The following is a 55146-nucleotide window of genomic DNA, read 5'->3' as shown; positions in this document are numbered from 1 at the left end:
GGTTAAAAGCCTTACTACCGCCAGAACTGCAAAGCTGGGTCACGGTTGAAGGCACAACTGAGGTCAATCCACCCCTGGTTCGCTGCGAAGAAATTGGGAAAGACCAGGTAGAAATTCAAATTGATTTGGTGAAATGGGATGCCCTCGCAATGGATCAGCGTAATCTGCTGTTCTGGCATGAGGTTGCTCGCGTTCAAAATGACACAATTCCTAAAGATGGTTGGGAAATGGCAGCACTAGCCATTGGTTTAGGTGGTGCTGTAGGGGAATTGTGGGTACAAGATGGATTGCTGCTGGTGTTAGCTTTGTCGCTTTGTGGCGTGTCAGGCTGGCGACTGTACCAAAAGAATAATGGGGAAAAGCAACTAAGAGAATTGCTCAATGCTGATGAGAAAGCGATCGCTTTAGCAACTCGTTTTGGTTATAGCCTTCCCAATGCCTACAAGAGTCTTGGTAGCGCCTTGAAAACCCTGATTGATAATACTCCTAGTAAGCGCCAACGAGCGAGATACGAAGCAAGACTCTCTGCCCTCAAACGCAGTGCCAATAAGGCAAAAGCTAAATCCAAAGCTCCAGATGAGGGCGCACTATAGCAACCAGAAATTAGGTTGGGTGGGTATTGCCTACCCCCGAAATACCTAAATCAATTTGAGTTTGACGAACCTCTCCCTGCCTTGAACTTTAGTTCAAGTTTCTCTCCGAGTCAGGGAGGCAAGATTTTACGTAATAAAACCTCTTAGGGTCTCAATACTTCTCGGGTTTTGGGGAAAAGGGGAAAGGGAAAAGGGAAAGAAAAACCTTTAACCCTTACCCTTTACCCTTTACCCCAAACCCGATTCCGAGTTAAAAATGCACAAAGCGAGAAGTATTGCTTAGGGTCTTTTGATTCGGCTCATGAGACTGCCTACTAAGGGGGCCGCTGCCTGCCTAATTAGCGGCAACAGCCCAATTACCATTTCATAAAATCTTACTTTTTTCTTGACTACATCTTTATCAAACTAAAATTTTACAACTGGTTCAGCATTTTATGCGTTTGGGGGATCACGCGCACGTGCCTGACAAACCCCTTCATCAAAGCTTGCCACGTCAAAACTTGATCGCTGGAAGGCGCAAGTACAGGTACTGGAGAAAATTGTTCTGATACTGCCAAAGGCGTAACAGGTTGTAAAAATACTGGGATATCTGGACTAACCTTTGCCACCAACGAAGCTGAACGTTCCAACTCGGCGGGATCTGTGTTTTGAGACACAATTATCTTGACAAAAACATTTAAATATGAGTCATGACATAACTGGAGAAATTTACTATGTTCTTGCCAATGACTTTCGCCGCTAACACTGGGCAATTTGAAATCCATACCTACAGAGTCTAAGTATGGGATAATCATTGCTAGTTGTTCTGGGCGATGTCCGCCAGTTTCTAAGTATATAGGTAGACCAGTTATGGCTCGCACTTGTGGTAGAAACTGCGTTAGAAATGAGGCATGAAGAAGTGGTTCGCCGCCAGTTAAGCTAATGCTATCGTGTAGAGAAGGCAGATTTTGCTGTTCCACCCATTCGATTAATGTGGGTAATGGAACGGGGTTAGAGTAGATTTTAAAGTCGCGCAATCCAGGCGATCGCTCTATCCGACAAGTAGTAGGTGCACTCCAAGTGTGGGCACTATCACAAAAGTGACAGCGCAAATCACACAAAGCAAAACGAATAAATATCTGACGTGTCCCTACATTCAGTCCTTCCCCTTGAATGGCAGAAAAGACCTCAATCAGGCGTGCGGTAGGTGTAACCGTATTTTTAGCAATCATTTGATGAGAGCAACGCGATCGCGCTGCGTCGGCACAACAGCAAGGATGTTTTTTGGCTTCTTGTTCTATTGTGAATCGTCGCTAGCGATCTCCAATCTCAGCCCCGGTAAATAGCAGTTAGTCCTGATTACTACTAATTCCGATATTAGGTTCAGTAATTTTGTAGGACAAAGTAATGTTTGGCAGATTACATTATACATGGCAACGAAAGTGCAGAGCTTCATGACTAGCCAACCGACAGAGGTCGATTTTCCCATTAATTCCCTAAACGACATGGCTATAGTGCAGGTGCCGACGCGGTTGAGCGTGCTAGAGGCTTTAGGCTTTAAGCAAACCTGCCAAGGCTTAATTGGGCCCAATTCACATCCCAAGCAAATTATCATTGACTTTCATCAAACTACTTTTATCGATAGTAGTGGTTTAGGTGCCCTAGTCAGTAATTTTAAATACGCTCAGACCAAAGGTATTACATTAACACTGCGGAATGTAACACCTCAAGTCATGGCAGTCCTAAAACTCACAGGGTTGGATCAAGTTTTTCCTCTGGAGCTTGTGGGGGATGGGTCGTTAATAGAACAAGATGACGTAGTAGATAATCGGAAGACAACTTCCCGTAAAGTAGAGCAGTTACCCACTACTCACCCTTCTATGGCGTCTTGGATGAAACGGTTCTTAGATATTATCGGGTCAGTGATTGGTTTATTAATTACAGGAATTTTGTTTATTCCAATTGCGATCGCTATTCAAATTAATGATCCCGGGCCCATTTTCTTTAGCCAAATTCGTTGTGGTTGGATGGGGAAACGGTTTAAGATTTGGAAATTCCGCTCTATGTGTGTGGATGCGGAAGCGAAGAAATCCGAAGTCAAGAACCAAGTGCAAGGTGCTTTTTTCAAGAATGAAAATGACCCTAGAATTACTAAGGTAGGGCGCTTTTTACGGCGAACTAGTCTTGATGAATTACCCCAATTTTGGAACGTCCTCAAAGGAGAAATGAGTTTAGTAGGCACTCGACCACCTACACCCGATGAAGTTGAACGCTATGAAGTACCGGAGTGGCAACGTTTAGATGTAAAACCCGGCATGACTGGCGAATGGCAAGTAAATGGACGTTCTACAGTCCGTAGTTTTGAAGATGTAATTCGTCTGGATTTGCAGTATCAAAAAAATTGGAGTTTAGTGTACGATTTAAAGCTAATTTTCAAAACTATAGCTATTCTGTTTAATAGAAACAGTGGTGCTGTTTAGCTAATTATCCTTATTCACAATTTTTTGAGAACTAGCAATCACGATATTCTTAAATACACCCAAGCCTATTTTAGGCTTGGGTAAATTTTAGGTTTATTTACTACACTACGTAGTTTCGTTTACACAAATAATCTTAAAACCTAAATTTAGAAGACCTGAGGTAGCAAAAAAGGAGAAGATAGAGAGGGGTTTTGTATTTATTTATCTACAACGAGCATCTTTAATGTTTAAGAAAAAAGTCTCATCATTTAAATTATTTTTAATAATTTGACATGAACTATCAAACTCTATTTTACTAAAAGCTTTAAAATAAGCATCTTGAAATACAATATAGAAAAGTTTGTTAATACACATAGTAGATTGAGAAAAATGAGATATCCATTGCCCTAATTTATCTTTTTGATAAACAGGTATAAAAGGAAGATTATCAGAAGATTGCATATAGCTTTTAACTTCAGCGTGTACATATTTAGATACTTTTTTCCATTCTGAATAAATATTCGTATTAATATTATTAGTAGCTAATTGCTTGTAATATGGGAAATAATTTTGATTTAATTCAGAAAATTTAATTATATGGTTGTCATTTAACCACCAGCCATATTCTACTGGATGATCATAATAGTAGGCTAGTAGAGAGGATAATTCTATAAAACTTCTCATAGACATAAATGCTAACCTGTAATTACCAGTTATAGCTGATGAAATTGATGCAGCTAAATCAGATTGCAATTCATTGTATATCTCTTTACAAAAATTTCTAGTATCAATCAAAAGTATTTCACGCCAAGATGAGAATGATATAGCTTTTAAATAGCATTCCTCTATCAAATTTGCTCTTGAGTCATTTAAAGTAGCATTCAATGCTTTGTCAACAGCAGGTAAAATTTGTTGCAAAAACTGATTGTAATATTTTTGAGATTCTAAATTTAATTCTTGTGATATTCCCATAAATAATTTACATCTTCTCTATTGCTTCATACCAGCTTTTAAGAAAGCTAGTTTCTTTTTCTTTTAGTAAAGAGCCATGTTTAGAATTAGTTTTTTTTAATAAAGCATCTCCTATAGCATCTCTTGTTATATTTCTTTCCAAAACTAATTTACATAGTCTATTAACTAGCTCTTTTCTAGATTCTTTCTTCAGAATATAATCAATATCAAAATATTCTTTGAAAAAATCAGAAATACTCTTACGATCAGGAAATGATTCCGTATCAGTAGAAACAACGCTTGTAATGTAATCTACTATAATTTTTTTAGTATTTTCATTTTTGTTGTTTTTCTCATTAGATGGTTGTGTAGATATTTCTGAATCAGGTAATTCGTTGCTTATTGTATCCTCTTGTTTCTCTAATTCATTTATAGCTAAATTTAAATTATTTTTTAAATTTTTTATGAGTTTTACCGCTTCCCCTAAGTGACTACCAGTTGTAATAGCTTCAAGTTCATCTATATTCAAAATCTGTATAAGGCTAAGAATTTGCCCTAGAGTTTGCAATTGCTCAAAATTCTTTTTTGTCTTTTTTTGATCATTCTCATTCATATAAATAAATCACTCGCTTTTGAATCATTCATTTTATCTATTCTCTCCAAAAATTCTTTAGCTAGTTCTTTATAAGCTTGTGAGCCACTACTTTTAGGATTAGTAATAATAATGGGTTGTGAGCTTCTCACAGCACTTTTGATCTTCGTATTTTCTGGTATTCGTGTATTGAAAATATATTCTTGTGGATTAGCATCAATAATTTCTAATGATGTTATTTCAGTTTCTTTGATTCTTTTATCATATTTAGTATAAATAATTCCAAGAGATAATAATTCTTTTTCTAATGACTCATTTAATTGCTTGATTCTATTGCTAATAAGTCCTAATCCTAAAGCCGCAAGTGGTTCCGGGAAAACTGGTATAATATAGTAATCACTAGCTGCTAAACCATTTTGAGTAGATAATGAAAGATTGGGAGGACAATCACAAAATATAAAATCATATTCGCTTAACACTTTAGACAATTTTCTTTTCAGAATTGTTTCTCTAGATATGGCTGTAGATAAACTAATATCAATAAAAGTTAGTTTTAAATGAGACGGTATAAGGTCTAATTTATTGATTCCTCCTACATTTTTGATAATTGCATCTTGAACTTTTGGTTCTACTCTAGAAAGATTAGAATGATCGGTTTGATTCATTAAATCAGCTAATGTAAGTTTCGAGGCTATCCATTTATCCCAAGTCTCACGGCTAATTAAACAAAATGTAGCGTTAGTTTGGGGGTCTAGGTCAACTACAAGAACACGCTTGCCATGAAATCGAGCTAGGGAAGCTGCAAGATTAACGGTTAATGTAGTTTTACCTATACCGCCCTTCATGTTTATAGATGATATTACTTGGGCTGTCATATTTAAATTGTTAATGACCAGTACAATATTTATTGTCTTCGGTCAATTCTAGCGCAGTAATTGAGTATACTAAGGTATATTACCTATAATTTTCAAAACACAGTAATTGTTTTGTTATAAAATTTACTAATAAGTTTGCGTAATTAATAAATGTTTAGCGCTTGTATTTTTTAAATTTTCAATAATCAGGTCTGTATATTACTTTGCCTCTTAGCTTCGTATATTTCTTGCCAGGGAATAAATTTCCTGCTTTATATCTAAATTCCACTCAAGTGGACTAAATATTGCTTTTCAGTCCACTTTAGCGAAATTAGGCTATTAACCTACTATTGAAATTACAGGTATGTGAGGTGTGCAGTGCAAAATTTGTGCCTTTGCACCTCTACATCAGATTATCCTACAGCTTTCTGAACACTAGCACTAGCTACTTCAACCGGCTGCACTTCTGGCAACAAACGCTTCATGCCTTGCTTAACAAACCCCTGCAAAAAACCAATCTGCTGATTTTGCTGAAATACCTTTTGCAATGTTTGCCGCAAATTCTCCAAATTCAAACCAGTTCCAGAATCTATGGCTATTTCCTGCTGTTGGAAATACTCAACTAGACTTAACCCTGCGACTCTAGTCAGATAAGCTGCACTTACTCCTTGCACTACGCCACCAGCAACAAAGGTAACGGCATTACTTTTCAGAACAGTACTAATAGCCTTTGTAGAAAGTTCAACTAAACCCAATTTCAGCATCAAACTTCCCATTGTTCCAGCTACGGTTTGTGCCTGTTCTAGGGAAAATTTTTGCTGATAGATATTACCCAAATCCATTACCATTTGAGCATTAATCGCCGCAGTTGCCAGAATATCAAAGGCTGGTACTGGGTTAGCAAAGGCAGCAGCAGCAGCTATCCACTGATATTGTTCAATAATTGGGGTGGCGCGATCGCGTCTGGTTCCATTTAGCCAATTTTTCGCCTCGGCTTTCAACAACCCGGCTTTCCTCATGGTAGTTACCCAAACTAGCCGTTGTCCTTGCTGTGCTAAAACTTCAGCCAACTGTTGAGTTAACTGCTGGATATCTGCTGCTGGTTGCTCCATCCACTCTTGCACAGAACCATCAGCCTCATGCTTTCGGACTTTGATGGCAATGGGAGAGGCCGCAGTTGCAACTACATTTCCCTGCATCCGCTGTTTCAAAGACAGCAAGATGTTGGCACTTTCATCGGTTAAATACTGGTCTTGTTTGTTGAAAACCAGCATATTAGGCTGATTTGCTGCCTTTAGCTGCTGTAAGGTTTGAAATTCTGAGTCTGTCAAATCACCGTTTGTCAGAAATAGAACGAAATCAGATTTTGCTACTTCTGCCAAAATAGCCGCATCTGAGTTTTCACCGACTTCTCTAAATAAAGGTGGTGTCTCTTGTAGAGATACGAAATTTTGTGTCTCTAGATTTTGCTCTAGCACTTGAATTAAAGTGCTTTTACCCACGGATTTCCCGCCAGTCACAGCTACTTTAATTTTTTGCCTGTCTAATTCCAGCAACAATTGGGCAACTTGTTCTCTGAGTGTCTCTAAGGCTGGATGGTTTTCTGTTTCTTGTGCTAGTTGGTTAATTACAGTTTCAGTTTTAGCGATCGCACTTTCCACAGTCGCTCGGTCAACCACCATACCATCTAGCTGCTTTAAACTGTCTTTGGGGCGCTTTTGCTGGAATAACCACAAACCACCACCTACAGTTAAGGCACTCAACAAACCGAACTCACCCACCTGCAATATAGAATCGTGCCAACTGTCCAACATCCACAGGGAAAAGGAAAGTCCCAATCCTCCCACTAAAATTGGTCGCTGCAACTTCACAACCATGATTCTCCGCGCTTTTTGGATGGCTATTTCTTCCAGAATAGATCAAAATAAAACAAAACCCTGCAATCTTTACTGATTGTAGGGTTTTGTTTTATTTTTTATTTGGTGGCGGGAAGTGGATTTGAACCACTGACCTTCGGGTTATGAGCCCGACGAGCTACCAGGCTGCTCTATCCCGCGTCGCTCTTAACTTTTATAGCATAACCTATAGTCAAGAGTTTGGCAACTACAAAAATGATAATTCTCCAATTACTTCTAAACGCTTGTATTTTCCCAAGGTGACAAACTTTTCTGAGAGGCTTTCGGCGGCGCTGGGACTAATCCACCCCATTTGCTGAAGTAAATGAATGGCAACGGCATATTTTGCTCGTTTTGCCCCATCCATGACTTTGATTGCCAATCCCAAGCCTTCACCGAGTCTACCAATGCACTGCACTCCTTCGGCACCAGTTTTACTGACTAGTTCTCCTGGAGTTAAGCGCATCAGTTCTGTATCAAATTCTCCATCTCCTGCGACCATCGCGGGGTGATGAGTCATAGCACGGACAATCCGCTCCATATCCAAGTTGGTACTAGAGGCTAGCAGTGCATATAAAGATGCCATGTGACCGAGTTGCATTAGATAAGTTGGTGCGCCACAGTCATCATGAGCGCTGATAAATTCTGCGGCTGGCATTCGCAGCAACTCTGCTACTTTGCCCAAAATCAACTGCTGTATTGGGTGCTTGCGATCCAAGTAGTTATTCAAGGGCCAATGGCGTTGCTGACAAACGGCTAACATTCCGGCATGTTTTCCAGAGCAATTGTATTCCAGAGGACTCCGTTTGCCTTCAGGAATTGGACACTGGAGTGTAGTCGGGTCGAGATCGGCTCGCCAAAGGATGTTAAATACCTGTCGGACTTGATCTACTTTTCCTTTATGAGAACTTGTGATAATTGCTAAGTCGCGATCGCTGAGTTGATAGCGTTCCAGTGTACCTGTGGTGGTGACAGCAAGTGCCTGAAACGGTTTGAGGGCTGAACGGATAAATGCAGCAGTTTCAGAATTTCCGGCAACGGTTAAAACCCGTCCTCGTTCGTCGCAGACAACAGCTTGGACTATATGCCTGGATTCAATAATACCTTCCCGCAGCAACCGGACTTCCAGTGCTGTGGCTTGAGTTCGTTTTCCCATTGTCATGGGTTTATATTTATCACCTTTTTTAATTAAATTAGTCATTGGTTATTAGTCCTTTGTCCTTTGTCCTACCCTGCGGGAAGCCGCTGGCGCGTCTATGTCCTTTGTTTATTTACTAATGACCAATGACTAATGACTAATGACTAATGACTCTTTAAAACAAATGCCAACCTATAGTACCAATAACGTACATTCCCGCCAACCCAGCGAAGGTAAATTGTAACCGTCGCAGAATGGGTTTGATCTCGTATGCAACAATTAAGCGATCGCGGTTAAGGACTTCCTGTGGTTTAGTCCAAGTTTGACCGTCGTACCAGCCGGACTCTTCATAAAATACTGTGGGACTACAAAGGCGATCGCACACGTAGTACCAGCCTAAGTATAACCTTACCAGTATCAGCACTAACCCGACACTGGCTCCTGCTGCACCACAGAGAATAAAATGTGCAATATACTTGTGAGGAGGAAAACTTGCCGCAGCTATAGGCCCTGCAAAGAGCCAAGATAAACCCCAAATCCAAACAAGTTTCGTGATATACTCGCGCCAATGTAAAGTGGTATCACGAAACAGCCAGGAAGTTTTTAACTCTTCGTATTCATTGAGTGGTTGTTGGTCTGTAGGAACTGGGCAATTAGAAACCGAAGACCTAATCATGTTGGCTTACCCTCACCTTCATCAGATTCTGGAAGGGAAATACGTTCTGCATGAATCCAGAACGCTTCTAAATTATAAAACTCCCGTTCCTTGGGCATCATGATATGAACGATCACATCACCGTAATCTTGTAGTACCCAACTGCCCTCGACTTTTCCTTCTGTCCTTAAAGGACGGCGTTGCAACTCAGTTTCGACTTTTCCTTCAATTGCTTGAGCGATCGCCCTTACCTGTACCTTAGAATAGCCAGTCATCATCACAAAGTAATCCGCCAAGTAAGATACCTCTGCTACTTTGAGCAATAGAATCTCACCTGCTTTGCGATCTGATGCCGCAACAGCGATCGTTGCAGCTAATTTTTCGCTCGCCTCTTCGGTTTGGCCGTGGCTTATTACCGCACTCTTCGTCAGTGGGACAGATTGCAATGGGAAATTTCCTTGGAAATAATCAGTCATTAAACCTCAGGTGCTTTCTTCCTTTTGAAACAATTGTTGACATTTACTTACAAACAACGAACAATTGATCTGACAAATATGCCAATAGGTTTTTTTGAATACTAACAAAAAAACAGGTGTCTATGGGATTAGTTTGATAATTGGCTGTTTAGATTTCGATATCCGCAACAGCTGAAAAGCTGATGGTTATTGTGCAGCGATAAATCAACCAATAGCTTTGCAGCAGGAATTGACAGCGAAAATAATTGCAGATTAATCAAACAGCATAATATGTAATCTAAAGCTAGTAATTTGCAAGTAACTACACATCTACGCTTTATACTGTCTGCTAAAAATTACGATACAACACAGCATACTAATTACTGGTCTAGCAAAAGTCTGATTTATTATACACATATAAATTTAAGTATTTATATATACTTTGTACTCGGGTAATCACGGGTTAAACTTCTTGCATAAATCAAAAATAAAGAACCCCACCCCGCATTTTAGTAAAGCAAATGCTCCTCTTTCCGATGCTTTGGGGAGGGGTTGGGGGTGGGGTGTTAGGGACTTTTGCAAGAGGTCTATTGAATGAAGTGAGCCACGAGATTTTTAGTTCAACAATCCACCTGACAACCTGCTTGTCTATTGTTATATTTTTATTAGTAAAATTCGCTACCTTAAAAATTCCTAATATTTAGGCATGAGGGTATAATCGTAATTTCTACAGATGTAACATAACTTTGCAGCAAAGATTAAACTTCTTGTTTCGTAACTATGCCTGTAGATTGAATTGCTCTGCGTTCTGCTGTCAATGAGTAACACAAGGACTCATACTGATTTAAAGCTTGCTCAAAAGCATATTGCTCAACGGCATATTGGCGACTTTTATAACCCAGAGTTTTGACTTTTTCGGGGTTTTGGTACAAATTTAAAATTGCCATCGCTAAAGCTTGGGGATCTTCTGGAGGAACGATAACTCCGCCGCCACTTTGCCTAATGGCTCTTGCTGCCGTACCATTGTCGGGTACAGAAGCAACTAAGGCCCCTCCACTAGCAAGTAACACTTGAATTTTTGACGGCATATTGAAGGATACAACATTTTTCTTTTGTACCACTAAACCAACATCCGCAGCTGCTAACATCTGTGGTAAATCTTTGCGGGGTTGAAATGGCAGTAACATCACATTATCTGCGCCGCAGTCTAGACATTCCTGTTGCAATCGCTGTAGACCTTTTGCCTCTCCAACAATGACAAAGACAATATCTGGGATATGGCGCAAGGCAGAAGCAGCTTTGACGACGCTTTCTAAGCCTTGGGTTAGGGCAATGTTACCAGAATACAGTACTACAAATTTGCCGTTTAGACTATGTGCTGTACGGAAAGGGTTATCCTCTTTAGGTAAAGGGCGGATAAAATTTACATCAACCCAGTTGGGAATTTGCACAATTTTGTCAGCTTCTACGCCTTTAGATCGCAAATTTTCCACAAACCCATCGGCAATGACGCTAATTTTAGTGGCAGTGCGGTAAGCAAATTTTTCCAATAATGTAAACAACCGGATAAGTAATTTATTTTTCAATAGACCGACATGGACGGCTGCTTCTGGTAAGATATCTTGTAGATTTAAAATTACAGGACAAGCACGTAACCATCCTAAAAGAGCAACTGGTACACAGCTTGGCAAGGATGGCGATGTTGAGAGAATCACATCTGGGCGCCAACCGATAAGGGCGGGTACAAAGCTAGTGACGACGAAACTAGCATCTAATAACACCCTATCTAATAGGTTGGGTTGTGGACGAATCCAAACGTAACTGCGTTGAATTTGAACGCCATTTTTTTCTTCGTTGACATACCATTTACCCCGATATTCCTGGTAAATTTGCCGCTCAGGGTAATTGGGCATAGCGGTGACTACACGCACTTCATGCCCGCGTTTTACTAGTCCCTCTGCTAATTCAGTCATTAGTGGGGCAATACCAATCGGTTCTGGATAGTAGTTGTAGGAGTAAATTAAAATCCGCATAAAAATTTAGTCCGAAGTACCCCGGTTTTTTATTTAATGACAAATATTTGTCTGAAATATGATTTGGGCTTGGAAACCCCTATATTTAATTGTGACTCCAGACTCTTTTTCTGTCAGGTATTTTCCTTAAAGATTGAGTAAACTTTAAGATGTAATACTTAGGGAAAGTGTAAATTTTTTTGACTATTTAAGCAGTTTTTCAATTGTTATTTTTTGATTGGTACTTACGTAGAAACCCTAAGTATATTAGTTTTTACCAATCCTTAAATCAAATTTGGGATAGTTAGTATAAGTTACGTACATAAACCATTTTCCGAGAATCTGAATATTAATAATACTTTTTGATCGTACTAGTAATTCAATGAGCGATCGCCCCTGTATTTTCTCTTTTTTTGCTGGCTCAGGTTTCCTCGATTTAGGTTTTGAAACCAGCGGTTTTAATATTGTTTATGTCAATGAAATCTTCGCCCCATTTATCGCCGCCTATCGCCATTCACGGGAAGTTCTAAAAATGCGATCGCCTGAATATGGATATCATCACGGTGAAGCAGCAGATGTAACAAAATTTATTATCGAAAAAGAAGCACAACACCTTCAAGAATTAGTCAAGGACTGCCGCAAATCTCATAATATAATTGGTTTCATCGGTGGGCCTCCCTGCCCTGATTTTTCTATAGGTGGAAAAAATAGAGGAAGTTTAGGAGATAATGGCAAGCTTTCTGCTTCATATATTGAATTAATTTGCCGAAATATTCCCGACTTCTTTTTATTTGAAAATGTTAAAGGTTTGTGGAAAACGACAAAACACCGTTTATTTTTTGAATCCCTCAAGCAAAAATTGCAGGAATCAGGATATATATTAACAGAGCGGTTAATTAATGCTATCGAATATGGCGTACCCCAGGATAGAGAAAGAATTATTCTAATTGGTTTCAAAAATAATTTTCTTCAAGATATAGGAATCAAAATCGGTAGTGAAAAGCTACTAAATGAGACATATTTTCCTTGGAATAATTATATTTTATATCCTCAAGAAAAAGTTTTTGCTTACCACTGGTGTAAGAGTGAACCATTCCAAGAAAATTCTCTAATACCTTGTCCTGATGGCATACCTGAAGAATTAACAGTTGAATACTGGTTTAGAAAAAATAATGTTCTGAAACATCCCAATACTAAAAACTGTTTTCAACCAAGGGCAGGCATCACAAAATTTGCTGCTATTAATGAAGGAGATGATTCTAAAAAGTCTTTCAAACGTCTGCATAGATGGCGTTACTCTCCGACAGCTTGCTATGGAAATAATGAAGTACATTTACATCCTTACAAAGTCCGGCGGATTTCTGTAGCAGAAGCTTTAGCTATCCAATCTTTGCCTGTAAATTTTGTACTTCCAGAAAATATGTCACTCACTAATATGTTTAAAACTATTGGTAATGGTGTCCCATATTTGGCATCGCAGGCATTGGCTCAAAGTATTATTAACTTCTTAGGAAATAGTACAAAAAAACCTCTTGATATTCCTAGTATTACTACTACTTAGCGTTAACTTAAACACTTGTAGTAATCCTGGGATATCTGTAAAGCCAATATTAAAGATAATTCAGCAACTTGTTTTCAGGATAAACTCGTAATAAATGTGGTTTAATATATATATAAGAAATGTTTTAATTTTTTATAAAGTTTAATAATCAATCACTGGCAGAAGACACGATGGCAGCAGACTATCCAGACATTGATATTGCGCCATTTATCGATCACTCCCTGTTAATGCCAACGGCTACTCCAGAGCAGGTTGAGCAATGGTGTGAAGAAGCATATAGATTCAACTTTGCGGCGGTTTGTCTGTTCCCCGCTAATGTCAAGCAAGCAGTCGAACTCCTCCACGGTAAAAACCCGAAAGTTTGTACAGTGATAGGCTTTCCTTCTGGTGCAACGACTTCAGCAGTGAAACTGTATGAAGCTCAAGAAGCAGTGGATAGTGGGGCCACTGAGTTGGATATGGTGATGAACTTGGGCTGGTTAAAAGCTGGCAAAACTGAAAAAGTCCACCGAGAGATTGCCGAAATTTGTGAAGAGACTGGGCAAACGGTCAAGGTAATTTTGGAAACTAACCTGTTGACAGATGCGGAGAAAAAAATAGCTGCTGAAATAGCTATGGAGGCAGGAGCAGCATTCTTAAAAACTAGTACAGGTTGGAATGGTGGTGCAACTGTGGCAGATGTGCGACTTTTGCAAGAATTGGCAAAAGAAAGGGTAGGAATTAAAGCTTCAGGTGGTATTCACACTATCAATCAAGCCCTAGACTTAATCGTAGCGGGTGCTACTAGATTAGGCACATCTCGCGGTATGGATTTGATCCGCCAGCGCGATAACTTGGGAAAGGGTGAATAGTCATTTGTCCTTTGTCATTTGTCATTTGTCCTAAGCTAATGACCCTTGAGCAATGATTAATAACTACTAATGACTAGTGACTAATGACTAATGAGTAGAACCTACAAAACAACTGGTATTAATCTTAAAACCCAGGCGCTAGGAGAATCGGATAAAATAGTGACGATTTTGACACGAGAATTCGGTCTAATTCGAGCCGTGGCTCCAGGGTCGCGTAAGCACAACTCCAGCCTGGGTGGTAGGAGTGGAATGTTTGTTGTGAATGAACTATTGATTGCTAAAGGGCGATCGCTTGATAAAATTACTCAAGCACAGACGTTAAAAACTTATCCTGGTTTAGCTAAAGATTTAGGAAAACTGGCTGCCAGTCAATATTTAGCAGAAATAGTTCTGTGTGAAGCTTTGAGCGAACAACCCCAAGAAGAACTTTATGATTTGTTCAATGAACATCTCCATCGCTTAGAGGCGGTGTCTAGTACAAATTCATTTGGTGTTTTAGCTCATCTGGCTCATGCTGTATTTCACCTTTTAGCCTTAGCAGGACTGACGCCACAAGTGCAAATCTGCTGCCTATCTCAACGTTCCCTTAAGCCAGACTTCACAGACCCCAACTGGCAGGTAGGATTTAGCATCCCTGCGGGTGGAACGGTTTCCTTAGAAGCTAGGGAACGTTTACGAAAAGAAGGGGAAAAGGAGATAAGGGCGCAACAAAGGAGCAGGGGAGCAGGGGAGGAGGGAATTAATAACCAATACCCAATGCCCAATGCTCCATCCGCAATGCTCAATGCCCAAACAGTTGTTGTGCATCGGCAAGAAATACCTGTGATTTCTAGTCGTTTGGGTGCTATGGAACTAGCTTTGCTTCAACAGCTGTCACAACCAGAGATAATGCAAATTGATAGTGCTAGAGATTATGACTGGTTATCTGTTGAGCAGATTTTGCGCCAGTATGCTCAGTATCAATTAGGTCGTCCTATTCGCTCTGCTACCTTGATCGACTCTTATTTTGCTGCCAACCATGATGCAACCTTCTGATTTGGATAAAAAAATCCTACCTTTGTCACCAAGCCTCGCCAAAAAACAGAATAGGGTATCAGATTCTACACTCAGGAATCACTTGAGTGCTGTTCCCAAGTGTACACCTAGTCAAATAAATGGCCAAGAAATGTCCCCAAAAGATATTTCTAAAAACGATCAAAATTGTCCAAAAACCGATCTTTCAAGCCAATCAGAAACACAATCTGAGGACAAATTAACCACTGCTGAGGTAGATAGCAATGGCGTTCGTAATGGGCAAAATTTGCCAATAGCCACTATTCCAGAAAAAGAATTACCGACATTAGATGCCTCTAGTTCAGATGGAGAAGCTATTGCAGGGAATGTAAAACAGCTAGGATTTTTACCTGTATTAAAAAATCCTAATTTCTTGGCTCTTTGGGGCGGTCAAGTTTTTTCCCAACTAGCAGATAAAGTTTATTTGGTGTTGATGATTGCTTTGATTAATACTCAGTTTCAAGGAAGCAATCAGAGTATTAGTGGTTGGGTATCAGTCTTGATGATGGCTTTTACTATTCCAGCCGTATTGTTTGGTTCTGTTGCTGGTGTGTTTGTCGATCGCTGGTCGAAAAAGGCTGTGCTGGTGGCAACAAATATTTGGCGTGGCATCCTGGTTTTGTCAATTCCCTTGCTGTTGTGGTTGACTCATGATTGGAAACCCATAGGAGTGCTGCCAGTGGGTTTTTTGATCATTCTGGGTGTGACTTTTTTAGTTTCGACTTTGACGCAGTTTTTTGCACCGGCGGAACAGGCGGCAATTCCTTTAATCGTAGAAGAACAGGATTTACTCTCAGCAAATTCGCTTTATACGACAACGATGATGGCATCGGTGATTGTTGGGTTTGCTGTTGGAGAACCATTGTTAGCGATCGCCGATGAACTTTGGCTGCAAATTGGTGGTAGTGGTAATTTGGGTAAGGAACTTTTAGTTGGTGGCAGTTATGCGATCGCTGGACTAATTTTGTTCCTCCTGGCAACTAAGGAAAAACACCACCACCCCGATACAGAATTCCCTCACGTATTCTCTGACTTGCGAGACGGTTTTGCCTATCTCAAAGCAAATCATCGCATCCGCAATGCTTTGCTGCAACTGATTATCTTGTTTTCTGTTTTTGCAGCATTAACTGTTCTAGCCGTTCGGATGGCGGAAATAATTCCCAACATGAAAGCTTCCCAGTTCGGCTTTTTACTAGCAGCTGGCGGTGTTGGTATCGCTGGTGGAGCAACAATTCTCGGTCAATTTGGTCAACGCTTCTCCTATACTCAGCTAAGTCTGTGTGGTTGTATAGGTATGGCAGCATCCCTGATTGGTCTGTCAGTATTTACAACTCAACTGTGGCTTGTCTTGTTACTGGTGATGCTCGTGGGTATTTTTGGGGCACTAGTAGGAATTCCCATGCAAACTGCAATCCAAACAGAAACACCTCCAGAAATGCGTGGTAAAGTTTTTGGCTTGCAGAACAATGTCATTAATATTGCCCTCTCCTTACCTTTAGCATTAGCTGGTGTCGCAGAAACCTTTCTGGGATTACAGATAGTTTTTTTGGGATTAGCTGCGATCGTCTTTTCAGGAGGTATATTAACCTGGTATAACTCGCACAAGTAGTTATCAGCTAACAGTAGTTATTATTCATTACCTTGACGTAATTAATAATTTACTTAAAGCTTTTGTGTTCGTGGTAAACTGTTGCCAGTGAAAATTTATCACATACTTGCCGGATATGAATCTGACATTAGTCAGAATAAGTTGTTTAAATATCAGAAATTAACAACTTATAACTAAAATAAATAAAGCCATCAATCAACTGGTTTAATTAGCTGACAATAAGCTTTTAAACTAGTAGAAAGTTGTGGAAATTTTTAATAAATAAAAAAACCAGCAAGTATAGCTAGATAAAATAAAAATCACAAAGGACACATAATTAATAGATTAAACCCGCTTTTCTTACAGCTAAATAAAGAATGCGTATAGCCTGGATTGGAAAAAAATCACCCTTTTGCGGCAATGTCACCTACAGTCGAGAAATTACAAATGCCTTGCTAGATAGGGGACATCAAGTTAGCTTTCTTCACTTCGCCCAGGAAGAGTCTGAACCTGATAATTGGCCAAATCTTCGAGAGGTCTCTTTACCTTTCATTTACAAGTCCCAGGTTTACACAATTCCTACTTTTAAAGCCACCAAAGTTTTAACCGATTCACTGCGGGAAATCAAACCAGATGTAGTCCATGCTTCCTTGACCTTATCTCCTCTAGACTTTTTTCTACCGGAAATCTGTGAGGAACTGAGGTTGCCCCTAGTTGCCACTTTTCACACGCCATTTGCTGGCAAGGGTGCAAAACTGGTATCAGGAACACAACTTTTGGCTTATCAGCTCTACGCGCCTTTTTTAGTTAACTACGATCGCGTGATTGTATTTTCCCAAATTCAGCGAGAATTATTGGCAGGGATGGGTGTAAGAGAAGAAAATATTGCCGTAATTCCCAATGGTGTTGATACTGCCAAGTATTCTCCAGGATTTTCTCAAATCAAAGCAGAATTTAAAGCCGAACGTTTATTTGTCTATCAGGGTCGCATAGCACCAGAGAAAAATGTCGAGGCTCTCCTCCGCGCTTGGAAGCAGTCGGCAATGAGTCCTGGTACGAAGTTGCTAATTGTTGGCGACGGCCCTTTAAAGTCTTCCTTAGAGCCTTTTTATGGTTCAGAATACGGCATTATCTGGTTGGGATTTGTCGCTGATGAAGACCGACGCATTGAAATTTTGCGGGGCGCAGATGTATTTGTTTTGCCTTCATTGGTAGAGGGTTTGTCCTTATCTCTGTTAGAAGGAATGTCATGTGGGTTGGCTTGTTTAGCAACAGATGTGGGTGCAGATGGAGAAGTATTAGAAAAGGGTGCAGGTGTAGTTATTAGTACCAAAACAGCGCGATCGCAATTGAGAACCCTCTTGCCAGTGCTGCAAGACCATCCAGAGTTAACAACCCTACTGGGGCAAAAAGCTAGAGTGCGTGTATTAGACCGCTATACCCTTAGTAAAAATATTAGTCTGCTGGAAGAACTATATAAAGGAGTTTTAGCACAGCGACCTCTACCACTAAGTCGTAGAGCGTAAGAAAAAGGAAAAAGTGCGATCGCACTGGAAATTCTAAGATGCTAATGAGTGCGATCGAGCAACAATGTTAGCCAGCATTGGCTAGTATTCTAATCATACAATTATTTGTGATTTATGAATACAGATACCTGACTAAAGAAAGTTAACGAAATGAAGTATCATGCAAGTCAGATAAAGTTGATAAATATCCCTGACTTAGAGCAGCTAGAAGATGGAAAGTGCTGCCTAACATACGTCTATATCCTTCACAACTCCGTTGCCGGAGCAAAACGTTATCGATCAAATTGCAAATAGTTTGGAGAAGAGATTCACCTTTTCAAAAGAAGTATATGAGATTCCTGAAGATGTTGAAATTTGTGCATCTATTTTCATGGATCGTTTACAAAATAACGAAGCCAGAGTTCGTGTTTTGACACATCAACCAGAAGAAGTTTGCGTTTACATCTTTGGGATATACACTCTGCCACGCAAAATTGAGGAAAGGTTTGGAATGGTACAGTCGATTCAGGGACAACAGCGAGAGGCTTGGATTCCTGACAGACGTTAGGGTATTACTTATCAATCAATTAATCTTTGAATTATCCACTAAAGACCATCCTAAACTGGTTGGCTGTTCATAAACCCGCTTTAGAGTATTTACATCTCTGGCAGAAATAGGTGACGGGTTACGAACTTGAGAAAAGTATAAAGCATCAGTTTGTAGCGGACTATGACCCCAAATTCCCAATGCATGACCGAATTCGTGGCGGGTAGCTGCAATGAGATACTCACCTGTTTGACTAGGGCTTAACAAGATGGTGAAGCGGTGGGATAAAATTTTGTTGCTGGTGTATAACTCGTAAGTCGTTTGTGCCGATCGCGCACGGGGTATATTACTACCAGGCGAAGTTTGTAGAGGTGGCGCTTTTCGGACAATCGTAATATCAGCAACTTCTGGCTGTTCGACTACTGTTAAAGGTAAATAAGTACTCCACTCCTGTACACCCTGCAAGACACCATTAACCCATGCTTGAGCTTGTTTTTCGCTGACAGATTTTGGTGGTTCTACGTAAACTCGAATAGGAAATTGTGACCAGACTAAATAACCAACTTGGGTTGTTGTGATTTGGGAAAAGTAGTCACCACTGTTAGTGTTATCTTGCCACTGCGCCAGTGTGGGCGGTAAGGGATGGGGTTTTGAGGAAGTGGGGAGAGAAATTATTAAATCTGAATGTATATATTCTGGTACTATTGCAAACCCATTACTCAACTGGATATTAGTAAAAATGACTAACAGCCCTGTGCCAATCAACAAGGCAAGAGCTGTAATTAACCGTCGTGAAATTAAATTTATTAGGGTGTTAAGTATCGGGTGTTGGGTTCTTTTCCCCATTTACCTATCCTTATTTAGGCAGCCAACCAGCACTTAAAACTACTGTTAAACCGAGAAAAATTACTGTCAATGCCCAAGTAATTCGGTTTAAGGTGTTTTCTGCACTTTTGGTGCTGCTAAATAATTGGGCTTGTCCACCAATGGCGCCAATGCCATCACCTTTGGGACTATGCAGTAAAACCAAGATAATCAAACCAGTGGCGGAAAATGCCCAAATGCCTTGCACGATATTACTAACTGTCATGGTAGGAATCTCATTTATAACAAGTTTTAAAAAACAGAATTCAGAAGTTAGGAGTTTTTAGTAAACTCCTAACTCTTGTACAGACGCGATTAATCGCATCTCTACTCAGTAATCTTTTACAGCCCTACTTGCACGGGAGTGCGAGTACGTTGCAGCTCGTATTCTGCTGTTTTCAGCAGCGATCGCCCGGTCATTTCTGGTGGCTGAGGCAGCTGTAAAATCTCTAGAATCGTGGGAGCGATGTCGGATAGCTTGCCATCGCTTCGCAATTCGACATTTGTACCATATCCAGGGATTTTGACTTTCTCTCCTTCCACCAAGATCAAGGGGACTGGGTTAGTGGTATGAGCTGTCCAGGGATTACCCCCTTCATCTAGCATATACTCAGCGTTGCCGTGATCGGCAGTAATAATTGTTGTACCACCAGCTTTGATAACGCTCTCTAACAACCGTCCCAAACAGCGATCGACTGTTTCAATTGCTGTAATGGTAGCGTCTATTTGACCAGTATGCCCTACCATGTCTGGGTTGGCATAGTTAATCACAACTAGAGAATACGTACCCTTTTTAATCGCAGCGATCGCAACATCTGTAACTGCTGCTGCTGACATTGCTGGGGCGTGGTCGTAAGTTGCTACCATCGGGCTACTTACTAGTTCCCGATCTTCTCCGGGAAAAGGTTCCTCCAGACCCCCATTAAAGAAATAGGTGACGTGGGCGTATTTCTCTGTTTCGGAGGTGCGGAACTGATTCAAACTATGATTGGCTATAACTTCTCCCAGAATGTTACTGAGATTCTGAGGCTCAAAGGCTACAGCCACGGGTAAGTCTGGATCGTACTGCGTAAAAGTGACAAAAGACAGTGGTGTGATTTGCTGCCTTTCAAAACCATTAAACGTGGGACTGACCAAAGCTTGAGTCAGTTGTCTGGAGCGATCGGGGCGGAAGTTGAAAAATATCACCCCATCCCCTGGTTCTATTGCGCCTGGTGCAATTCGGATTGGGTTGATAAATTCATCTTTTACCCCTTCGGCATAAGATGCTTGCAAGATTTCTACAGCCGTGCGATTATCACCTGCACCATCTTGGGTCATCACGTCGTAGGCGCGTTTGACTCGATCCCAGCGGCGATCGCGATCCATCGCGTAGTAGCGACCGCTGAGGGTGACTATGCGCCCAATTCCTGTGCGGTCTATATAATTTTGCAGTAGCGCGATCGCTCTTACACCGTCAGTTGGGGCGGTGTCACGACCATCGGTGATAGCGTGAATACAAATTTCTGGAATTTGCTGATCTTTGGCTAGGTCAAGTAGTCCGAATAGATGGGTGATATGCGAATGTACCCCTCCTTCAGAACAAAGCCCGACTAGATGCAGCTTGCTATTCCGAGAACGAACTTCCTGGCAAATTTTGACAAGTGCTGGTTTTAAGGCAATAGAACCGTCTTCGACTGCATCGGAGATGCGTACAAGTTCTTGCGGTACCACTCGTCCAGCACCAATGTTCAAATGACCAACTTCCGAGTTGCCCATTTGACCTTCTGGCAACCCTACGGCTTTTCCTGATGTGTGGATGAGGGTATGCGGGTAAGCTGTCCATAAACTGTCCACAATGGGAGTTTTAGCCGCAATAATGGCGTTTCCTCGCGTTTGGTCGCAGTAGCCCCATCCGTCTAAAATGACTAGCACCACAGGAGCAACAGGTGCTTTGGTCATAGTAAAATTGCCCTTTACTTTTTGTAATACCCGAATGATACCACTGCTAATCCACGCCGCAAGTGAATTTTTGCTTATTAACTTCTTTTACGAAGGACTTGCGGTTTTTGGAAATATTTTTTAAATTTTAGGAATTTTCCTGTGATGTTTTGGAACGCTCATCAGGAATGATTACTTAGTAATAGCGCTAAAACGCTACTACTAAGCCATTTTTTAGTTTCTCATTTCCTTTTCGTGGAAGCTTTAGCTGCTTTAGCCGCTTTTTTCGCTGCTTTTTCGGCTTCTATTGCAGCTAATTTTGCCTGTTCTTTTTCTTCGGCAATTTTCTGGAGATAGTAATGATAATCTCCTAAATAGACGCGGAATTCGCCATCACGAATTTCGACGATTTTATTTGCTACTTGAGAAATAAAGTAGCGGTCATGAGAGACTACAATTGCCGTACCATCATAGTTTTGGAGCGCCTCTTCCAGCATTTCTTTAGCTGGAATATCTAGGTGGTTTGTCGGCTCATCTAAAATTAGTAGGTTAGCAGGACGTAAGAGCATTTTTGCCAATGCCAAACGAGCTTTTTCTCCTCCACTTAATGCCCCTACCAGTTTAAATACTGTGTCACCAGTAAATAAGAAGCGTCCCAAAAGCGTGCGGACTTCTTGATTATCCCAGTCGGGAACTTCATCATGGATAGTTTCCATGACAGTTTTCTTTAAGTCCAAGGCTTCAGCTTGATTTTGCTCAAAGTAACCGGGGATAACGTTATGATCGCCTAATTTAACGATACCTTCTGTGGGTGGTTCCATACCCATAATTACGCGCAGAAGGGTAGATTTTCCAGCACCGTTGGGGCCAAGAAATGCAATGCGATCGCCTCTTTCAATGAGGAGGTTTGCTGCCAGAAACAGGATTTTATCACCATAAAGATGAGTTAAATCTTGAATTTCCACTACTTCGCGTCCACTGCGGGGTGCAGGTGGAAAACGGAAATGTAGAGTTCTTACCCCAGCAATGGGTGCTTCAATACGCTCAATTTTTTCGAGTTGCTTTTCCCGGCTTTTTGCCTGGGTACTGCGGGTAGCACTGGCGCGGAATCTATCAACAAAGGTTTGCTGTTTCTCTAATTCTTTCTGTTGGCGTTCGTAAGCACTAAGTTGTGCTAATTGACTTTCGGCTTTTTGTGACAAATATGCTGAGTAGTTACCAAGGTAAGTACTGGAAACGCCACGTTCAGTTTCCACAATTTGAGTGCAGAGGCGGTCAAGGAACTCCCGGTCATGGGAGACTATTACCATCGGCGTAACCAGTCCTCTGAGGTAATTTTCCAACCACTCAATGGTTTCTAAATCTAGGTGGTTAGTCGGTTCATCCAGTAGCAACAAGTCGGGTTTTTGCAGCAAAATTTTACCCAAACTCATCCGCATTTGCCAACCACCACTGAAGGCACTGACGAGGCGATCGCCATCTTCTAGCCCAAACCCCATCTCTGGTAAAATTTTCCCGATGCGTGCATCTAAGTTGTAACCATCCAAGGCTTCAAATTTGCGCTGCAAGCGATCCAACTTGTCGATCAGCCGATCCAGTTCGTCTGGGCTAGCCGTTTCCATCTCTTGTGGCACATGCGCCAGAGATAACTGTACTTTGTTAGCTTCTTTAAAGACAGTCCAAAATTCTTCTCTAACGGTGCGGGTGGGGTCTACTTCAAACTCTTGGTTGAGGTAAGCTATGTGTAAGCTATTAGGACGAATAATTTCGCCTGCGGTGGGTTCAATTTCCCCAGAGATGATTTTGAGTTGGGTAGATTTTCCAGCACCGTTGACACCGACTAAGCCAATGCGATCGCCTGGTTTAACTTCCCAGTTGATATCTTTGAGAACTTCGCCTGTGGGATAAATTTTACTTATATGTTCTAGTCGCAGCATTAAGTTTCTCTCAGGTAGGGAGTGGGTGGTTGAGGACGAAGTACTAACACCGCCTCTAATATTAACAAAAATTAACTATAAATTCGTCGCGAGAAAGTCTGGAAGCAGCAAACCAAATTTGGCTTGAGCCACGGATAAAATTTACCACATCTATCTTAAGGCTGACTTTGTGCTACTTGTCTGACTTCTTCGACATTCAAATCTAACGCCTGTGCTACTTGTTCTACAGTCAACCCTGCTGCCAACATTGCTGGTACTGCTTTAAGTTTCCCTTGTTCAATGCCTTGTTCAATGCCTTGTTCAATGCCTTGTTCAACACCTTCCTGAAAAGCTTCCTGATAAAATCTGGTTTGCTTTAACTCGCTTAAGCTAAACATTTGCTCGATCTCCTCCCTACTCATTGCAGGAAATTTGTAAGCCAAAATAGTCTCTATAAATTGTAATAATTGCTGCTGTTTTGATGGTGAGTTTATCTCGGACTTGGTTCTGTCTATCAACTCCCTTGCTTGTGCGATCGCAATGTCTTCGGTTGCAATTACTAATTTAGCAGTTGCAATGTCAATTGGAAGCGATCCACCTTCACCTAATTCATCCAAATAAATGCGCCTGACGCGCCCACTTGTGAAAAACTCACGGTAATGTTTGATATCTCCTGTATCTACATTCCTGTTTGGGTATAAAACCACAGCACCCCAGTCATTTGATGGTTGATTTTGACGGAGGTATAAACATATTTCTGCAATTAGCCGTGAATAAATTTCCCCATCAGCTTGAAATTGCACTTCAACAAAGTAAATCTGGTTCTCGCTTCCTTGTATAGGCAAAAACACACCATCGATTCTGAAGGCTGTTTGTTTGATTTCAACTGATGAAAATTGATAAAGGCTAGCTGATTCTGGAGGATTACCAAGTAGTTCAAAAAAGATATCAGGGAATTCTTGAAACAGCCGATAAAAGATGATGTCTGTTTTCACAATTTTATATCATTTGAATATTTTGATTTGCTGTTCATGTGTTACTTGTTTCTCCAGAACCATCTCGCACTTTCAGCAATTGCTCTTTTGCCATCCCTAATATCCGTGAAAGGGGCGCTAATAAACTATCATCAAATGCTTCTCCAGCATAAATATTATTCAGTTCAGTTGGAGATAATTTAAAGGTGTCGCAGAATTTAGCAAACTCCTGATTACTCAAGTCAAGCTCTTTTTGTCTATCTCTAAGTAAAACTGCGATCGCTCTAGTTCCATACTTTGGACGTTCACTAGTTTTTACATATTTTTCCATTAAATAATATACTTTCCTGGTATCGCCTCCCAGTTTTTTAATTAAATCAGTACAAGCCATTTTTAGTGCTTTTTTTAAAACTTCTTCTTCATTTAAAAACTTAATAATTTCGCCAGCATATTCTGGTTTAAAAAATCCCACTAAATCACCTTTATGGTAAACTGGGATATAAGGCTCATTTGATTCAAAATGCCAATCTAATGGTTCGTTGCGTAGTGACATAGCTGCACCCCTAAATATTTTAAGATTGCACCATTTTAAAACCATTTATTCCTTAACTGCCAGTAAAATACTCTAGCTTTGGCGATTAGAAATCGCAGCTATACAGACAAAACACACCTCTGTGGGTTCCAACTTGCTGGAACCCATGCAGACGGACTTAGTTTGTACAGCCATTACGTATTTCTACCAGAACCTTTAACTCAGCCAAAATTAGCGATGCGATCGCCTCGCTCATTACCAAGGTTCCAAGCGATTGTGTTCTACAAAATAATTATCGATGATTACAAAACTGACATCTCAACAAGAAGAATCCATCGCATCTTATCAGCAAAAATGGAGAGCGATTAATTTATCTATAGAGCGTATAAATCGCAATAGAGTATTGGCTGTACTAGAAGATGTATACAATTTTTATGCTGAAAGTTTTACAATGCCTGAAATCACTTTTTTTGAGAGTCCGTATGCTGCTTTTAGTGCTGAGTTAAGACTTGCAACAGCTAACTTCAACGGTCTTAGTGATGATGAAATTATTAATCAGGTAGCTAGCTTACAAACTATTTGTGGCGAAGGTCAACCAAGAACTGATTTATGGTGGGATTTAAATACGGAATTATATCCAAGCGGACTGAATCCTCAAATCAGTCTAGAAATTTGGAAAGTTTTAGATGAAAATCTTACGGATAAAGTAGGTAGTAGAATTCATACGCAATTATGGAATGTTTTATGGGATTGGCTTTGCGAAAGGTTAAGTAGTGAGTTGAAAGATTGTCCTGACGCTTTTGGTCGTTTTTACGATAACTTTATTTATCCTGATTAGGAATGGGCAAGCTATGCTGGACTATTCGACTATTGCATCAATGAACTAGATTGCCAGCATAACCAGGAGCAATGGCAGGTTTACAAAGATTTATGTACTGAGTGTGGTTGGTGGTTTATACCAATGCCTATACATTACATAATTTGTGATAGACCTACAAAATTACTGCTTGATAATTACGGCAAACTCCATGCTGATGGAGAAACTGCAATTCAGTTTGCTGATGGTTTCGGTTTATACGCTCATCACGGTAAAGTTGATTCAATTTGTTTTCCCTAAAGTTATTTACTCTGTCTTGTCGTCAAAGGTCAGGCTCAAACCCAACGAACTAAGCATCCCGTTGTCAAGAAACTGTCAAAATCAACACCAATAAACAAAAAGCAGCGTAAATTTTCTTAGGCTTTAAGAATTTAACTCAGTTTGTAAAATAACTGCGGTAATTTATGATGCCTAATTTTTTATTCTCCCAAAATTTACGCTAACACTTATTTTTTGTCCAAAGTCCAATAATAATCGGGGGAACAATATTGAGTTTCGCAATGTTCCTTTTCCAAATTGAGGAAGTTTGACTAAGTAGGTGTGTGCAATTAACTTTTAGTAGCTTTTCAATCAGTACAACGTTTTCATGTCAATCTATTTATATATTTAATTCAGCTTTAATTCAGCCCACCTACTTACTTACAAATATTGGGCATCATCTGTTAGATCAAGGGATAACGTGTCTCTAAATAACAAATGAGCGTCATAAAAATAGTAGGAATTATCCTTCCCATTCTTGACGAGTATCGCACAGAAAATTGTCTGCGATTGCATCATCAAATAAATACGGGCAATGCTCTGGAAAAGTTCGTAATGGTAAATTAGTTTCTCGTAACGCCAAATCCACTCCCGCTTCAAAGCCATCTAACAAGGCTTCTTCTGTTCGAGACTTTAAACTGGGGTTCTGTCGTAAATGCCTATGGATGGCGCGGCGCTGTTCTCGAATTGTTAAAAACCAACTGCGAGAGCGTTGTTCGGGTTGATACTCCCACTTCAAGAGATGACCGAGTAATACACTCAGACGGCTCACGAGTTCCCGATACTCCTGTCTCCCTAAAGCTTGAATTTCCTCTTGCAGGTGTTGCCAGTCCAGTTCCATAACTAGCCTCTGCTCTAACGCTTTAGCCTGCTGCTGTGTCCAGCCATAGAAGTCTTGGTCATACAAAAAAGGTTTGTCCATAGAGTTAAGAAACGAGAGCTATAGCGCTTCTGGGTTCAGTCCAATACAGACCTAACCCCCAGCCCCTTCCCTACAAGGGAAGGGGAGTAAAATTCAAAGCCTCTCTCCTAAAAGGAGAGAGGTTTGGAGAGAGGTCAGAGTGTATTGCATACAAACAAGAAACGTTATATTTTAATGATTTAAATTCAATTCTGAACAAATATTCAACTAGCCTTCGCCTCATCCCCGGATGCTTCAGCCACAGCCGCCAATCTCTCCGCCGCAGCTTGGACAATTTGAGCCACTTGGGCCAAAGGCATGTGCTGGATTTGTCTAAGAATCAGACTCAAATCTGAGGTTTCTGGAATTGGCTTGCCATCTATACAGCTGATTAACTCTTCCATTGTGTAGCCTGCTTTCGATGCGATTCGAGCCAAATTTTCTGTATCTGGAACCTTCACACCTTTTTCCCACATCTGAACAGCAGTAGCAGATACCCCCAAAAGCTTACCAAATGCTCGCTGACTCATTGAACCGCGAGCTAGTTTAATGATTTCAATCAGTTTTTGTTTGCTTTCGATCTTCACTGCTTATATAGCTAGCCAACTGTATTTACAAGTTTACTTTCAATAATACAAGTTTACTTTTATATTGACAGCCTTGTGTTTTAGTACTAAACTATATCTCTGGTTGTAAATCGGCAACTATAGGCATCAAGCTAGTAGACTAACCCATCTATCTTTAACCAACCCAAAAAACTTAGTTTGCTACGGCGCTTGTGCTAGTAGCTCAACTTTGCTGCGAAAAAATAATATCGAAGGTGCATCATGTTTCGCAAGCCACGCAAAATTAACCAATATCGCCGCAAAGGTAAAAATCTTATAGCTACTAATAAAATTAAACCAGAACAGTGGAACATTTCTGATGCAGAAACCAAAGAAGCTTTAAAAGTTAAAGGCTACGATGTTAAGCAAATCAAAAAAATCCACCTTCTGAAGCATCAAGTGTGTATTTCTTACTGGGATGCAAAAGGCAATATATGCAGCAGCTTTTTTAGCTATCGGATTTTTGCGCGTTGGCAAGAAGAAGCCCAAAAGTTAATTTATACCTGTCAAACCCTGAAGGAATGGGCAAAGCTAAATTACGTCATGAAGTACGAATTTGCCTATTACCATTATCCCTGTGAAATGGAAGATGCACTCCACAGGATACTAGAAAACCACCTGTGTGTGTTAAAAGCAACAGTACAACAAGTGGTTTTACAGGAATCTTAATAGCAAAAATTAGTTAGCGGCAGAAGTCGCTAACTCCGCGAGACGTTCTTGTTGGTCTAGAGATATACAAGATTGGATAAGCGTTTCTAAATCACCATCCAAAACAGGGTTAAGAGAATAATTCTGACCTAAGCGGTGATCGGTAGCGCGGTTATCTTTATAATTATAGGTGCGAATTTTTTCCGATCGCGATCCAGTACCAACCTGCGATCGCCGCATGGAAGTAACAGCTTCTTGTTGTTCGCTTAACTTGATTTCATACAACTTCGCCCGCAGAATTTGCATCGCCCGTTCTTTGTTTTGCAACTGGCTGCGTTCTTCTGTACAGAAAATGCGTATTCCCGTTGGTTTGTGCATCAAGTCAACGGCTGTTTCCACCTTGTTGACGTTTTGTCCACCAGCACCACCAGAACGAGCTGTGGTCATTTCAATATCTTTCGGGTCAATGTGAATTTCCACATCATCGACCTCTGGCATAATCGCCACGGTAGCTGTAGAAGTATGAACCCGTCCACCAGACTCAGTTGCCGGCACGCGCTGCACGCGATGCACTCCAGCTTCAAACTTTAGCTGGCTGTAAACATCATTACCTTTAATTTCGAGAATGACTTCTTTCCAGCCACCCATTTCTCCTTTAGATTCGCTCACTAGAGAAACTTTCCAACCTTGAGTCTGGGCATAGCGGGTGTACATCTGCATCAAATCGCCAGCCCAAATACTTGCTTCATCGCCACCAGTACCAGCGCGAATTTCCAACATGATATTCTTTTCATCATTGGGGTCGCGTGGTAGCAGTAGGACTTTTAAGCGAGACTCTAAATGTTCTATTTTTTCTTCAAGTTCTTTTACTTCCAGTGATGCCATTTCTTGCAACTCTGGGTCACTTGCAGATTCTTTGTAAACTTGACGTGCTCCGGTCAAGTCTTCTTGGGCTGCTTTCCAAATTTCATAAGTATTAACGACCTCTTCCAAAGAAGAACGAGACTTAGCAATTTCTTGATACTCATCAGGATTGCTAGCGGTATCGGGGTCGCCAAGACGACGTGTTAATTCATTAAAAGTTTGTTCAACGGATTTTAGTTTGTCCAATAAGTATGATTCAGCCATGACGATTGCGATCGCTCCTTAAAAAATAACAAATTGGCTCGAGCATATAAATGAAAATCGACCCAGCTGATGCAGGGCCGTCGTTAACAGCAGAGCCAACCCGCTACTTTTTGTTTTGATCGTCGCCAGATGTTTGAGTGCTGCTCATGCCGTACTTGCGGAGGAAGCGCTCTACTCGACCTTCAGTGTCAATAATCTTCTGAGTGCCGGTGTAAAATGGGTGATTTCCAGACCAAACATCTACATGCAATTCTGGCTTTGTAGAGCCAATAGTCATAACGACTTGACCGTTGCAGTAAACTTTAGCATCTGGATACCACTTGGGGTGAATATCAGCTTTAGCCATTGTTCCTTTTGTGATGAATCTATCTTTATCAATTATAACTTTCAGGTTTCAATTGGAGCTAGGGATTGGGGACTGAGGACTAGGGATTGGGGACTGGGAAAGAGATAAAAAACCGACTTTTCCTAATACTCAATCCTTAATACCTAATTTACTCTACCCAGTACCCAGTACCTAGTCCCCAATCGCTTATCGCTTAGAGTACTGAGGCGCTTTCCGAGCTTTATGTAAACCATATTTCTTCCGCTCTTTTGCTCTGGGATCGCGAGTCAAATAACCTTCGGTTTTCAAAGGTGGGCGGTTGTCTGGGTCTAGTTGGCACAAAGCACGAGCAACTCCCAAGCGAACAGAATCAGCCTGTCCGGTCAAGCCGCCGCCTTCTGCTTTTACCAAAATGTCATATTCGTTTTCTAATCCTAGAGTTTCCAGGGGTGCTTTAATCACTCCCAGGTAGTTGGGGTTGAATTGGAAATACAAGGTTCCATCTTTACCGTTCACAATCAGTTGACCGGTGCCTGGAACCAAGCGTACCCGTGCTACTGCGTTCTTACGACGGCCAGTACCCCAGTATACGGCGCGACCGCTATTAGCATCTGCTACTACCATTAATTTTCTTCTCCAGGAATTGTACTAACTTTTAGTTCTTTAGGTTTTTGAGCATCATGAGGATGCGTAGGCCCAGCGTAAACTTTCAGCTTGGTGAACAACTGCTTACCGAGGCTATTTTTAGGTAGCATACCTTTAACAGCTTGTTCTAAAATCCGCTCTGGTATGCGCTCTTGCAGTTTAGCGAAAGTTTCGGTTTTCATCCCACCAGGGCGACCAGAATGGCGGCGGTAAAGCTTTTGAGTGCGCTTTTTGCCTGTAACTGCTACTTTCTCGGCATTGATGACGATTACGAAGTCACCTGTATCTAAATGAGGCGTATATTCGGGTTTCTTTTTGCCTCTTAATACCTGAGCGATTTCGCTGGCGAGGCGACCGAGACGTTTATCGGTGGCATCTACTATGTACCACTCACGCTCAAGGGTTGCTTGAGAAGGAAGGTATGTTTTAACTATTGTCATTTGTCATTTGTCCTTTATCATTTTTAATTTGTCATTAGTCATTTGTCCTTTGTCATTTGTTATTTGTCCTTTGCCCTTTGTCAGTTGTCCTTAGTTATTCACTAATGACCAATGACTAATGACCAATGACTAATGACTCTTGACTAGTGACGAACTTTGGCAAGGTGTCGTACCAAATCTCTTTTGGAAAGGGAAAATCGGGATAGCCGACTCGCAACAAGCACAAGCCTTGAGGCGGTGCGGCATATTTCACTTCTTCCCGACGTTCTTGTTTCCAGAGTTCAGTGAAGCTAGAAAGTGTTCGTTCTCCAGAACCTACTTGTACCAGCATCCCTACCAACAGCCGTACCATGCCATACAAAAATCCATCTGCCTGTATTTCAATATGGATAAATGGCCCACTGCGACGACACTCTGCTGCTTGCACCTCTACCCAGGAATGCGATCGCTTTGAGCCTGCACGGTGGAAAGCAGCTAAGTGATGCTTTCCCAAGAGAGGTTTCAAGGCAGCTTGGATTAAAGATTCATCCAGGGGTGCATAATAATAATGCCAACTGAAGGGTCTTACAAACAAGTTAAGCCGATCTTCAGTATATATTGTGTAGCGATACCGTCGATAGGCTGCACTAAAGCGAGCGTGCCAACGGTTATCGACACTAGCTGAAGCCCTGATTAATATATCTGGCGGCAGGTAGCTGTTGAGGATTGTTGCCCACTTGTGAGGCGGAATAAAACCTGTTGCTTCAAAATGGGCTACTTGAGCAGCAGCATGAACTCCAGAATCGGTTCGCCCAGCACCATGTAGTGTTACATGATGCCCAAGAATAGTCGCGATCGCAATTTCGATCTCTTCTTGGACTGTCCGGTGTTGTTTTTGCCGTTGCCAGCCATGAAAATGAGTGCCCAGGTATTGGATTACCAAGGCTACTCGATGAGTTTGTGTAGGCTGGGGGCTTTCTAACATACAGATTTTGTCCTTTGTCATTTGTTTTTTGTCATTTGTCTTTTGTTTTTTGTCATTTGTTATTCACTAATGACCAATGACCAATGACTAATGACTAATAACCAATGACTAAATGACTTAAACCAATTCAATTATTGCCATTTTCGCATTATCGCCCCGACGCGGTACGGTGTGCAGGATGCGGGTATAACCGCCCTGGCGATCGCCATATCGAGTTGGAGCTTGCTCAAATAGAGCGTGAACCAGTTGTTTGTCGAAGATATAGCCAAGGGCTTCCCGACGTGCTGCCAAGGAGCCATTTTTAGCTAGAGTAATCATTTTTTCCACTTCACTGCGGAGAACTTTCGCTCTAATTAAAGTGGTGGTAATCTTACCATGACGGATCAACTCGGTGGCGAGCGATCGTAGTAAAGCACGACGTTGATCGGCTGGTTTACTGAGTTTTTTGACGCGACAACGGTGACGCATAATTATGCACTATGAATTATGAAGGTTTTTCTTAAGGGTGTTTCGAGCCTCTTTCCATTGGCAGGGTGATGCCCAAGCGTCGCTGCAAAGCTTCCACGACTTCTTCTGCTGACTTCTGCCCAAAGTTCTTAATTTCTAAGAGGTCTTCTTGGGTATAATCCAACAAATCTGCCACAGAGTTAACTTGTGCCCGTTTGAGACAGTTATATGCCCGCACAGAAAGTTGCAACTCTTCGATGGGTATCTGGGCAGTTGGGTCGTCTGGAATATCCGAACCTGTGTCTGTTGGTTCTAGGGAGATGTCCTTCAACGGGTTGAATAAATCTACCAAGATCGCAGCAGCAGAAGATAGTGCTTCTTGAGGAGAAACACTGCCATTTGTCCAAACTTCCAACAGTAGTCGGTCTTTTGGAATCAAGCCTTCCCCACGAGATTCTTCAACACTGTAGTTGACTTTTCGCACTGGCATAAATATCGAGTCGATTTGAAGAAAATCCAACGATGTGGCTTCTTCACGTCCTCGCTCTACAGTGCGATAGCCTTTGCCTTTCTCGATCCGAAATTCCATTTCCAGCTTTCCACCCTCAGCGATGGTGGCTACATACTGGGTCGGATCGATGATTTCTACTTCACTGGGCAAATCAAAATGCGCCGCAGTGATTGTTGTTGGACCGGTAACGAGTAATCTCCCAATCTGAGGCTGCGAAGAATAGTTTTTCAGGATAACTTCCTTCATTCTCATGAGGATTTCCAGCACATCTTCCCGCACGCCCGGAACTGTAGCGAATTCATGTGAAACGCCCGCAATCCGCACTGCTGTAACTGCTGTACCTTCTAAATTAGACAGTAAAACCCGCCGCAGTGCGTTGCCAACAGTTGTTCCTTGACCGCGTTCTAGAGGTTCCAATACAAATTTGCTGTAATGGTTCCGACTTTCTTCGGTATTCGACTCTACACATTCAATTTGAAACTGCGCCACGGATGAGCCTCCCTTTTTCTAAGGTGCTGCTAGCAGACAAATCAATTGCCTCCAGAATTGACTGCCAATTTTCGATTTTGGACTTTGGATTTTGGATTGTGCTTCTTTCGTTCATGCTCCACTTTTTATTGGCGGAACAAATCTTAAATCATCAACTTAAAATCCACGAGGCCCAGCACCCTTATAGTCGGGTTCAATCTAAAATCGCAAACCTAAAATCCAAAATTGATTAATAATATTTTGGGTAGCCCGAAGTTTAACAGCTTTCCTGACGGGAAAATCTGACGTGCTTCTGGTCGCCCAATCTTTAACTCAATGACAGTTTGAACGTTAGACGCTCAAGCGGTCATTGCTGGCTGTAACTTTTCGTCCTCACTGCCCAGCCCAAGTCTTGGTATTTAAACTCGACGGCGCTTGGGTGGACGACAACCATTGTGAGGAATCGGGGTAATATCCCGAATCAGTGTAATTTCCAGTCCTGCTCCTTGAAGTGCCCGAATAGCGGTTTCTCTACCTGCTCCTGGACCACTGACCATTACCTCTATTTGGCGCATTCCTTGATCGATAGCTCGGCGAGCTGCACTTTCAGCTGCGGTTTGCGCTGCAAAGGGAGTTCCCTTTTTTGCTCCCTTAAAACCGCTAGAACCAGCGCTAGCCCAGGATATGACATCTCCATTTTGATCGGTAATGGTGACAATGCTATTGTTGAAAGTAGACTGGATGTAGGCCATTCCACTGGGTACATTCCGTTTCTGCTTCTTGCTCCCGGTTTTTTTAGTTGGTTGTCTCGCCATACTTGTTTAGTTGATTTAAGGTAAAACTTGCTCGCATTAGCAAGCGTTGCAAAATTATTTCCCTGGAGCCTTCTTCTTCCCGGCCACTGTCTGCCTTCTGCCTCTACGGGTTCTGGCATTGGTGCGAGTTCTTTGTCCTCTGACTGGTAAGCCCATACGATGACGACGACCTCTGTAGGTACCAATGTCAACTAAGCGCTTGATGTTCAAAGACTCCAAGCGCCGCAAGTCGCCTTCAACTTGATAGTTGGTTTCTATTTCCCCTCGTAGGGCTGTCACATCGGCATCACTTAAGTCCTTAACGCGAGTGTCTGGGTTCACACCAGTAGCCGCTATAATTTCTTGAGAACGTGATAAACCAATTCCATAGATGTAAGTCAGACCGATCTCGACGCGCTTATCGCGTGGAAGGTCTACTCCGGCAATACGTGCCACAATGAACTCTCCCTATTGTTCTCGCAATTACTGTTGGTTGGAAAAACGTGATTAATCGCGTCTTTTCGTTTTAATGATGATATGCGTCCTGCAACTAGCTCTATTGGTAAGAGCGTTATCCTTGACGTTGTTTGTGCTTGGGGTTCACGCAAATCACCATAACGCGACCACGACGTTTGATCACGTTACATTTTTCACAAATTTTCTTGACAGAGGCTCTAACTTTCATGCCTTTTATTTTTTGACTCCAAATATAAAATTATAGCATTTTTAGGAAAATTAATCCAGTTAAATGACTAAGAAACAGTCAAAAAAATGGTTTTATGGTATAATTCTCTACATATAGTTACTTCTTTCGTAGTCGATAGGTGATTCTGCCTTTGGTCAAGTCGTAGGGGGTTAACTCTACCTTGACGCGATCGCCGGGCAAAATCTTGATATAATTTCGGCGAATCTTGCCGGAAATGTGTGCTAGCACATTAAAACCATTGTCCAAGTCAACGCGAAACATCGCATTGGGCAAGGACTCTGTAACCGTGCCTTCCATTTCAATCAAATCTTGCTTAGACAATTTGTTTTTTCCTCAACTCAACAATTTCGTGTTCAGTTGCAGCGCTTCATCTGCAAAGAAACACATTTTAAGAAATATATCAACAGTTTATTAATATATCTTAGCTAAAATTGATCTTTTTTTTGTAGAAGGGCATGGCGCATGGGGCATGGTGCATTGGGCATTGGGAAAGAATTACTGTAGGTAGCTCCTCCCATACTTCCTTGTCTCCCTCATGCCCTCGCCCTTTCTTTTTCAGGAAGCGATTACCTTTTGTAGTTCATTAGTGACATCTTCTTGGGACTGATTGCCATTGACTGTTAGGAGTTTTTTGCGATCGCCATAATAATCAATTAAAGGTGCAGTTTCCGCGCGGTACACTTCTAAACGACGACGAATCACTTCTTCAGTATCATCTTTTCGTCCTCTAGCTAGCAAACGCGCGATGACAATTTCATCTGGTGCATCTAAATTGACTACCTTTTCGCCACCTTGATGTATTGCTTCGAGTAACTTCTCCAAAAAAGCTGCTTGGGTCACTTTTCGGGGAAAGCCATCAAGAATCCAACCATTTTTGGCATCTGGTCGATCGAGGCGTTCCTGTACCAAGTCCTGCACTAGCTGGTCAGGTACTAACTCGCCGCTATCAACATAGCTTTGAGCTTTTATTCCTAAAGGAGTCTGCTCTTTCATGGCTTGTCTTAATATTTCACCAGTAGAAATATGGGGGATATTCAAGTGTTCAGCCAAAGTTTGAGCTTGTGTTCCTTTACCCGCTCCAGGTGGTCCCAAGAAGATTAATCGCGTCACTATTATTTCACCATTCCTTCATAGCGCTGAGAGATGACATAAGTTTGGACTTGTTTGGCTGTCTCAATTGCCACACCAACTAAAATCAACAAAGATGTCGCACCGATGCCCCGGAAAGTTTTTACATTCAAAGCGCTTTCCACGGCTGTGGGGATAATAGCGACGAAGCCCAAAAAGATCGCACCCAAAAAAGTTAGTCGGTTGGACACGCGTTCGATATACTCGCTAGTTGCCTTGCCGGGACGAATTCCAGGAATACTAGAACCCATTTTCTTCAAGTTCTGTGCTACATCTACTGGGTTGAGAATCAACGAAGAATAGAAGTAGCTGAAGAAAACAATGGAAATCATGTAGACCAAGGCATAGACCCAAGAGCTAGAACCGCTTGGACTCAAATAAGTGTTAACTATATTCGCCAAATCGGCATTTTTAGTAAAATTGGCGATCAGCAGTGGCAAACTGAGGATGGCAGCAGCAAAAATAATTGGCATCACACCGCCTTGATTTAGCCGCAGTGGCAAATAGCTACGCTGCTCGGCTAAAACTCTCCGACCTACTTGGCGACGAGCCGAAATAATTGGGATGCGGCGCATTCCTTCCTGAACAATCACAATACCAACAATTGTTGCGAGGAAAACTAAGATCAGGACGATTACGCGACCCACTGCTTCCCGACCGCCGACTTGCACCAAGTCGATGGTATCGCCTAAAGCTTTTGGTAATGACGCAACAATGTTGACAAAAATCAACAAAGATGCTCCGTTTCCAATACCCCGCTCTGTAATTAGTTCTGATGCCCACATGACGAACATAGAACCAGCAGTCAGAGCGATCGCAGTTTCAGCGACAAAGATTGGCCCTGGCTTTAAGGCGAATTGCTGGAGGAATAATGCCGAAAAAGCTGTACTTTGAAGAATTGCCCAACCTACAGTGACATAGCGGGTAATTTGCGATATTTTTCGCCGACCTGCTTCGCCTTCATTTTTCTGTAAATTTTCTAAAGATGGAATCGCCGCAGTAAGCAATTGGATGATAATAGACGCATTAATGAAGGGCAAAATTCCTAAAGCAAAGACTCCCAAAGTCGAAAGTCCTCGCCCGGAAAATATATCCAATAAGCCAAATATGGAATTACTGCCCGATATGGCTTCGGCAAATCTTGGTCTATCAATCCCTGGAACGGGTAAGAAAATACCCAGGCGAACCAAAATTAAAATACCGACGGTGACAAGCAGCCTACCTCTGAGACCAGCTGCCTGCGCCATCTGCATAAAAGTTTCTTGAGCCGTTGGGGCTTTATCTCGACTGATCATAGAGTGCTACCTTTATAGTGAACCAAGCACTGGCAGCGAGTTGGCTTGCATTTAAGTGCGCTGTTCCGGCTCACTCATAAGACTTCACAACTACCACCAGCTGCCTCAATTTTGCTACGAGCTGAACCTGTGAAAGCTGCCGCTTGTACCTTGAGCGGAATGCTCAATTCCCCGTTACCTAAAATTTTCAATGGCCCTTTGACAGCAGTCAGGATACCTGCGGCTTTCAATGAGGTCAAAGTTACTTCCGTATTCGCGGGAAGAGAGGCTAGCTTCTCTACATTAATCGTAGTGTAAATCCTCTGATTAACAATCGGAAAGCCCTTCAGTTTAGGTAGGCGGCGGTACAATGGCTGTTGACCACCTTCAAAACCTGGTCGAGTCCCGCTACCAGAACGAGATTTTTGACCACGCATACCTAGACCTGCACTAGCACCTTGACCAGCAGAAATACCTCTAGCTACACGGCGCTTACGTTTCTTTGAGCCTTTTTGCGGCTTAACATCATGGAGTCTCATAAGTTATCAAGTTCTCATTTGTCGTTTCTCATTTGTCATTTGTCATTTGTAGTTGGTCATTTGTTCAGAACAAAGGACAACTGACTAAGGACAAATGACTAATTAAATGTAGAGACTTTCAATAGGAATACCGCGATCTTCCGCGACTTCAGAAAGAGTCCGCAATGTAGATAAAGCATTGACTGCTGCTCTAGCATTATTGAGCGGATTGTTGGAACCAAGTTGCTTGGCTAAGATGTTACGAACTCCTGCCAATTCCAACACAGTCCGCACAGCACCACCAGCAATTACCCCAGTACCAGGTGCAGCTGGACGCATAATCACTTTTGCACCGCCACCGACACCATTAATGGGATGGGGGATGGAGTTGGATTTAGTAATTGGGATATCAATGAGGTGTTTTTTGCCGTCAGCTACGCCTTTTTTAACTGCGCCAATTACATCTGAAGCTTTGCCTACTCCGACTCCAACTTGACCGCGTTCGTTACCAACGACAACGATCGCTCGGAAGCTGAGTTTTTTACCACCTTTGACGACTTTACTTACGCGGCGGATTTGGATAACCCGCTCTTGCCAAGTGGTTTCTTCTTTTTTGGCACGCTTTGTTCTACTTTTACGCTCTGTTGCCATAATTTATGCTCTGGTGAACGTCATTTGTCAGTTGTCATTTGTCATTTGTCCTTTGTCATTTGTCCAATAACTAATGACTAATGACCAATGACTTTAGAAATCTAAACCAGCTTCGCGTGCTGCATCAGCTAGTGCTTTGACACGACCATGATATAAGTTACCACCGCGATCGAAGACTACTTTGGTGATGCCTTTTTCTAGCGATCGCACTGCGATCAACTTCCCAACTTGTACCGATGCATCACGGTTTGCACATGACGCTAAACTAGATTTCAACTCTGGTTCTACAGTCGATGCTGCCACGATGGTTTGATGCTGAGTATCATCAATTATCTGGGCATAAATATGCTCATTGGAACGAAATACCGCTAAACGCGGACGTTCTGGGGAGCCAATAACTTTGCCACGAACGCGCCGATGACGACGGTTTTTTGATTCTCTACGAGTAAGTTTCATTTCTACTTCTTACCACCCTTACCAGTCTTACCAGCTTTCCGTCTGACCACTTCACCGGCATAGCGGATGCCTTTACCTTTGTAAGGTTCTGGTGGACGAACAGCACGAATTTTGGCGGCTGTGTTACCGACGATTTCTTTGTCATAGCCGCTAACAATGACGTTAGTGGTACCTTCTACGGCAAACTGAATTCCATCTGGTGGTTCAATTTGCACCTGATGGCTGTAACCCATATTCAAAACTAGGTTACGCCCTTGAATTTGTGCCCTATAACCCACACCTTGAATTTCCAAACGGCGCTGAAAACCTTGGGAAACTCCCTCGACCATGTTGGCAACTAAAGTGCGGCTCAAGCCGTGCAATTGCTTCGATATCCGAGTTTCATCCCGACGATTTACGTGTAATATTTCCCCCTCTTGAGAGAGTGAGACATTATCTCTGAGAGTGCGAGAAAGTTCTCCTTTCGGCCCTTTCACCACAATATTCGTACCATCGATCGCCACTTGAACTTTGGCGGGAATAGTAATTGGACGTTTACCAATACGTGACATGACTTTTTGTCCTTTGTTATTTGTCCTTTGTCCTTTGTCCTTTGTCTTTCACTAATGACAAATGACTAATGACCAATGACTAATGACTAATGATTACCAAACGTAACAAAGTACTTCGCCACCCAAGTTTTGACGCCGCGCTTCGCGGTCAGTCATAATGCCACTGGATGTAGAAATAATGGCAATGCCAATGCCGCCTAGTACTCTTGGTAATTCTTTTCGATTTGAATAAACACGCAAGCCAGGCTTACTCACTCGCTTTAAGGCGGTGATCAGAGGCTGACGGTTTTTTCCCTTGTATTTCAGGGAAATCACCAGATTGCGTTTTACCCCTTCTTCTGCTTCTTCGATTTCAGCAATAAAGCCTTCCTCCCGTAGCACTTTGGCAATGCTCCGGGTCAATTTTGTCGCTGGCACTTGTGTAGTTTGATGCCGCGCCAGGTTGGCATTGCGGATGCGCGTCAGCATATCTGCAATTGTGTCGTTAGCCGCCATCGTTCCCTCTATAGATGAACTTATTGATCGCGAAAAGGCATTCCTAATTCTTTAAGTAAGGCGCGTCCTTCTTCGTCGTTTTTTGCTGTGGTGATAATGGAAATATCCATCCCACGCACTTGATCAATGCTGTCGTATTCGACTTCTGGAAAAATTAGCTGTTCTCTCACACCCAAAGTGTAGTTACCGCGTCCGTCAAAGCTTTTAGGGCTAACGCCGCGAAAATCTCGAATTCTGGGTAGTGACAGGCTAACTAGTCTGTCGAAAAAGGCATACATCCGTTCGGCTCTGAGTGTCACCATGATCCCCACAGGCATCCCTTGACGAATCTTAAAGCCAGCGATCGCCTTTTTCGCCCGTGTCACTACTGGTTTTTGACCAGTTACTACGGCAATCTCGTTGATAGATGCCTCTAGTGACTTCGCATTTTGAGCTGCTTCACCCAAACCTCGGTTAATCGTAACCTTTACTAATTTCGGTACTTGATGGACGTTGGTATATTGAAACTGATTAATCAGTTTGGGGACGATCGTCTCTTGATATAAGGTTTTGAGTCTTGTTGTCGCCATAGTTTTTTGTCCTGATATCCCTGGGCTTGGTCAGGGAACTTTTATTGTCTTTTGTTATTTGTCCTTTGTCTTTTGTTATTTGTGTTTTTACTAAATAACTAATGACTAATGACCAATGACTAATGACTATTTATCTAGAATTTCGCCAGTTTTCTTGAGTTTTCTCACCTTTTTGCCTTCTGAGGTAAAGGTGTAACCAACACGACTAGCAACGTTTTGCTTGGTGGAATAAAGCATTACGTTGGAGCTATGAATCGGGAATTCTTGGGTAATAATTCGCCCTGATTCCCCTTCTTGCTGGGGTTTAACGTGCTTGGTTTTAATGTTGACACCTTTGACGATAACTTTACTCAGTTGGGGAAGTGCCTGAGTAATTTCGCCAACTTTTCCTTTGTCTTTACCAGCAATCACTTGTACGGTGTCGCCAGTTTTGACGTGCATTTTGTGGAATACTTTGGGCGTACCCTGTTTGGTTGCCATTAAAGCACCTCCGGAGCCAGAGAAACAATTTTAGTGAAGTTTTTATCGCGCAGTTCCCGTGCAACTGGGCCAAAAACCCGTGTGCCTCTGGGATTACCGTCTTTGTTGATGATTACAGCAGCGTTATCATCAAAGCGAATACTCATGCCGCTGTCACGATTTACAGCTTTCCGAGTCCGAACAATTACTGCTTCTACCACATCAGACTTTTTTACAGCCATGTTGGGTGTAGCATCTTTGACAACTGCGATAATTTTATCGCCAATAAAACCATAACGACGGTTGCCTCCGCCTAAGATGCGGATGCACATCAGTTTGCGGGCGCCGCTATTATCTGCGACATTCAGGTAAGTCTGGGGTTGAATCACAATTATTCTCCCTTGTAATGTTGTTAGTTTCTAACAACGATGAGGTTTAAGTAGGCTTGACGTTCAGGACTTCTGTGATTTTCCAGCGCTTGGTTTTACTCAGGGGTCTAGTTTCCTGAATGCGAACGCGATCGCCTACTTTACACTGATTTTCTTCGTCGTGAACTTTATATCGTTGGGTGTTAACCACAATCTTGCCGTACTTGGGGTGAGGAGCGCGGTTTTCTATGGCAACTACCACAGTTTTTTGCATTTTATCGCTCACTACCAAGCCAACTCGTTCTTTAACTGCCATAATCTCCTACTTTGCTTCTTTAGCCGATTGACTTGCTGCCCGTTTGCGTTCTGTTTCTAGCGTCAGCAATTGGGCTAGGCGGTGGCGCAATTGTCGAAACTGGTGGGGCTTTTCTAATTGTCTGGTGGCTTTTTGCAAGCGCAATTGAAATAGTTGTCTTTTGATCGCGACAATTTCATCAGAGAGCTTCTCGTCGCTTAATTCTCTAGCTTCTGAAATTTTGGGAAGAGGCATAAGCTACTCCTGCTCCTGTGGTTGAGAGCGCACAATAAACTTAGTTTTGATGGGCAGTTTAAATGAAGCCAAACGCATCGCTTCACGAGCGATTTCTTCAGAAACCCCACCGATTTCAAACAAAATTCGTCCTGGCTTGACTACAGCTACCCAAAACTCTGGATTACCTTTACCAGAACCCATCCGGGTTTCAGCAGGACGCATGGTTACAGGTTTATCAGGGAAAATCCGAATCCAGATTTGTCCACCCCGACGAATATAACGAGTCATTGCCCGACGGGAAGCCTCGATTTGACGCGAGGTAATCCAAGCAGGTTCTTGAGCTTGGAGTGCAAAATCACCGAAGTTGAGGGTACTACCACGGGTGGCTAGTCCTTCCATCCGTCCCCGCTGTTGTTTGCGGAATTTAGTTCTTCTAGGGCTTAACATGGTTTGTCATTTGTCATTTGTCATTTGTCATTTGTCATTTGCCATCTGCCATTTACTAATGACTAATGACTAATGACGATTTATCCTTCATTTGAGCGGTCTTCAAATTGCTGGCGACGACGTTGTTGTTGACGGCGACGGGGTTCACGATCGCGATCGCGGGGGTCACGTTCGCGATCGCGGTTTGCTGGTGGTAACGGATCTGGTTCCTGTCCAGGAATAATTTCTCCCTTAAACACCCATACTTTGATACCCAAAATGCCGTAAACAGTTTTTGCTGTGCAATAAGAGTAGTCAATGTCAGCCCGTAAGGTATGTAAAGGTACTCTACCTTCACGAGTCCACTCTGTCCGGGCAATTTCCGCACCGTTGAGGCGACCGCTAACTTGGATTTTAATACCTTGGACGCCAGCGCGTTGGGCACGTTGAATTGACTGTCTTACTACCCGCCGAAAGGAAACGCGGCGTTCCAATTGTTGAGCAATGTATTCAGCAATTAGGTAGGCATCAGCATCAACCCGTTGAACTTCAACTACGTTAATGCGGATTTGACGATTACTACCCAACAGTCCTTGGAGTCCGGTACGTAAGGATTCAATACCTTGTCCACCGCGACCCACTACTACGCCAGGTCTAGCTGTGCGTACTTCTAAGTCGATTTGGTCGGCTTTGCGCTCAATCCGTACTTCGGAAATTCCGGCGTTGTTTTGAGCTTGTCTACCCAGCTTTTGTTCTATGTATTGACGGAGTTTGTGGTCTTCTTGGAGAAGTTCTGGATAGCGATCGGGAACAGCAAACCAACGGGATTGATGTTCATGTGTAATACCCAGGCGAAAACCAACTGGATGAATCTTTTGTCCCACAAATGCTTCCTCTAAAATTTCTTACTTTACGCAATTTATTGGTTAACGTGCTTATTTTTCTGGAGCAGCTGCAACAGCTACGGTAATATGACACGTCGGTTTGCGAATTTGGTAAGCTCGACCTTGCGCTCTTGGTTGGAAGCGCTTTAACGGCGGCCCTTGATCGGCATAAGCCTGAGTAATCACTAGTTGAGTCCGATCTAACCCAGCATTGTGTTCGGCATTGGCAGCAGCGCTTCTAAGAACCTTCAATATGGGTTCAGTAGCGCGATAGGGCATGAATTCCAGGATGATTAACGCTTCTCGGTAAGATCGCCCGCGGATTTGATCGAGTACCCGACGCACCTTGTAAGCCGAGATGCGGATAAAACGAGCGATCGCTTTTACTTCAGTAGTATTAGTAGCCATAATTTTCTCCAATTTTGTCCTTCGTCTTTCGTCCTTTATCCTTTGTCCTTTGTCGAAAGTTAATAACTAATGACCAATAACAAATGACAAATGACCAATGACTAATAACTACCTACCTGCTTTCTTGTCGCTTTTTCCATGACCCCTGTAGGTGCGTGTCGGGGCAAATTCACCCAACTTATGTCCTACCATCTGTTCATTTACAAAAACAGGAACGTGTTGGCGTCCGTTATGAACAGCTATAGTGTGACCTACCATTAGGGGCAAAATTGTCGAAGCTCGTGACCAAGTTTTAATAACTTCTTTTCTGTTGTTATCGTTGAGCTTTTCAATTTTCTTTAGGAGATGATCCGCAACAAAAGGACCTTTTTTTAGAGAACGACCCATAGTTCAATTTTGGATTTAGGATTTAGGAATTACAAGTGAGGAGTGAGGAGTTAGTAATTAGGAGTTAGATTTTACTCTCAACTTATAACTCTTAACTCTTAACTCCTAACTCTTTAAGACTCACGACCACCGCGACCGCGTTTAGAAGACTTACGACGACGACGCACAATCAACTTGCTGCTAAGTTTCTTGCGATTGCGTGTTTTCGCACCCAATGTGGGTTTACCCCAAGGTGTAACAGGCCCCGATCTTCCGATAGGCGCTCTACCTTCACCACCACCATGTGGGTGATCCACTGGGTTCATGACGCTTCCTCTAACTTTAGGACGACGACCTTTCCAGCGATTTCGTCCGGCTTTACCTGCACTCAGGTTTCTCGCATCGGTGTTGCCTACTTGCCCAATGGTGGCGTAGGACTCGCGTCGAATCAAGCGGACTTCTCCTGAAGGCAACTTGAGAGTTACATAATTACCTTCTTTTGCCACAACTTGAGCGCTAGCACCAGCAGCACGGACAATTTGACCACCTTTACCAGGGGTCAGTTCTACGTTGTGAACACTAGTACCCAAGGGAATCTTCGAGAGCGGTAACGCATTACCATCTTCAAAGGGAGCTTCCGGTCCAGAAATAATTATTGTTCCAACTTTCAACCCGTTGGGGTGAAGGATGTACCGTTTTTCGCCGTCTTGGTAATACAAAAGGGCAATTCTGGCGTTACGGTTAGGATCGTATTCAATTGCTGCGACTTTTGCCGGAATATTATGTTTATCCCTTTTAAAGTCGATTATCCGATAAAGCTGTTTGTGTCCGCCACCCCGGCGACGACTAGTAATCCGCCCGTGATTATTCCGACCTTTGGCGCGATGCTTCGAGGTAGTTAAGGATTTTTCTGGTTCGCTTCTGGTAATTTCCGCAAAGTCAGAGATTGTAACTTGGCGAGTGCTGGGGGTATAAGGGCGATAAGAACGAGTACCCATAATCTATTTTGGATTTTGGATTTTGGATTTACTTAATTTTGGATTTTGAACTTTTGATTTTGAATTTAATGAGTGTTTAACTAATTGCCACCATTTTCGGTACTTATTCAGTCAACTCCTCAATCTAAAATCTAAAATCTAAAATCTAAAATTTTTAGACTTCTGGGAATAGAACTTGTCTAATCTTGTCTTCATCCCCAGGTGCGACTGTAACAATGGCTCGCTTATATTGGGGTTTATAACCAATAAATTTACCAACGCGCCGCTTTTTGCGCGGTGGTAGAGTGGTGTTGACTTTTACAACCTTGACCTGAAACAAGTCTTCGATCGCAGCCTTGATTTCTGGCTTAGATGCCTTTGGAATTACTTCAAAAGTGTACTTGTTTTGCTCCATCAAGATGGTCGCTTTCTCGGTGACGATTGGGCGACGTACTAAGTCAGCAAGGTCGCGGGGGTCAAAGCTAGGCACTGTAGACCTCCTGAATTTTTTCTAGGGCTGATGCCGTAACTACAATTTTGTCAGCGTGCAGTAAATCAAAAACATTTAGCTGGTCGGCTGCAATTAGTTTTAAATTTTCAATGTTGCGGGCTGATAAATAAACGTTATCTGTATCCGCAATTTCAGACAAAATTAACAGTGCCTTGCTTTCTGGTACTACTCCCCAACGGGCAAGCGCTGCTACTAATTCTTTAGTTTTGGGGCGAGATAGCTCGGTGCTAAATTCTTCTACTACGATCAAGTCGTCAATGCGGCTGACAAATGCTGTCCGCAGTGCTAAACGCCGCTCTTTGCGGTTCAATTTGAGGTTGAAGTCTCTGGGTTTTGGCCCAAATATTACACCACCACCACGCCACAATGGCGAACGAATAGACCCTGCACGAGCGCGACCTGTACCTTTTTGCCGCCAAGGTTTACGACCGCCACCCCTGACTTCCGCACGAGTTTTTGTGCTGGCATTTCCTTGACGAGCATTGGTCAATTGCCGTACTAAGGCGCGGTGCACAATATGAGACGCTGTTTCTTCTTTGGCAGTGCGCAACTCGAAGGTCGTCTCGCCGACCTGTTCTCCTTGCCAATTTTTAACTACGCTTTCAACCATTTTTGTTATTTGTCCTTTGTCATTTGTCAATTGTCTTTTGTCTTTAGCCAATGACTACTGACTAATGACTACTGACTTTTGACTATCCCACTATTTTTGCAGGCACAACACTTACTAGAGCGCCTGGTTTACCAGGAATGGCTCCTTTAATTAGCAATAAGTTGCGTTCTGGGTCAACTCGCACTATGGTCAGTTTGCGGATTGTAATACGTTTTCCACCTAAACGACCTGCCATCCGCTTACCTGGATAGACACGACCGGGTGTTGTACCAGCACCAATAGAACCGGGTGCTCTGTGGTTTTTGGAACCGTGTGACATTGGCCCGCGACCAAAGTTGTTGCGCTTCTGGTTTCCCGCAAAGCCGCGACCGATGCTTGTACCGACGACATCGACAATTTGACCAGCGCTAAAAATATCTGCTTTAATCTCTTGACCTAAAGCATAATCACTAGAGCTATCGGTGTGATATTCATTTAAGTGACGCAATGCTGGGGCAGATGATTTAGCCAAATGTCCCAATAATGGTCTGTTTAGTGCCTTGGGTTTGACTTCGCCATAACCAACTTGAATGGCAAAGTAACCATCGGTTTCTTTCGTTTTAACTTGTGTAACGGTGCATGGCCCTGCTTGAATGACAGTTACAGGAATAGACACTCCTGCTTCGTCAAATATTTGGGTCATGCCCAGCTTGGTGCCGAGAATACCTACAGACACAGTAACTGGTTCTCCTTCTACTTGCTGACCTTGGAATTGGACTCTAGAGGACACGCTTTGTACGCATCAGTTTAGGCTGGGTTAGCCTGCGAAATTTGGAATGGCTTTAGTAAACCGCTCCAAATGCTTTTGGACACAACAAACCGTGTCCTTACTGCTTGGTAAATCTGTTTAGCTTCACTCATTAGATCGCTAGAACAGCCACAAGTCTCTTCTCGTTGGGAAGGAGTAACTTCTGGAATCAATGCAAGGCGCTACAGCTTTAAGCTGTGTGCAGCAATGCTTTTGTCCAAGCAATTGCTCTGGCACTTTCTGGAAGCAGCGCTGTCAGCAGGTTTTCCGATTTGTACACGCCTGATATGGCGGCTTCTTGGAGATTGGCTACTTGCCGTGTTGCAGTTGGACTTAAGCGGTTACTACCGCCCAGTATCCGTTAACTGAGACTGACGTAATGCCATGAAACCAACATTGCTGCTCAGTCTTTACTTCCTTAAACACTTTAAACTATTGTTTAAGCTTTTGCCTGCTTTTTTAGAGGCACAGGAGTAAACGTACCTTGGAGCTTAGGATTAACTTTAATTATTTTTCCATAAGCTCTAATATTGACCTGAAAGCTTTCTTAGTTTACCAGTCTACGATCGCTCTGAGCTAGATTATCCAATTTGGATTTAAGTCATCAGCTTTTGATGCTAACACTACCTCAGAATGACAGTAAAAAGTTAACCTGATTTGCGTTTTTGGTCACAATCTAATAATATAAATTATTTATTTATGTTTGTCCAGTAATTTATAGAGCTATTTTTAGGGAGTAGGAAAGAAGCAAGGGAGCAGGGCGCAGGGGGCAAGGGGGAGAAATCAATTCAAAATTCAAACATTTTAGAACTCTGCCTCCTGCCTTCTGCATCCTCTTTCCCCTCTGCTCCCAGCTAAGAGCCCCTCTGCCTCTTCTCAATACCGAAAAAAAATGCTTTTAATCTATCGGTTCAGAGTAAATAATAGAAATATCTAAGTGGGATAAGACGAAAATCTATGGCACTAATTACCACTGGCAACGGTTTAATCCGCGATCTGGAAAAGTTTGGCGCTCTGGGAGTGTATGTACCTCTAGAAGGAGGTTATGAAGGTCGATATCAGCGCCGACTACGGGCAGCTGGCTATACTACCCTCCACATTACTGCTAAAGGACTGGGTGATTTAGCTGCGTATCTCACAAGAATTCATGGAGTCAGACCTCCTCATCTTGGAAAAAAAAGCACTGGTAGCGGTGCCGCAGTAGGTCATGTGTACTATTTACCCCCAATTCTCAATTCTCATCTAGAACAGCTACCACCAAAGTCTAAGGGGCTGGTCTTGTGGATTATTGAAGGGCATATTCTTTCTAATGAGGAACTTGAGTATTTGACGAATTTGCCTCAACTAGAACCACGAGTGAGAGTAATCATTGAGAGGGGTGGCGATCGCGCTTTCCGTTGGACTTCTCTAGAAAAAACTCTGTTAGCTAGCTAACACTTACAAAAGTGAGGAGTGAAAACTGCAAAAGTGAGGAGTGAAAAGTGAGGAGTTAAAAATTTAAAACTTCTAACTCCTAACTCCTAACTCCTAACTCCTAACTCATAACTCATAACTCTTTTAGCATTTCAATAATGCTGAATCGAAAACCGCAAGATGCAAATAACCGCCGTGAAGCCTCGTTAGCAATTGCTGTATCTAGCCGAATTTGCTTGACGCCCATCTGATGAAAGCGTTCAATACTTAGCATCACCATCTGCCGCGCAATTCCGTTTTGGCGATATTCCGGCTCGACCCAGATATCATGAATAAAAGCAAATTCCTGTAACCGATAAATTGGTATTTCTCGCTCAACTGTTGCTACCAGAAACCCTACAATTTGCCCTTCATTTTCGGATACTAGAAATATACTGCGTCCATCGCCGCTATTTGCCAAACGCATCAACCATTGCTCATAACGCTGTTCTGGATGCGGTAGAAAACCATATTTGGCGGAATCCCAAGACTCATGCAAAGCACAAATTTTGGCAACCATTGGTAAAACTGTGGGTACGTCAGTTATTGTGGCGGGGCGGATCAGCATAAGCTTTCAAGCACAAAAAGCACAAACAAGAAAGAATGCTTTGGAGTGAGATATTAGTTTTTGTCCACTTACTCAGTCAAGAGTATCGTTTTGTTGAACCTGAGCATCATAAACTTTGGAAAACTTTGTTTTTAGGATGGGAGAAGGGCTGGGCATGGTTTGAACAAGGGCGATGTCTATGTGGCTGTCTGAAATGGTTATAAGGTTGAGAAACTATGGCAAACAGTTCTCTATTTATAACCACCCCAGAAACAAACAACGATCGCGATCGCCAGTAAAATCGGTATTGCGCTATGTGCAACTTAAATGCTCATTAGCTGATAAGTTTTTTCGTAACTCCACGCAATCGGATTAACACTGGCTTTGCCCAATTTCCACCAAGCAAATCGTGCAGCAGAATATAAAAACAAGGGATGATAAATAATGTCAGCATCGTTGCGATCGCCATCCCAAAGAAAACTACAATTCCTAAAGGCTGCAAAAATTCAGAACCTTCACCAATGCCTAATGCCAAAGGAAACAGTCCCAAGATAGTAGTGACTGTAGTCATGATAATTGGGCGCAAACGTTGAGGAGCAGCTTTCACGATCGCAATTTGGCGAGTACAACCAACTTCTTCTCGAATTTGATTCGCCAGTTCCACCATCAGAATCCCTGCATTCACCACAATTCCCACCAGCAGGACGACACCAACAATTACAGTTGCGCCAATTGCAGTTTGGGTAATGTAAAGTCCAAAAATTCCCCCAGCTAACGCTAGTGGTACGGTGAACATAATTACCAATGGGTCAATTAGCGAATTGTATTGTACCGCCATGACTACAAAGATTAAGAACGTTGCCAACGCCCCCAAAGTTTTTAAAGCATTCTGAAGTTGCTGATTAGTTTCTTGGGCAGAACTAGGCACAATTGAAACACCATCAGGTAAGTCTACATCCTTAAGTACCTGATTGACTTCTGCGATCGCTTCACCAAGACTAGCTCCCTCGCTGAGATTTCCGGCGACAATAAAAGCTTGGCGCTGATTAATCCGTTGCACCTCACCAGGCGCTTGACCTTCTTGAATGTTCGCAACATCTGAAAGCCGAATTAGTTGATTATTTTCTGTAAATAGCGGTAATTGCTCTAGCTGGGAAGGACGCGCGATCGCTTCCTTATTTAGCTGCACCCGCACATCAACTAAACGATTACCGCGTTGAATTTGCGTAGGAACTGAACCTTCAATTGCTGTTTGAACTGTTGCACCAATTTGCTCGGCGCTCAACCCTAAAGCTGAAACCCTTTCCCAGTCGGGGCGAATTTGGATTTCCGGTTGTCGGGGGTCGGCATCTGGCCGGAATGTCGCTAATTTTGCTCTTTCTTGTAATGCTTGCAGCACTTGGGCCCCGGCTTGCGTTAAGTTTTCTTCATTCTCACCTTGCAGAATCACGTCAACCTCTGACCCTTGCACTGGAGAATTACTCAAAATTAAACCCCGCACCTGACCAGGATTGAGGCGCAGCAAAATTCCTGCTAAGTTGAGTTTGTTAAATTCCTGAGTTACTTTTTTGACGAAAGCTTCTACATCTGTGCCTGGTTTTAGATTGATGGTACTGCTGGCACGTAAGGGATTTTCTGTAGTACTGCTGCCAAATAAATTACCACCCACAGTTGTGAAAGCAGACTCTGTTTCTGGTTGTTTGAGCAAAATGTCATCGACAATTTGCATAACTTTTTCAGAAGTTGCTAAAGGTGTACCGGGAGGAAACTGCGCTCTCAAGGTAGCTTGTCCGGTACTGATGCGGGGTAAAATTTCTTGGGGAATTTGACCAAACATGAAGAAGCTACTGCCGCCTAAAATTACCAAAGCAGCAGTTACTACGAGGAGCCGATAGCGTAAAACCTTGGTTAAGAAGTTACTGTATCCCCGCGTCGCATCTTCAAATCGGTGATTAAACTGTCTAAGCAGCCAAAATTCACTAATCCGACTAGACCAGCGGATTCCCAAAAGTCGAGAAGACAGCATCGGCACTACTGTAATCGCAACCACAAGAGATGCTGCGACTGCGAAGCTAATTGTCAGAATCAGTTCATTAAATAGCAGTGCAATAAAGCCGCCAATTAAGAGGAATGGCACTACAGAAACTAAGTTGGCACCCGTAGCAGCAACTAAAGCAGATTCTACTTCTTGGGAAGCAGTAGTCGCACTGTCTATAAAGAATTTGGAATTTCTCCCGTTCTCCTCTGCTCCTCTGCTCCTCTGCTCCCCTGCCTCCATCTCTCTTTGATTGGGAGTCATCCCTGTTTTTTCGGAGATGTTCTCCAAAATCACAACCGATGTATCAATTGCTTGACCGACTCCTAGTGTTAGACCTGCCAAACTAAAAACATTCAAAGTCAGGCCAAAGATTTTCATTAAAGCGATCGCTGCTAGAGTACACAGCGGAATCGTCAAACTGATAATAAATGTTTGCCTGAACGATCCCAAAAATAACAATACTGCTGCTGCTGCTAGCAATGCCCCAGAAATCCCTGAAAAGATCACATCATTTAAAGAATTGCGGATGAAGACAGATTCATCTGTGGTGGGACTCAAAGTCATGTCTGCTGGAATTAAACCTGATTGCCGTAATTGTTCGATTCGCCGCTTAACAGCATCTACAACTGCGATCGTGTTGGCTTCAGGCTGCTTTTGGACTGAAAATTTCACCGCAGGCTGACGATTCAGATAAACAAATACTCGCTGTTCTTCTGTATCATCAATTACCTCTGCAAAGTCTCGCAAGTAGACGCGGCGGGAAGGTGTAGGGGAAGTAGGGGAAGCAGGGGAAGCAGGGGAAGCAGGGGAAGCAGGGGAGGCAGGGGAGGAAACTTCCAAGGAAAGGTTTTCAATTTCCTTAGCATTTTGAAAGCGTCCGACAGTCCGAGTCAATGGCTCGGAATTTTGCCCCAGAATCCGACCGCCAGAAGTATCTTGGTTACGGGCTGTTAATTCATCTAAGACATCATTTAACCCGACACCCAAAGCTTGCAATCGGTTTAAGTCAACAAGCACTCGTACTTCTTCTTCTGCACCGCCGGATACGTCAACAGAAGCGACTCCTGGTACTACACTGAGTTCACGCGTTAACTCTTCATCAGCAAATACGCGTAAATCTTTCCCTGGTAACGAGGCAGATGTCAGCGCCAATTCATAAACCGGCAATTGAGAAGGATCGACTTTGAATAAGCGCGGCTCCTCTATCGTATCTGGTAGTTGTCCTCGATTTCGGTTAAAAGCAGCAGTAGCATCGTTTAGGGCTTGGTCAATATCGCCCCCTGGTTGGAAGTATAAATCGAGGCTGACTTGTCCTTCACGGGTGCGGGAAAAAACTTGCACTACATTCTCAGTTGCCCGTAAAGCTTCTTCTAAAGGTCTGGTGATTTCATCTACTGCTACTTCTGGCGAAATACCGGGGGCTTCTAGCCGCACCCCAATTCGGGGATAGGTAATTGATGGTAGGAGATCGACTTGGATCGTTGTGAGAAAAAATACCCCAATGACAATTACTGCCACGGTGAGCATGAGTGTGCCAATGTGTTGGCGGATAGCGATCGCACTCAGGCTAAATCCGCTATTGCCACTATTATTATTTGCCTGTTGCATGATACTAAGTGATAAGTGCTAAGTGCTGACTACTGAGTACTTTTTTCATTAATATGGTGGTTACTCCCCACCCTACTATTGCTTTTCTGAAAGAATTGAAAGACTTACAGTGTCACCTTCTTTTAACGGCTTACCACTACGAACAACATAGCGCTCTCCTGCTTGCAAACCGGATAAAATTTCCACTCTGCCATCAGCCCTTTTTCCTAAAGTAACTGCACGCGTCGCTACTTTCGTCTTACCATCTGTGTCTTTCACCACAAATAGCGTCCCCGACGAGTTTTCTTGCTCTTTCTGTGCTGCCTTTGCTGCCCCTGCTTGTTTTTGAATCGCTGTTTGCGGTACTACTACCCGCTGTTGAGTCTGGTTTTGAAAGTTGACTCGCGCCAGTAGTCCGCTACCAATCTTACCTTGAGTGTTGGGAATCACTACTTCTATAGGTATCAAGCGAGCTGTAGCATCGGCAGCAGGGGAAATGCGCGTAACTCTGCCAATTAATGTTTCTTTGGGGAAGGCATCTAAACGGACTTGTACAGATTGCCCAACTTGAATTTGCGCCAGTTCTAATTCCGAAACTTGGACGACGACTTTGACACGGCTAAAGTCTCCAATTTTCAAGACTTCGTTACCTGCTTGCAGCAGGTTGCCTGGTTCTGTCACCTTTTCTGTGACTACGCCAGCGATCGGAGATACCAGCCGAGTATAAGACCTGCGTTCTTTGGTTTGAGCAACCAATGCCTGTTGAGCAAGTACTCTACCTTGGGCAGCTGCAACGGCTTGCTGTTCTGTCCGTACTTGTTCTTGGGCTGCCCGGAGTGCTTGGGCGGCTGTTTTTGCCTGGGTACGCGCCTGTTGCGCAGTTTGTTCCGCGATCGCTCCAGCCTTAAACAACCTCTGCTGCCGCTCTGAGTCTGCTTGAGCTTGTACTACTTCTAGGCGCGCCCGTTCAACGTCTGCACGAGCATTGCTTACCTGATTGGTTGCCCTAGCTACTTCTGATTTGAGGGCTGCTAGTTCTGCTTCTGCTTGCTTTAATTCGGTCGAAAGTATGGCATCATCTAACCGCCCGACGTTTTGCCCAAGCTTTACTGCATCGCCGACATCAAGGTTCAAAGCCAACAACCGAGCTTCTACTTGCGATCGCAGTGACACAATTCGGAAGGGTGTTGTATTACCTGTGTATTCTGGTTGTGTTTGTAGCGTATCAGTTCGAGCGATCGCCGCATCTACAGCCGTTGCACCACTACGTTGTCCGCTACGAGGACTCTGAGATTGTGCGTCAGCCGCTTCTTCCTTGGGTAGCGCTCCACAATTCGCTGTCAGCAGTCCTATGCCTAACAGACAGGGAATCAATAATTTGGATGCTAAAGGGGAAGACACCTTTGTGTCAAAACTATTTTTTACATCTGCAACAGCCACATCAGTCTTCATAACTGAATTTAACTTGGTATTAATTACCTGGTTAGCGGCTGCCAAAGGTGAGATTTTCGCCTGCTTGTGCGGCTTATTTCTGTCCAAAATCATTTATTTTTCTCGTATTTGGTGAGCTTTTTGGGTTAAACAGCCATGCATTACCAAGTAATTTTGAGACATTATGAATAGTGAAAAGCGGCGAGAGTCAATTGGCTATGTTCTTGCAGAATTTTGTATCAAAAATTACTTTTTATTTGAAAAAATTTCTCACCACTTTAACTCATTAAATTGAGTCGCCCGCTTTTTAGCTGACGATGCAATTCTTAACTCAGTATAAATATTTTTAAATTTCTTGCAATCTGCCCTTAGTAGAAGACTTGTATTTACTGAAGATACGGAACTTTCACACCCCTACTTCTAATCTTGGCAGTATTAAGTAACTAGACTTAGGCTGACATAACTAAATTTAATGTAGCAATTTCGTGGGTGCGGTTCACTTAACCTCACCCGTTTTTAGACTAGCCAGCATCTAGCTATTAACCGCTTATATAACTTTTTATAACAGTTTTTCAAACTTTTACCCAGAAAGTTGGTTGCTATGTCATCATGGCAAGTGAAATGAGAATTAATTCGGCGACAGTGTTTGTTTTTAGTATTGACAGGCTTTTTCCTTTTGGTATTACAGACTTCTCTCCGAAATCTAAATCTCTACAAACTTATGATTTTGGAGACATTTGATGTCAATTTACGTAGGTAACCTCTCCTATGATGTTACACAAGATGCGCTGAGTGCTGTATTTGCAGAATATGGTGCTGTAAAGCGCGTTCAACTACCCACTGACCGTGAAACAGGTCGTTTACGCGGCTTTGCTTTTGTGGAAATGAGTTCAGAAGATGAAGAAGCGAAAGCTATTGAAGCTCTTGATGGTGCTGAATGGCTTGGTCGCGACCTCAAAGTAAATAAAGCCAAGCCCAAAGAAGACAGAAGTGGTGGTTCCTTTGGGAACCGTGGTGGCGGCGGCTACAACCGTAGCAACAACCGCTACTAAGCTTAATCTAATTTAGAAAAGGCTCAGGCAGGAATGCTTGAGCCTTTTTTATGCAAAACTTTGATTCTCTTTGATTCTAAATAATTTTGGCCAATTACTCATTATACTGCACTGATGATTCTCTAACTAAAGTGCCTTGATGAAAGATCATTTTCCATCGTTCGTTGTTTAATTTCCAGATGGAACTTCGCAACGAATGAACAGGTTGTTTGTCAGATATATGTCTGACTATACGATAAGTTACTAAAACAACCCCTGTTGCTAAAACTAATGTCTTGAATTCTGTTATCAATCTTTGAGTCAGAGGTTGGATGGATTCATTCTGCAAGCTCTCGATAATTTGCTGTTTATTAAAAACACGCCCTGAGCTTCCGAATTCAATGAACTCGTCAGCAAGTAAATCCATGAACCTATCCCACTAATAAAATCCTTTGAACCCAGATATGGATAGTAGCAAG

General features: G+C 42.5%; 68 protein-coding genes and 1 tRNA gene (1 of these 69 only partly in view). 15 read left to right on the top strand and 54 right to left on the bottom strand.

The window, feature by feature from the left end:
- On the top strand, nucleotides 1-593 hold the 3' portion of the coding sequence (locus RMX89_RS26250) for a DUF3318 domain-containing protein (protein WP_094349132.1). It extends 52 nt beyond the left edge of the window; the window shows 593 of its 645 coding nt (coding positions 53-645); its start codon lies off the left edge, out of view; it ends in the stop codon at nucleotides 591-593.
- A 413-nt stretch (nucleotides 594-1006) separates the two neighbouring features.
- On the opposite strand, the gene RMX89_RS26245 is transcribed toward RMX89_RS26250, so the two are convergent.
- Nucleotides 1007-1804, bottom strand: a complete 798-nt coding sequence (locus RMX89_RS26245; RefSeq protein ID WP_322690994.1) for a 7-carboxy-7-deazaguanine synthase QueE — start codon at nucleotides 1802-1804, stop codon at nucleotides 1007-1009.
- 198 nt (nucleotides 1805-2002) lie between these two features.
- Between RMX89_RS26245 and RMX89_RS26240 the strand changes: the two genes are divergently transcribed.
- Entirely contained in the window at nucleotides 2003-3052 is a 1050-nt protein-coding gene (locus RMX89_RS26240; RefSeq protein WP_322667287.1) for a sugar transferase, read from the top strand.
- A gap of 201 nt (nucleotides 3053-3253) precedes the next feature.
- Here the strand turns inward: RMX89_RS26240 and RMX89_RS26235 are convergent, their stop codons facing one another.
- The 9 genes from RMX89_RS26235 to RMX89_RS26195 form a co-directional block, all read right to left on the bottom strand.
- Nucleotides 3254-4003 (bottom strand): hypothetical protein, encoded by a 750-nt coding sequence (locus RMX89_RS26235; RefSeq protein ID WP_322690993.1) that lies wholly within the window; start codon nucleotides 4001-4003, stop codon nucleotides 3254-3256.
- Between the two features lie 7 nt (nucleotides 4004-4010).
- Nucleotides 4011-4595 (bottom strand): hypothetical protein, encoded by a 585-nt coding sequence (locus tag RMX89_RS26230; RefSeq protein WP_322690992.1) that lies wholly within the window; start codon nucleotides 4593-4595, stop codon nucleotides 4011-4013.
- Nucleotides 4592-5449: a ParA family protein gene (locus RMX89_RS26225; RefSeq protein WP_322690991.1), complete on the bottom strand. Its 858-nt coding sequence runs from the start codon at nucleotides 5447-5449 to the stop codon at nucleotides 4592-4594. The genes RMX89_RS26230 and RMX89_RS26225 overlap by 4 nt, the downstream gene beginning before the upstream one ends.
- 392 nt (nucleotides 5450-5841) lie before the next feature.
- On the bottom strand, nucleotides 5842-7305 hold the full coding sequence (locus RMX89_RS26220; protein WP_322690990.1) for a YcjF family protein: 1464 nt from the start codon (nucleotides 7303-7305) through the stop codon (nucleotides 5842-5844).
- 103 nt (nucleotides 7306-7408) lie between these two features.
- Nucleotides 7409-7485 (bottom strand) — tRNA-Met (locus RMX89_RS26215).
- A gap of 46 nt (nucleotides 7486-7531) precedes the next feature.
- Nucleotides 7532-8485: an asparaginase gene (locus RMX89_RS26210; protein WP_322667280.1), complete on the bottom strand. Its 954-nt coding sequence runs from the start codon at nucleotides 8483-8485 to the stop codon at nucleotides 7532-7534.
- A 151-nt stretch (nucleotides 8486-8636) separates the two neighbouring features.
- Entirely contained in the window at nucleotides 8637-9137 is a 501-nt protein-coding gene (locus RMX89_RS26205; RefSeq protein WP_322672250.1) for a CGLD27 family protein, read from the bottom strand.
- Complete coding sequence (rsfS, locus tag RMX89_RS26200; protein ID WP_181928677.1) at nucleotides 9134-9592, bottom strand: ribosome silencing factor; 459 nt, start codon at nucleotides 9590-9592, stop codon at nucleotides 9134-9136. Before rsfS ends, RMX89_RS26205 begins: the two co-directional genes overlap by 4 nt.
- Nucleotides 9593-10329: 737 nt before the next feature.
- Nucleotides 10330-11604 carry a WcaI family glycosyltransferase gene (locus tag RMX89_RS26195; protein ID WP_322690989.1) on the bottom strand — a complete coding sequence of 425 codons (1275 nt, stop codon included), beginning with the start codon at nucleotides 11602-11604 and terminating at the stop codon, nucleotides 10330-10332.
- Nucleotides 11605-11965: 361 nt separating this feature from the next.
- Between RMX89_RS26195 and RMX89_RS26190 the strand changes: the two genes are divergently transcribed.
- The 6 genes from RMX89_RS26190 to RMX89_RS26165 all read left to right on the top strand — a co-directional run bounded on the left by RMX89_RS26190 (nucleotide 11966) and on the right by RMX89_RS26165 (nucleotide 18709).
- On the top strand, nucleotides 11966-13144 hold the full coding sequence (locus RMX89_RS26190; RefSeq protein ID WP_322690988.1) for a DNA cytosine methyltransferase: 1179 nt from the start codon (nucleotides 11966-11968) through the stop codon (nucleotides 13142-13144).
- Between the two features lie 170 nt (nucleotides 13145-13314).
- Nucleotides 13315-13995 (top strand): deoxyribose-phosphate aldolase, encoded by a 681-nt coding sequence (gene deoC, locus RMX89_RS26185; RefSeq protein WP_322690987.1) that lies wholly within the window; start codon nucleotides 13315-13317, stop codon nucleotides 13993-13995.
- 90 nt (nucleotides 13996-14085) lie between these two features.
- Complete coding sequence (recO, locus tag RMX89_RS26180; protein WP_322690986.1) at nucleotides 14086-15030, top strand: DNA repair protein RecO; 945 nt, start codon at nucleotides 14086-14088, stop codon at nucleotides 15028-15030.
- Nucleotides 15017-16657: an MFS transporter gene (locus RMX89_RS26175; protein WP_322690996.1), complete on the top strand. Its 1641-nt coding sequence runs from the start codon at nucleotides 15017-15019 to the stop codon at nucleotides 16655-16657. The genes recO and RMX89_RS26175 overlap by 14 nt, the downstream gene beginning before the upstream one ends.
- Nucleotides 16658-17013: 356 nt before the next feature.
- Entirely contained in the window at nucleotides 17014-18162 is a 1149-nt protein-coding gene (locus tag RMX89_RS26170; RefSeq protein ID WP_322672245.1) for a glycosyltransferase family 4 protein, read from the top strand.
- Between the two features lie 370 nt (nucleotides 18163-18532).
- Complete coding sequence (locus RMX89_RS26165) at nucleotides 18533-18709, top strand: hypothetical protein (RefSeq protein ID WP_322690985.1); 177 nt, start codon at nucleotides 18533-18535, stop codon at nucleotides 18707-18709.
- Nucleotides 18710-18724: 15 nt separating this feature from the next.
- On the opposite strand, the gene RMX89_RS26160 is transcribed toward RMX89_RS26165, so the two are convergent.
- The 6 genes from RMX89_RS26160 to RMX89_RS26135 form a co-directional block, all read right to left on the bottom strand.
- Nucleotides 18725-19534, bottom strand: coding sequence for a peptidase (locus RMX89_RS26160; RefSeq protein ID WP_322672243.1), 810 nt, complete (start codon nucleotides 19532-19534; stop codon nucleotides 18725-18727).
- A gap of 10 nt (nucleotides 19535-19544) precedes the next feature.
- A complete protein-coding gene (gene secG, locus RMX89_RS26155) occupies nucleotides 19545-19778 on the bottom strand; it encodes a preprotein translocase subunit SecG (RefSeq protein WP_118167599.1) in 234 nt (77 codons plus the stop codon).
- Between the two features lie 116 nt (nucleotides 19779-19894).
- A complete protein-coding gene (gene gpmI, locus RMX89_RS26150; protein ID WP_322690984.1) occupies nucleotides 19895-21493 on the bottom strand; it encodes a 2,3-bisphosphoglycerate-independent phosphoglycerate mutase in 1599 nt (532 codons plus the stop codon).
- A gap of 221 nt (nucleotides 21494-21714) precedes the next feature.
- Complete coding sequence (locus RMX89_RS26145) at nucleotides 21715-23409, bottom strand: ABC-F family ATP-binding cassette domain-containing protein (protein ID WP_322690983.1); 1695 nt, start codon at nucleotides 23407-23409, stop codon at nucleotides 21715-21717.
- Nucleotides 23410-23564: 155 nt separating this feature from the next.
- On the bottom strand, nucleotides 23565-24383 hold the full coding sequence (locus RMX89_RS26140) for an Rpn family recombination-promoting nuclease/putative transposase (protein ID WP_322690982.1): 819 nt from the start codon (nucleotides 24381-24383) through the stop codon (nucleotides 23565-23567).
- A gap of 34 nt (nucleotides 24384-24417) precedes the next feature.
- Nucleotides 24418-24915, bottom strand: coding sequence for a hypothetical protein (locus RMX89_RS26135; RefSeq protein WP_322690981.1), 498 nt, complete (start codon nucleotides 24913-24915; stop codon nucleotides 24418-24420).
- 78 nt (nucleotides 24916-24993) lie between these two features.
- Here RMX89_RS26135 and RMX89_RS26130 point away from each other — a divergent pair, with 78 nt between their 5' ends.
- Genes RMX89_RS26130 through RMX89_RS26120 form a run of 3 tightly spaced genes read left to right on the top strand, consistent with a single transcriptional unit; the run spans nucleotide 24994 to nucleotide 26011 of the window.
- Nucleotides 24994-25263: a hypothetical protein gene (locus RMX89_RS26130; RefSeq protein ID WP_322672238.1), complete on the top strand. Its 270-nt coding sequence runs from the start codon at nucleotides 24994-24996 to the stop codon at nucleotides 25261-25263.
- The gene (locus RMX89_RS26125) at nucleotides 25193-25732 is read left to right on the top strand and encodes a hypothetical protein (RefSeq protein ID WP_322684800.1); all 540 of its coding nucleotides are present in this window, start codon (nucleotides 25193-25195) and stop codon (nucleotides 25730-25732) included. The genes RMX89_RS26130 and RMX89_RS26125 overlap by 71 nt, the downstream gene beginning before the upstream one ends.
- 36 nt (nucleotides 25733-25768) lie before the next feature.
- On the top strand, nucleotides 25769-26011 hold the full coding sequence (locus RMX89_RS26120) for a DUF6745 domain-containing protein (RefSeq protein WP_322684827.1): 243 nt from the start codon (nucleotides 25769-25771) through the stop codon (nucleotides 26009-26011).
- A gap of 481 nt (nucleotides 26012-26492) precedes the next feature.
- Here the strand turns inward: RMX89_RS26120 and RMX89_RS26115 are convergent, their stop codons facing one another.
- Nucleotides 26493-26951 (bottom strand): DUF29 domain-containing protein, encoded by a 459-nt coding sequence (locus tag RMX89_RS26115; RefSeq protein ID WP_322672236.1) that lies wholly within the window; start codon nucleotides 26949-26951, stop codon nucleotides 26493-26495.
- A gap of 203 nt (nucleotides 26952-27154) precedes the next feature.
- The gene (locus tag RMX89_RS26110; RefSeq protein ID WP_094328443.1) at nucleotides 27155-27517 is read right to left on the bottom strand and encodes a helix-turn-helix domain-containing protein; all 363 of its coding nucleotides are present in this window, start codon (nucleotides 27515-27517) and stop codon (nucleotides 27155-27157) included.
- Nucleotides 27518-27757: 240 nt separating this feature from the next.
- Between RMX89_RS26110 and RMX89_RS26105 the strand changes: the two genes are divergently transcribed.
- On the top strand, nucleotides 27758-28204 hold the full coding sequence (locus RMX89_RS26105; protein ID WP_322690980.1) for a hypothetical protein: 447 nt from the start codon (nucleotides 27758-27760) through the stop codon (nucleotides 28202-28204).
- A 9-nt stretch (nucleotides 28205-28213) separates the two neighbouring features.
- Here the strand turns inward: RMX89_RS26105 and prfA are convergent, their stop codons facing one another.
- The 32 genes from prfA to rplC form a co-directional block, all read right to left on the bottom strand.
- On the bottom strand, nucleotides 28214-29311 hold the full coding sequence (prfA, locus tag RMX89_RS26100) for a peptide chain release factor 1 (protein WP_322690979.1): 1098 nt from the start codon (nucleotides 29309-29311) through the stop codon (nucleotides 28214-28216).
- A gap of 103 nt (nucleotides 29312-29414) precedes the next feature.
- Nucleotides 29415-29657 (bottom strand): 50S ribosomal protein L31, encoded by a 243-nt coding sequence (gene rpmE, locus RMX89_RS26095; protein WP_109011936.1) that lies wholly within the window; start codon nucleotides 29655-29657, stop codon nucleotides 29415-29417.
- Nucleotides 29658-29843: 186 nt separating this feature from the next.
- Nucleotides 29844-30260: a 30S ribosomal protein S9 gene (rpsI, locus tag RMX89_RS26090; protein WP_104906415.1), complete on the bottom strand. Its 417-nt coding sequence runs from the start codon at nucleotides 30258-30260 to the stop codon at nucleotides 29844-29846.
- On the bottom strand, nucleotides 30260-30715 hold the full coding sequence (gene rplM / locus RMX89_RS26085; RefSeq protein WP_322672303.1) for a 50S ribosomal protein L13: 456 nt from the start codon (nucleotides 30713-30715) through the stop codon (nucleotides 30260-30262). The genes rpsI and rplM overlap by 1 nt, the downstream gene beginning before the upstream one ends.
- A gap of 121 nt (nucleotides 30716-30836) precedes the next feature.
- A complete protein-coding gene (truA, locus tag RMX89_RS26080) occupies nucleotides 30837-31685 on the bottom strand; it encodes a tRNA pseudouridine(38-40) synthase TruA (protein WP_322690995.1) in 849 nt (282 codons plus the stop codon).
- A 117-nt stretch (nucleotides 31686-31802) separates the two neighbouring features.
- Nucleotides 31803-32153 carry a 50S ribosomal protein L17 gene (gene rplQ, locus RMX89_RS26075; protein WP_100901254.1) on the bottom strand — a complete coding sequence of 117 codons (351 nt, stop codon included), beginning with the start codon at nucleotides 32151-32153 and terminating at the stop codon, nucleotides 31803-31805.
- Nucleotides 32154-32184: 31 nt separating this feature from the next.
- Nucleotides 32185-33132, bottom strand: a complete 948-nt coding sequence (locus tag RMX89_RS26070; protein WP_322672233.1) for a DNA-directed RNA polymerase subunit alpha — start codon at nucleotides 33130-33132, stop codon at nucleotides 32185-32187.
- Nucleotides 33113-33247, bottom strand: a complete 135-nt coding sequence (locus RMX89_RS26065) for a hypothetical protein (RefSeq protein ID WP_292725304.1) — start codon at nucleotides 33245-33247, stop codon at nucleotides 33113-33115. Before RMX89_RS26065 ends, RMX89_RS26070 begins: the two co-directional genes overlap by 20 nt.
- Before the next feature lie 283 nt (nucleotides 33248-33530).
- Complete coding sequence (rpsK, locus tag RMX89_RS26060; protein WP_069070761.1) at nucleotides 33531-33926, bottom strand: 30S ribosomal protein S11; 396 nt, start codon at nucleotides 33924-33926, stop codon at nucleotides 33531-33533.
- Between the two features lie 54 nt (nucleotides 33927-33980).
- Nucleotides 33981-34361 (bottom strand): 30S ribosomal protein S13, encoded by a 381-nt coding sequence (gene rpsM / locus RMX89_RS26055; protein ID WP_104906411.1) that lies wholly within the window; start codon nucleotides 34359-34361, stop codon nucleotides 33981-33983.
- A gap of 115 nt (nucleotides 34362-34476) precedes the next feature.
- Complete coding sequence (rpmJ, locus tag RMX89_RS26050) at nucleotides 34477-34590, bottom strand: 50S ribosomal protein L36 (protein WP_015129703.1); 114 nt, start codon at nucleotides 34588-34590, stop codon at nucleotides 34477-34479.
- A gap of 117 nt (nucleotides 34591-34707) precedes the next feature.
- Nucleotides 34708-34932, bottom strand: a complete 225-nt coding sequence (gene infA, locus RMX89_RS26045) for a translation initiation factor IF-1 (RefSeq protein ID WP_006276978.1) — start codon at nucleotides 34930-34932, stop codon at nucleotides 34708-34710.
- A gap of 234 nt (nucleotides 34933-35166) precedes the next feature.
- Nucleotides 35167-35721 carry an adenylate kinase gene (locus RMX89_RS26040; protein ID WP_322672232.1) on the bottom strand — a complete coding sequence of 185 codons (555 nt, stop codon included), beginning with the start codon at nucleotides 35719-35721 and terminating at the stop codon, nucleotides 35167-35169.
- A gap of 2 nt (nucleotides 35722-35723) precedes the next feature.
- The gene (secY, locus tag RMX89_RS26035; RefSeq protein ID WP_104906409.1) at nucleotides 35724-37034 is read right to left on the bottom strand and encodes a preprotein translocase subunit SecY; all 1311 of its coding nucleotides are present in this window, start codon (nucleotides 37032-37034) and stop codon (nucleotides 35724-35726) included.
- A 74-nt stretch (nucleotides 37035-37108) separates the two neighbouring features.
- Nucleotides 37109-37552 carry a 50S ribosomal protein L15 gene (gene rplO / locus RMX89_RS26030; RefSeq protein ID WP_322684762.1) on the bottom strand — a complete coding sequence of 148 codons (444 nt, stop codon included), beginning with the start codon at nucleotides 37550-37552 and terminating at the stop codon, nucleotides 37109-37111.
- Between the two features lie 102 nt (nucleotides 37553-37654).
- Nucleotides 37655-38182 (bottom strand): 30S ribosomal protein S5, encoded by a 528-nt coding sequence (gene rpsE / locus RMX89_RS26025; RefSeq protein WP_322672230.1) that lies wholly within the window; start codon nucleotides 38180-38182, stop codon nucleotides 37655-37657.
- Between the two features lie 93 nt (nucleotides 38183-38275).
- Nucleotides 38276-38638 carry a 50S ribosomal protein L18 gene (gene rplR, locus RMX89_RS26020; RefSeq protein WP_099101131.1) on the bottom strand — a complete coding sequence of 121 codons (363 nt, stop codon included), beginning with the start codon at nucleotides 38636-38638 and terminating at the stop codon, nucleotides 38276-38278.
- 2 nt (nucleotides 38639-38640) lie between these two features.
- Complete coding sequence (rplF, locus tag RMX89_RS26015; RefSeq protein ID WP_322672228.1) at nucleotides 38641-39189, bottom strand: 50S ribosomal protein L6; 549 nt, start codon at nucleotides 39187-39189, stop codon at nucleotides 38641-38643.
- 93 nt (nucleotides 39190-39282) lie between these two features.
- Nucleotides 39283-39684 carry a 30S ribosomal protein S8 gene (gene rpsH / locus RMX89_RS26010; RefSeq protein WP_094349096.1) on the bottom strand — a complete coding sequence of 134 codons (402 nt, stop codon included), beginning with the start codon at nucleotides 39682-39684 and terminating at the stop codon, nucleotides 39283-39285.
- Between the two features lie 20 nt (nucleotides 39685-39704).
- Nucleotides 39705-40253, bottom strand: coding sequence for a 50S ribosomal protein L5 (gene rplE, locus RMX89_RS26005; RefSeq protein ID WP_104906405.1), 549 nt, complete (start codon nucleotides 40251-40253; stop codon nucleotides 39705-39707).
- A gap of 126 nt (nucleotides 40254-40379) precedes the next feature.
- Nucleotides 40380-40733 carry a 50S ribosomal protein L24 gene (rplX, locus tag RMX89_RS26000; RefSeq protein WP_069070771.1) on the bottom strand — a complete coding sequence of 118 codons (354 nt, stop codon included), beginning with the start codon at nucleotides 40731-40733 and terminating at the stop codon, nucleotides 40380-40382.
- Nucleotides 40733-41101, bottom strand: a complete 369-nt coding sequence (gene rplN / locus RMX89_RS25995) for a 50S ribosomal protein L14 (protein WP_099101129.1) — start codon at nucleotides 41099-41101, stop codon at nucleotides 40733-40735. Before rplN ends, rplX begins: the two co-directional genes overlap by 1 nt.
- A gap of 46 nt (nucleotides 41102-41147) precedes the next feature.
- Nucleotides 41148-41396: a 30S ribosomal protein S17 gene (rpsQ, locus tag RMX89_RS25990; RefSeq protein WP_094349093.1), complete on the bottom strand. Its 249-nt coding sequence runs from the start codon at nucleotides 41394-41396 to the stop codon at nucleotides 41148-41150.
- 6 nt (nucleotides 41397-41402) lie between these two features.
- Nucleotides 41403-41630: a 50S ribosomal protein L29 gene (gene rpmC, locus RMX89_RS25985; RefSeq protein ID WP_289799262.1), complete on the bottom strand. Its 228-nt coding sequence runs from the start codon at nucleotides 41628-41630 to the stop codon at nucleotides 41403-41405.
- 3 nt (nucleotides 41631-41633) lie between these two features.
- Nucleotides 41634-42059 (bottom strand): 50S ribosomal protein L16, encoded by a 426-nt coding sequence (rplP, locus tag RMX89_RS25980; protein WP_012410718.1) that lies wholly within the window; start codon nucleotides 42057-42059, stop codon nucleotides 41634-41636.
- An 80-nt stretch (nucleotides 42060-42139) separates the two neighbouring features.
- Complete coding sequence (rpsC, locus tag RMX89_RS25975; RefSeq protein WP_322690978.1) at nucleotides 42140-42922, bottom strand: 30S ribosomal protein S3; 783 nt, start codon at nucleotides 42920-42922, stop codon at nucleotides 42140-42142.
- A gap of 51 nt (nucleotides 42923-42973) precedes the next feature.
- Nucleotides 42974-43330 (bottom strand): 50S ribosomal protein L22, encoded by a 357-nt coding sequence (gene rplV, locus RMX89_RS25970; protein WP_069070777.1) that lies wholly within the window; start codon nucleotides 43328-43330, stop codon nucleotides 42974-42976.
- A gap of 108 nt (nucleotides 43331-43438) precedes the next feature.
- Nucleotides 43439-43717: a 30S ribosomal protein S19 gene (gene rpsS, locus RMX89_RS25965; protein ID WP_012410721.1), complete on the bottom strand. Its 279-nt coding sequence runs from the start codon at nucleotides 43715-43717 to the stop codon at nucleotides 43439-43441.
- Nucleotides 43718-43830: 113 nt separating this feature from the next.
- Nucleotides 43831-44694 carry a 50S ribosomal protein L2 gene (gene rplB, locus RMX89_RS25960; RefSeq protein WP_322672226.1) on the bottom strand — a complete coding sequence of 288 codons (864 nt, stop codon included), beginning with the start codon at nucleotides 44692-44694 and terminating at the stop codon, nucleotides 43831-43833.
- Between the two features lie 154 nt (nucleotides 44695-44848).
- Nucleotides 44849-45163: a 50S ribosomal protein L23 gene (locus RMX89_RS25955; protein ID WP_069070779.1), complete on the bottom strand. Its 315-nt coding sequence runs from the start codon at nucleotides 45161-45163 to the stop codon at nucleotides 44849-44851.
- Entirely contained in the window at nucleotides 45156-45794 is a 639-nt protein-coding gene (rplD, locus tag RMX89_RS25950) for a 50S ribosomal protein L4 (protein WP_322672225.1), read from the bottom strand. Before rplD ends, RMX89_RS25955 begins: the two co-directional genes overlap by 8 nt.
- An 82-nt stretch (nucleotides 45795-45876) precedes the next feature.
- Nucleotides 45877-46509, bottom strand: coding sequence for a 50S ribosomal protein L3 (gene rplC / locus RMX89_RS25945; RefSeq protein WP_289799260.1), 633 nt, complete (start codon nucleotides 46507-46509; stop codon nucleotides 45877-45879).
- A 279-nt stretch (nucleotides 46510-46788) separates the two neighbouring features.
- Between rplC and RMX89_RS25940 the strand changes: the two genes are divergently transcribed.
- Both RMX89_RS25940 and RMX89_RS25935 read left to right on the top strand, forming a co-directional pair.
- Nucleotides 46789-46950, top strand: a complete 162-nt coding sequence (locus RMX89_RS25940; RefSeq protein ID WP_322690977.1) for a hypothetical protein — start codon at nucleotides 46789-46791, stop codon at nucleotides 46948-46950.
- 588 nt (nucleotides 46951-47538) lie between these two features.
- Complete coding sequence (locus RMX89_RS25935) at nucleotides 47539-48015, top strand: NAD(P)H-quinone oxidoreductase subunit N (protein ID WP_322672223.1); 477 nt, start codon at nucleotides 47539-47541, stop codon at nucleotides 48013-48015.
- 112 nt (nucleotides 48016-48127) lie between these two features.
- Here the strand turns inward: RMX89_RS25935 and RMX89_RS25930 are convergent, their stop codons facing one another.
- From RMX89_RS25930 to RMX89_RS25920, 3 genes are all read right to left on the bottom strand, one after another.
- A complete protein-coding gene (locus tag RMX89_RS25930; RefSeq protein WP_322672222.1) occupies nucleotides 48128-48601 on the bottom strand; it encodes a GNAT family N-acetyltransferase in 474 nt (157 codons plus the stop codon).
- A 313-nt stretch (nucleotides 48602-48914) separates the two neighbouring features.
- Nucleotides 48915-52226: an efflux RND transporter permease subunit gene (locus RMX89_RS25925; protein ID WP_322690976.1), complete on the bottom strand. Its 3312-nt coding sequence runs from the start codon at nucleotides 52224-52226 to the stop codon at nucleotides 48915-48917.
- Between the two features lie 75 nt (nucleotides 52227-52301).
- A complete protein-coding gene (locus tag RMX89_RS25920; RefSeq protein ID WP_322690975.1) occupies nucleotides 52302-53750 on the bottom strand; it encodes an efflux RND transporter periplasmic adaptor subunit in 1449 nt (482 codons plus the stop codon).
- A gap of 626 nt (nucleotides 53751-54376) precedes the next feature.
- On the opposite strand from RMX89_RS25920, the gene RMX89_RS25915 reads away from it, so the two are divergent.
- Nucleotides 54377-54688: an RNA-binding protein gene (locus tag RMX89_RS25915; RefSeq protein ID WP_322672219.1), complete on the top strand. Its 312-nt coding sequence runs from the start codon at nucleotides 54377-54379 to the stop codon at nucleotides 54686-54688.
- Nucleotides 54689-54782: 94 nt separating this feature from the next.
- On the opposite strand, the gene RMX89_RS25910 is transcribed toward RMX89_RS25915, so the two are convergent.
- A complete protein-coding gene (locus RMX89_RS25910; protein WP_322690974.1) occupies nucleotides 54783-55094 on the bottom strand; it encodes a DUF4440 domain-containing protein in 312 nt (103 codons plus the stop codon).
- Nucleotides 55095-55146: the final 52 nt, after the last annotated feature.

Source organism: Nostoc sp. DedSLP04, from assembly GCF_034530775.1.
Classification (GTDB): Bacteria; Cyanobacteriota; Cyanobacteriia; order Cyanobacteriales; family Nostocaceae; genus Nostoc.
This window is presented reverse-complemented; position numbering and strand designations above follow the sequence as displayed.

What these genes read in the sequence shown, in the direction of transcription:
- rplV (WP_069070777.1), bottom strand. Translation starts at nt 43,330, where the DNA reads ATGGCTACTAATACTACTGAAGTAAAAGCGATCGCTCGTTTTATCCGC.
- rpmE (WP_109011936.1), bottom strand. Translation starts at nt 29,657, where the DNA reads ATGGCTAAAGCTGATATTCACCCCAAGTGGTATCCAGATGCTAAAGTT.
- rpsK (WP_069070761.1), bottom strand. Translation starts at nt 33,926, where the DNA reads ATGGCGAGACAACCAACTAAAAAAACCGGGAGCAAGAAGCAGAAACGG.
- rplR (WP_099101131.1), bottom strand. Translation starts at nt 38,638, where the DNA reads ATGAAACTTACTCGTAGAGAATCAAAAAACCGTCGTCATCGGCGCGTT.
- rplP (WP_012410718.1), bottom strand. Translation starts at nt 42,059, where the DNA reads ATGTTAAGCCCTAGAAGAACTAAATTCCGCAAACAACAGCGGGGACGG.
- rpmJ (WP_015129703.1), bottom strand. Translation starts at nt 34,590, where the DNA reads ATGAAAGTTAGAGCCTCTGTCAAGAAAATTTGTGAAAAATGTAACGTG.
- RMX89_RS26175 (WP_322690996.1), top strand. Translation starts at nt 15,017, where the DNA reads ATGCAACCTTCTGATTTGGATAAAAAAATCCTACCTTTGTCACCAAGC.
- RMX89_RS26170 (WP_322672245.1), top strand. Translation starts at nt 17,014, where the DNA reads ATGCGTATAGCCTGGATTGGAAAAAAATCACCCTTTTGCGGCAATGTC.
- RMX89_RS26240 (WP_322667287.1), top strand. Translation starts at nt 2,003, where the DNA reads ATGGCAACGAAAGTGCAGAGCTTCATGACTAGCCAACCGACAGAGGTC.
- RMX89_RS26105 (WP_322690980.1), top strand. Translation starts at nt 27,758, where the DNA reads ATGTTTCGCAAGCCACGCAAAATTAACCAATATCGCCGCAAAGGTAAA.
- rpsH (WP_094349096.1), bottom strand. Translation starts at nt 39,684, where the DNA reads ATGGCGGCTAACGACACAATTGCAGATATGCTGACGCGCATCCGCAAT.
- rsfS (WP_181928677.1), bottom strand. Translation starts at nt 9,592, where the DNA reads ATGACTGATTATTTCCAAGGAAATTTCCCATTGCAATCTGTCCCACTG.
- rplD (WP_322672225.1), bottom strand. Translation starts at nt 45,794, where the DNA reads ATGGTTGAAAGCGTAGTTAAAAATTGGCAAGGAGAACAGGTCGGCGAG.
- RMX89_RS26210 (WP_322667280.1), bottom strand. Translation starts at nt 8,485, where the DNA reads ATGACAATGGGAAAACGAACTCAAGCCACAGCACTGGAAGTCCGGTTG.
- rpsE (WP_322672230.1), bottom strand. Translation starts at nt 38,182, where the DNA reads ATGGCAACAGAGCGTAAAAGTAGAACAAAGCGTGCCAAAAAAGAAGAA.
- RMX89_RS25925 (WP_322690976.1), bottom strand. Translation starts at nt 52,226, where the DNA reads ATGCAACAGGCAAATAATAATAGTGGCAATAGCGGATTTAGCCTGAGT.
- RMX89_RS26230 (WP_322690992.1), bottom strand. Translation starts at nt 4,595, where the DNA reads ATGAATGAGAATGATCAAAAAAAGACAAAAAAGAATTTTGAGCAATTG.
- RMX89_RS25920 (WP_322690975.1), bottom strand. Translation starts at nt 53,750, where the DNA reads ATGATTTTGGACAGAAATAAGCCGCACAAGCAGGCGAAAATCTCACCT.
- rpmC (WP_289799262.1), bottom strand. Translation starts at nt 41,630, where the DNA reads ATGCCTCTTCCCAAAATTTCAGAAGCTAGAGAATTAAGCGACGAGAAG.
- RMX89_RS25930 (WP_322672222.1), bottom strand. Translation starts at nt 48,601, where the DNA reads ATGCTGATCCGCCCCGCCACAATAACTGACGTACCCACAGTTTTACCA.
- RMX89_RS26125 (WP_322684800.1), top strand. Translation starts at nt 25,193, where the DNA reads ATGATTACAAAACTGACATCTCAACAAGAAGAATCCATCGCATCTTAT.
- RMX89_RS26145 (WP_322690983.1), bottom strand. Translation starts at nt 23,409, where the DNA reads ATGCTGCGACTAGAACATATAAGTAAAATTTATCCCACAGGCGAAGTT.
- rplE (WP_104906405.1), bottom strand. Translation starts at nt 40,253, where the DNA reads ATGGCGACAACAAGACTCAAAACCTTATATCAAGAGACGATCGTCCCC.
- prfA (WP_322690979.1), bottom strand. Translation starts at nt 29,311, where the DNA reads ATGGCTGAATCATACTTATTGGACAAACTAAAATCCGTTGAACAAACT.
- rplQ (WP_100901254.1), bottom strand. Translation starts at nt 32,153, where the DNA reads ATGCGTCACCGTTGTCGCGTCAAAAAACTCAGTAAACCAGCCGATCAA.
- rplX (WP_069070771.1), bottom strand. Translation starts at nt 40,733, where the DNA reads ATGGCAACCAAACAGGGTACGCCCAAAGTATTCCACAAAATGCACGTC.
- rpsQ (WP_094349093.1), bottom strand. Translation starts at nt 41,396, where the DNA reads ATGGCAGTTAAAGAACGAGTTGGCTTGGTAGTGAGCGATAAAATGCAA.
- RMX89_RS26115 (WP_322672236.1), bottom strand. Translation starts at nt 26,951, where the DNA reads ATGGACAAACCTTTTTTGTATGACCAAGACTTCTATGGCTGGACACAG.
- RMX89_RS26160 (WP_322672243.1), bottom strand. Translation starts at nt 19,534, where the DNA reads ATGGGGAAAAGAACCCAACACCCGATACTTAACACCCTAATAAATTTA.
- RMX89_RS26195 (WP_322690989.1), bottom strand. Translation starts at nt 11,604, where the DNA reads ATGCGGATTTTAATTTACTCCTACAACTACTATCCAGAACCGATTGGT.
- rpsI (WP_104906415.1), bottom strand. Translation starts at nt 30,260, where the DNA reads ATGGTAGTAGCAGATGCTAATAGCGGTCGCGCCGTATACTGGGGTACT.
- secY (WP_104906409.1), bottom strand. Translation starts at nt 37,034, where the DNA reads ATGATCAGTCGAGATAAAGCCCCAACGGCTCAAGAAACTTTTATGCAG.
- rpsS (WP_012410721.1), bottom strand. Translation starts at nt 43,717, where the DNA reads ATGGGTCGTTCTCTAAAAAAAGGTCCTTTTGTTGCGGATCATCTCCTA.
- truA (WP_322690995.1), bottom strand. Translation starts at nt 31,685, where the DNA reads ATGTTAGAAAGCCCCCAGCCTACACAAACTCATCGAGTAGCCTTGGTA.
- RMX89_RS25915 (WP_322672219.1), top strand. Translation starts at nt 54,377, where the DNA reads ATGTCAATTTACGTAGGTAACCTCTCCTATGATGTTACACAAGATGCG.
- recO (WP_322690986.1), top strand. Translation starts at nt 14,086, where the DNA reads ATGAGTAGAACCTACAAAACAACTGGTATTAATCTTAAAACCCAGGCG.
- secG (WP_118167599.1), bottom strand. Translation starts at nt 19,778, where the DNA reads ATGACAGTTAGTAATATCGTGCAAGGCATTTGGGCATTTTCCGCCACT.
- RMX89_RS26135 (WP_322690981.1), bottom strand. Translation starts at nt 24,915, where the DNA reads ATGTCACTACGCAACGAACCATTAGATTGGCATTTTGAATCAAATGAG.
- RMX89_RS26165 (WP_322690985.1), top strand. Translation starts at nt 18,533, where the DNA reads ATGGATCGTTTACAAAATAACGAAGCCAGAGTTCGTGTTTTGACACAT.
- RMX89_RS26190 (WP_322690988.1), top strand. Translation starts at nt 11,966, where the DNA reads ATGAGCGATCGCCCCTGTATTTTCTCTTTTTTTGCTGGCTCAGGTTTC.
- rplB (WP_322672226.1), bottom strand. Translation starts at nt 44,694, where the DNA reads ATGGGTACTCGTTCTTATCGCCCTTATACCCCCAGCACTCGCCAAGTT.
- gpmI (WP_322690984.1), bottom strand. Translation starts at nt 21,493, where the DNA reads ATGACCAAAGCACCTGTTGCTCCTGTGGTGCTAGTCATTTTAGACGGA.
- RMX89_RS26065 (WP_292725304.1), bottom strand. Translation starts at nt 33,247, where the DNA reads ATGAACGAAAGAAGCACAATCCAAAATCCAAAGTCCAAAATCGAAAAT.
- deoC (WP_322690987.1), top strand. Translation starts at nt 13,315, where the DNA reads ATGGCAGCAGACTATCCAGACATTGATATTGCGCCATTTATCGATCAC.
- RMX89_RS25935 (WP_322672223.1), top strand. Translation starts at nt 47,539, where the DNA reads ATGGCACTAATTACCACTGGCAACGGTTTAATCCGCGATCTGGAAAAG.
- RMX89_RS26225 (WP_322690991.1), bottom strand. Translation starts at nt 5,449, where the DNA reads ATGACAGCCCAAGTAATATCATCTATAAACATGAAGGGCGGTATAGGT.
- RMX89_RS25940 (WP_322690977.1), top strand. Translation starts at nt 46,789, where the DNA reads ATGCTTTTGTCCAAGCAATTGCTCTGGCACTTTCTGGAAGCAGCGCTG.
- rplO (WP_322684762.1), bottom strand. Translation starts at nt 37,552, where the DNA reads ATGAGACTCCATGATGTTAAGCCGCAAAAAGGCTCAAAGAAACGTAAG.
- RMX89_RS26220 (WP_322690990.1), bottom strand. Translation starts at nt 7,305, where the DNA reads ATGGTTGTGAAGTTGCAGCGACCAATTTTAGTGGGAGGATTGGGACTT.
- rplF (WP_322672228.1), bottom strand. Translation starts at nt 39,189, where the DNA reads ATGTCACGTATTGGTAAACGTCCAATTACTATTCCCGCCAAAGTTCAA.
- RMX89_RS26245 (WP_322690994.1), bottom strand. Translation starts at nt 1,804, where the DNA reads ATGATTGCTAAAAATACGGTTACACCTACCGCACGCCTGATTGAGGTC.
- RMX89_RS25910 (WP_322690974.1), bottom strand. Translation starts at nt 55,094, where the DNA reads ATGGATTTACTTGCTGACGAGTTCATTGAATTCGGAAGCTCAGGGCGT.
- RMX89_RS26205 (WP_322672250.1), bottom strand. Translation starts at nt 9,137, where the DNA reads ATGATTAGGTCTTCGGTTTCTAATTGCCCAGTTCCTACAGACCAACAA.
- RMX89_RS26235 (WP_322690993.1), bottom strand. Translation starts at nt 4,003, where the DNA reads ATGGGAATATCACAAGAATTAAATTTAGAATCTCAAAAATATTACAAT.